A 52,004-nucleotide genomic window follows, 5' to 3' on the forward strand; every position below is an offset into this window, starting at 1 on the left:
TCGCGACAACCGGAATCACAATCCAGGGCTCTACCAACTGAGCTACAGCCGCCACTACTTTATGCAGTGTGTTGTTATATTTTTATAAATGGCGCACCCGGAAGGATTCGAACCTTCGACCGACGGCTTAGAAGGCCGTTGCTCTATCCGGCTGAGCTACGGGCGCATTTCGAACCACACCTATAGTGCAGAAACCCTTTATAAAAATGGTCGGCGTTGCAGGATTTGAACCTGCGACCCCTTGGACCCAAACCAAGTGCGCTACCAAGCTGCGCTAAACGCCGACTGCTTTTGAACATTCATGTGAGTGCTCGTAAACAACGGGGTGCATAATAGTGATTTGACCTAGTCCCGTCAAACCTTTTTTTTGAAAAAAGTGTTTAAGTGGTTAATTTTAGCACTAAGTGTTCAGTTTTTGTTATACCCCCTATTGTTACGAATAAAAGATAAACAAATTTATCGGACATTTGTCCGCTTCGCACTGTTGGCTATTGGGTAAATTCATGAGAAAATGCGCCCCACTCCACACTTTAGTATCTTATATGTAGGTTTTTTTAATGTCAGCAAACATCATTGACGGCAAAGCAATTGCAAAACAAGTTAGAACATCTGTTGCACTGCGCGTAGCAGAACGTAAAGAACAAGGTCAACGCGCACCCGGTCTTGCGGTTGTATTAGTAGGACAAGATCCTGCCAGCCAAGTTTATGTTGGCTCAAAACGTAAAGCATGTGAAGAAGTGGGTTTTGTTTCTAAATCTTTTGATTTACCAGGTGATGCAACACAACAACAATTGCTGGATTTAGTTGAGCAGTTAAATAATGACCCAGAAGTAGATGGTATCTTAGTACAGCTTCCATTACCGGAGGGTCTAGATGCTGAACAAATCTTAGAAAGAATTACTCCACATAAAGATGTTGATGGTTTTCACCCATATAATGTAGGTCGCTTAGCACAGCGTATGCCTGCACTTCGTCCATGTACACCAAAAGGCATTATCACATTACTTGATTCAACAGGCGTTAAGTACAAAGGTATGGATGCTGTTGTTGTTGGTGCATCAAACATTGTTGGTCGTCCAATGGCATTAGAGCTATTACTTGCTGGTTGTACAACAACAGTATGTCATAAGTTTACTAAAAACCTTGAAGAACATGTACGCCGCGCTGATTTAGTTGTTGTTGCTGTGGGTAAAGCAGAGTTTATTCCTGGTGAGTGGATTAAAAAAGGTGCGATTGTGATTGATGTTGGTATTAACCGCTTAGAATCAGGTCAATTAGTGGGTGATGTGGCATATGATGTAGCTGCACAAAACGCCAGTTTCATCACTCCAGTACCAGGTGGTGTTGGTCCTATGACAGTTGCAAGCTTAATTGCGAACACACTTGAAGCGTGTGAAACATATCACAGCTAGATTTTAGATTTAAATCTAGCCGAAATAAAAAAGGTTGCCGTGGCAACCTTTTTTATTGTTTAAGCTCAAATAATTAAGCTTTACGCCAAGTTGTTTTACCTGCGCTATCTTCAAGCACAACGCCCATAGCGGTTAGCTTATCACGGGCTTCATCTGCAAGTGCCCAGTTTTTATCTGCACGGGCTTGGTTACGCTGTAAAATCAAGGCTTCAATTTCTGCCACTTCATTATCATCCTGCTCACCTTGTAAAAAGCTCTCAGGATCTTGCTGTGCAATACCTAATATTTCACCCAGCGTTTTAAGTATAAATGCAAGTTGACCAGCTTGATTCGCATCTTCATCTTTTAAGCGGTTTATTTCTTTTGCCAGTTCGAAAATCACCGGTAGTGCTTCAGGCGTATTGAAATCATCATTCATCGCAGCGTTAAAACGCGCCACATAATCATTTTCAAGTGAAGTTTCAATGACATCAACACCGCGAAGTGCTGTGTAAATACGTTCCATTGCTGCACGGGCTTGCTCTAAATTCTCCGTTGAGTAATTCAGCTGGCTACGATAATGACCATTAATTAAGAAAAAGCGTACCGACTCACGATCATACTCTTTTAATACATCACGCAGCGTAAAGAAGTTGCCTAACGACTTAGACATTTTTTCTTTATTTACTTGTACCATACCAGTGTGGATCCAAGTATTTACATACTTTTCGCCCGTTGCGCAGCATGACTGTGCAATTTCATTTTCGTGGTGAGGGAATTGTAAATCTGAGCCACCACCATGAATATCAAAATGCGCACCTAAGTGCTTGTTACTCATTGCCGAACACTCAATATGCCAACCAGGGCGACCTTCACCCCATGGGCTTGACCATGATGGCTCGTCTACTTTAGCTTTTTTCCAAAGAACAAAATCTAGTGGATCGTCTTTGCCTTCAGCAACGTCTACGCGCGCACCCGCTTGAAGCATATCTAAGTCTTGCTGCGATAATGCACCGTACTGTTCAAAGGTTGATACATCAAAGAGTACATCACCATTGCTTGCTACATAAGCATGCTTTTTCTCAATCAAACGTTCAATCATCGCAATGATTTCATCCATATGACCGGTTACAGTAGGCTCAATATCTGCAGGTAGCATATTCAGCGCATCAAAATCTTCATGCATTGCTTTAGTCATGCGCACAGTAAGCGCATCAATTGCTTCGCCATTTTCATTTGCACGCTTGATGATTTTATCATCTACGTCTGTGATATTTCGTACATAAGTTACATCAAAACCAGCATGACGAAGAAAACGATTCATCACATCAAACGACACATAAGTGCGTGCATGACCCACATGACAGTAATCATAAATGGTGATACCACACACATACATGCCTACTTTGCCAGCTACTAGTGGTTTAAAGGCTTCTTTTTGTCGTGTAAGTGTGTTGTAAATCTGCAACATTTATAATTTCCTCTATGTTTGCGCATACTAAAGCGGCATTTTAACATGGTTGTGGTTAACGGATAAATCTTTCTTTGTTCTATTACCAGATATTTTATAAAATAGCCTGACACTTATTAAAAACTAACAGTTGGAATAAACATGGTTACTATTAAAACCAATTTTGGCGACATCAAAATCGCTTTAAATGCAGAAAAAGCTCCGAAAACAGTAGAAAACTTTATTAACTACGTAAAATCGGGTTTTTATGACGGTACTATCTTCCACCGTGTTATCGACGGTTTTATGGTTCAAGGCGGTGGCTTCACTGCGGATATGGAACAAAAAGACGTACAAGCACCAATTGAAAACGAAGCAAATAACGGCCTACAAAACAAAGTAGGTACGATTGCAATGGCACGTACGCCAGATCCACACTCAGCTACAGCGCAGTTTTTCATTAACGTGAACAACAACGACTTCTTAAACTTCACTAGTGAAACATCACAAGGTTGGGGCTACTGTGTATTCGGTGAAGTAGTTGAAGGTATGGATATTGTTGAGAAAATCAAAGCTGTACCAACAGGTAGCTATGGTTTCCACCAAGACGTACCACTTGATTCTGTTGTGATTGAAAGCGCAACTATCGACGCTTAATTAGCATCTTTTGCCCTGTGTTTCGCGGGGCAATTTCTGGCCTACTATGAATAAAACCTATTTTATTGCAGATCTTCATTTAAGCGACGACACTTCCTTGATTAATCAAGGTTTCTTTACCTTTCTTAATAAATTGCAGCAAAACGCCAAATCGGTAGACGCGCTATATATTCTTGGGGATTTTTTTGAAGCATGGATTGGTGATGACAACCATACAACACTCAATCAAAAAGTCGCCCATGAATTAAAAAAATTAAGCCAATCAGGCATAAAACTTTTTTTTACCCATGGCAATCGCGATTTTTTAATTAAAAAGCACTACGCCAAAGCATGTGATATGACATTGCTGCCGGAACAAACAGTCATTAATTTATACGGCACACCGACACTAATTTGTCATGGCGATGAGCTTTGCACTGATGATATTGAATACCAAAAATTTCGTAAAAAAAGTCGTTCATGGTGGTGGCAAACTTTAATGCTTAATTTACCACTTAGTTTTCGCCAGAAGAAAGCGGCTAAAATTCGTGCCCGCAGTAAACAATCCAAAAAAATGAAGTCGCAAGCCATTATGGATGTGAACGAACAAACCGTGTCAGAATATTTTACTAAATTTAATGTTAGTCAGATGATCCACGGTCACACTCACCGCCCTAATGTGCATACTTACAACAATAAAACACGTTATGTACTTGGCGATTGGTATACCGATTTATGGTATATCGAGGCATCACAACAAGGCATTAAGCTGATTAGTGAGCCCTTATAAATTGAACACAATCAAAAAGAGCGCTAACTGCGCTCTTTTGGTTTTCCACTGTGAAATTTAAAATCATCATCAGGTGATGAAATAAGCTCAGCTTCTATTTCACCGAAAAATTTCACGCGTTCTGAAATATCTTCTCCCGCAACCTGCTGTGCAAGAGCAAGATAATCTTCATAATGACGGGCTTCTGAGCGAAGCAATGAAATGTAGAATTTACACAGTTCATCATCTAAGTGTGGCGCTAGCTTGGCAAAGCGCTCACATGAACGAGCTTCTATATAAGCACCGCAGATCAGCTTATCAATCAAAATTGCAGGCTCGTGGGTACGCACATGTGTCATCATACCTTTAGCATATCGACTCGCTGTGATATTTTCGTAAGGAATACCTCGAGCCACCATGATCTCTAATACTTGGTAAAAATGATGAAGCTCTTCCTTAATTAGCAGTACCATTTTATCAATCAAGTCTTGGCCAAAATTCGAGTCACTTTTTGGTACAATTTCTTTGCTAAGCTTGTAATGCTCCGCGAGAGACTCTAACGAACCTTCTTTCTTATAAACAAACTTCTCATAAGGCTGGAACCATTCAAGTAAGGCTTCGCCACTTTTTTTGTCTGCGGCATATTTACGAATAAGCCACATTGCCGTTTGCCCAGCTTTTAACTCACAAATTAAATGATCGAGTAACAAAACGGGTAAATTTTCAGTTTTCTTGGCTTCAGTTACCCATTCATCAGGGGTTTCACACTGTAAAAACTGATAAATGGGGGCTAGTAAATCTTGATATTTAGCTAAACTCATATCTACGTTAGACAAAAATGAATAATAACTAATTTTATCATAACAACTTAAACTAAGTCTTGAATCTTCTTATTTCACCTTTGTTTGCATTGATCTTCATCAGATTTTATAGAAAACCTTCAATTATATTTCTTGACATTTTATTAACAATCACCAATAAGTAGTAATGACCTGTTTAAAAAAACAACAAACGCTAATTGTTGAATTTGAAGTCAAAAATCACATTAGCCAATCAATTTAGGGTAATACAAGGAACACAATATGATTTTAAATCACCTTTGGGGTTTATACGCCCACCCAAAAGAAGAGTGGCAAACTATTGATGCTCGCCACGAAAGCTTTGGTTATAGCATGTCTCATATCTTGCTTATTGCACTAGTACCAAGTGTAATGGGTTATTTTTCAGCAGTTTATTTAGGTTGGAGTGTCGGAGTTGGAGATCGCATATTCCTAACTGAATCAAGCGCCATGTTACTAGCGGTTTCAATGTATTTCGCTCTTATTGCAGGCGTATTTACACTGGCATACCTTGCACATTGGATGGCGGTTACATTTGGGGCTGAACCAAGTTATACACAAACACTTGAATTAGCAGCGTATACATCAACACCTATTTTCATGTCTGCACTAGCTGCGGTGTATCCTGAATTATGGTTTATTGTTCTGGTAGGCTGTGGTGCTGTCGCTTATTCAGTGTATTTACTATACACCGGTGTGCCAATTCTAATGCATATTCCAGAAGAGCGTGGCTTTATATATGCAAGCTCCGTTGTGACTTGCGGCTTAGTGCTACTGGTTATTATTCTTGCAGCAACTGCGATTATGTGGACATCAGGCTTCGGACCAATGTTTACATCAGGCTGAGTAAAAATTGCTAGCTAACATAGTTAATAAAACAAAAAAGGAGCTTAAAGCTCCTTTTTTATCGATTAATTTCCTAGAAATTATTCACTAGCATCTTGGTTATGAAGCTCTAAACCTGAAGACATTGCTGATTCGCGGTCAGATTTTGCAGCATCGTTACGCAGTGCATCAATACGGTTTAAGTAAGCTTGGTCAATATCACCAGTTACATAATTACCATCAAAAACAGATGTTTCAAAGTTAGTAATTTCTGGATTTTCTTGGCTTACAGCAGCGATCAAATCATTTAGTGATTGATAGATTAGGCCATCAGCGCCAATGCTTGCATTGATATCTTCAACTTCACGCCCATGAGCAATCAGTTCTTGCGCTGATGGCATATCAACACCATACACATTCGGGAAGCGAATTTCTGGTGCCGCAGATGCGAAGTAAACATTTTTAGCACCTGCTTCACGTGCCATTTCAACGATTTGCGCAGATGTTGTACCACGTACAATTGAATCATCGACAAGTAATACGTTTTTACCTTTAAACTCTTGTGCAATTGCATTAAGTTTACGGCGTACCGACTTTTTACGTAGCTCCTGACCCGGCATAATGAAGGTACGGCCAATATAACGGTTTTTAACGAAACCTTGACGGTAAGGCAGTTCAAGTACATTTGCCATTTCTAGAGCAATATCACATGACGTTTCAGGAATTGGAATGATTACATCAATTTCTTTATCAGCCCATTCACGCTTAACTTTTTCGCCAAGTTTAGTACCCATGTTTACACGCGCTGCATAAACTGAGATTTTATCAATCGTAGAATCTGGGCGAGCAAAATAAACAAATTCGAAAATACACGGGCTATAAGACGCATTCGATGCACATTGCTGTGAATGTAATTGACCATCGTTAGAAACAAAAATAGCTTCACCTGGTGCAACATCACGAATAAATGCAAAACCACACGCATCAAGAGCAACACTTTCAGATGCGAACATATATTCAACACCCTGCTCTGTTTCGCGTTTACCAAATACCAGTGGACGAATACCATTAGCATCACGAAATGCAATCATACCGTGACCGATAATCATCGCGATTGATGCATAACCACCTACCACTTTGCTGTTTACAGTCGTTACCGCAGTAAAAACATCTTCTGGCGAAAGCTCTAGTTTATTAGGCTTAGCAAGTTCATGGGCTAAGATATTCAGTAATACTTCTGAATCTGATGTGGTGTTAACGTGGCGCTTTGCTGTTTTGAATAAATCTTCTTTTAACGCTTCTGCATTTGTTAGATTGCCATTGTGCGCTAGCGCAATACCAAATGGCGAGTTTACATAAAACGGTTGTGCTTCAGCTGAGCTTGAAGAACCAGCCGTTGGGTAACGAACATGACCAATACCCATATCGCCTTGTAAACGTTTCATATGGCGTGTGTGAAATACATCTTTCACAAGGCCATTATCTTTACGTAAGCTAAAGGTGTTATTGTCAATGGTAATAATACCCGCCGCATCCTGACCACGGTGTTGCAAAACGGTTAGACCGTCATAAAGGGTTTGATTTACCGGGGTAGTTCCGACGATACCAACGATACCACACATGAGAAAAATCCTCGCCTGATAAGGGGTTACTGAGTTAAGAAGCTTGAATTATCTTCTAGGTATTCAAAAAACCATTCAATAATAAAGCTAAACTCTGGAATTAAATTTGAACGACTCCACCAGTCTTTACTTGGGGCACTGGTGAAAGCATCGAGAAAAAATAATAGTGCACTAATTATAAGCACGCCACGCAAAGCGCCAAATACCAAACCAATTACTCGGTCAGTGCCTGACAGCCCTGTTCTTTGGACTAATTCTCCAAGCACATAATTAACTAAACTGCCGACAATCAAAGTTGAGAAAAACAAGATTGCAATTGCAGCGCCATTACGTACTAGGGGTTCGGAGATTTGGTCTGTAAGGAAAACAGCGAGGTGTTCATAAAACATGCTTGAGATAAAAAAGGCAGCAATCCAAACAGCTAGCGACATTGCTTCTTTAACAAAGCCGCGCATCAAACTTATCAAGGATGAAAGCCCGATGATACCCAGAATGGTGTAATCTACCCAGATCATATTAACCTGCCCTTTTATGTTTCGCGCGCATTTTATATAAGCTTACGCTTAATTGCCAGCTCAATTTGTGATTTCGAATTGTGTTACTCGACCATTTAGCTTGGTTAATTTTTTTAACTGAGGTAATTGCGATTCTAACTTTTGCTTATCTAGCTCAGGGCCTACAAACACTTTTGTTAACGTGCCTGAGGGTGTTTTAATTGGTTTAGTAAATGCTGTAAAGCCAGCGCTTTTCAATTTGGCCAATAAAGAATCAACATTTGCTTTGTGCGAAAAACTGCCTAATTGAATCACCCAAGCAAACTCATTAAGGTTACTTTGTTCAGCACGTTTAACAGCAACTTTAGGCTCAACTTCAACCTCATTTACAGCTGGTTTTGCATCAACTTCAACCGTAGCCACTTTCTTTTCTTCAATGATTTCAGCTTCTGTTTGTGCTATTTGCTGATCGGCTGAGAGTTCATTATTAAAAGGTGAGTTTTCACCTTCATCAATCGCCGCTTCTTCAATCACAGGCGTACTTGGCAGTGATTCACGAGCAAGCGTTTGGTCAGGCTCAGGATCAAGTTCTATCGCTTTAAATTCAGGGCGCTCAGGAATGTCTTTAAAGGTTTCTCTTTTTTGTACCTTTTCACCATCCAAAATATTAGGAATAAACACAATCGCTGCTGTTACAACGATAATGGTACCCACTAAACGGTTGATAAATTGACTAGTCACCCTCACTCCTTATTTTGCCAAAACGCAATTGCATCAGCCACAGTGTAAAATGAGCCAAATACAATTAGCAAATCTTCATCATCCATGGTGTTTAAAATAGTGTTTAAACCTTGAGCTACACTTGCGTGTAATGACAGTTTTGGCGATTCAATTTCGCTCTGTAAATTAACTGAAAGATTTTCAGCCTTATCACCCCTAAAGCATGACAGCGTCGCTAAATGCCATTCATCTACTTGCGCTTTAACTGCGTTAAATACGGCTTTTTGGTCTTTGTCTTGTAACATACCAGTTAAAGCAATAATATTTTTACCGCACGCTTTAAATTGTGCCAATTTAGCTGCTAAATAGCGAGCAGACTCAGGATTATGAGCAACATCTGCATACACCAACGGCTTTTCACTTAAACGCTGAAAACGCCCTTCAACGACAAGGTTAGTTAGCACCTCACGGAGTGTTTGCTCGTTAGGTAATAGGCCTAATGTATCAAGCGTTGTGATTGCCGTTGCAACATTTTGTGCCGGAATATTTGGCACAGGCAATTGAAACGCTAATTTATCATTTTTATAGTCAAGCGCATCACCGCTTAACTCGAATGAATAATCTCTTTGCGCTGCAATTACCTGAGTGCCTAATTCTTCTGCGTATTGCCAAATTGAATTAGGAATCGCTAAATCACCAACAATTGCCGGAGCATGCGCTCTAAAAATACCGGCTTTTTCTCTACCCACTAACTCTCGAGTGTCGCCTAAGTATTCTTTGTGGTCTAAATCGATAGTGGTTATAACAGACGCAATTGGGTCAACAATGTTGGTAGCATCCAATCGACCACCTAACCCTACCTCTAATAAGATGTAGTCAGGCTTTTTCTGCTTAAATACTTCAAGTGCCGCCAGTGTACCAAACTCAAAATAAGTCAGGCTAATGTCACCGCGCCCTTGTTCAAGTGCATGAAATGCATCTACGTGGTCTTGATCGGGTAATTCGGCGCCATTAATGCGTACTCGCTCGTTATAGCGAATAAGATGTGGCGAAGCGTAGGTACCAACAGAGTAACCTTGCGCCAGTAGAATGGCCTCTAAACAACGGGCTGTAGTGCCTTTACCGTTTGTGCCAGCAATTAAAATAACATTTGGAAGTGAGGTATAACCTTGCTTTTCACCTACTTGGCGAACGCGAGTTAAACCCATATCAATGTTTGAAGGATGAATACTTTCTAAATAACAAAGCCAATCATCTAGACTCGACGATTGGCTTGGTACAACATGTGTCATAGTGCAATAAGTTGCTAAATCAGTTTAGATTATGCAATTCTATGCTCTTGTTCAGTTGACGGCAAGTGCATATATTTCGCAACAAGACGTGCAATGGTGTCGCGCATTTCACGACGGTCAACAATCATGTCGATTGCACCATGCTCTAATAAGAATTCAGAACGTTGGAAACCTTCTGGTAAAGTTTCACGAACTGTTTGCTCAATTACGCGTGGACCTGCAAAACCAATAAGTGCTTTTGGCTCAGCAATATTAATATCTCCTAGCATTGCTAAAGACGCAGATACACCCCCCATGGTAGGGTCAGTAAGTACTGAGATAAACGGTAAGCCTTGCTCACTCATTTTATCAAGTGCAGCACTTGTTTTTGCCATTTGCATTAATGACATAAGTGCTTCTTGCATGCGCGCACCACCTGAAGCTGAGAAACAGATTAACGGCATTTTACGCTCAAGACATGCATTTACCGCTTCAACAAAGCGCGCACCTACAACCGATGCCATAGAACCACCCATAAATGAGAATTCAAATGCCACAGCAGCTACTGGTACACCTTTTAAGCGGCCAGTCATTGCAACTAATGCATCTTTTTCCCCACTAACTTTCTGTGCGCTAGTGATGCGATCTGAGTATTTTTTTGAATCTTTAAATTTAAGAACATCTTTTGGTTCTAAATCTTGACCCAATTCGACTTGTTCGCCATCGTCTAAAAACTGTTCAAGACGTTTACGAGCGCCAATGCGCATATGGTGATCACACTTAGGGCAAACATGTTGTTGTTTTTCGAGTTCTGCCTTGTAAACGATCGTGTCACAATCACCACATTTAGCCCAAACACCTTCTGGAATTTCTTTACGACCTGTAGACTTGGTTGTTTTTGGTAAGATCTTTTCTAACCAGCTCATTTAAATCTCTCTCACTGCTATATCTGCTTTGAACGGCGCAGAAAATTTTTGCAATTAAAACACTAATCGTGCGACTAAGGTATAAAAAACTGGTCTAATATGTCGCTAAATTGTGTTATTTATTCGGTTTTTTATAAGCTATTTGGCAAAAATAGCGGCCCTGGATTTGATTTGGGTATCTCAAAATGTTCAGGGTAATCAACTTCAACTAAGTACAAACCGCCTGGCTTTGCCGTTGCAGATGCCTGTGTGCGGTCTTTTAAGGCTAAAACTTGCTGCATCCACCCAGGTGGATACTTGCCTTGACCAATATCTATTAAACAACCGGCAATATTGCGCACCATGTGGTGAACAAACGCATTGGCTTTAATATCAATCACAATAAAATCGTTAAAACGTTCTACATTTAAGTGCATTACGTTTCTAAACGGTGTTTTTGACTGACAATGCACTGCTCGTACTGAAGTAAAGTCTTGTTCGCCTAGTAAATAAGGCGCTGCTTGTTGCATTTTTTCAACATCCAACGGATGGTGATAATGGCTTAAGCCAGAGCGTAAAATACCTGGGCGATAAGTGCTATTATAAATAATATAGCGATAACGCCTTGCTGTGGCGCTGTAGCGAGCATGAAATTCTTCACTTACTTCTTTTGCCCAGCGAATAGCGATCGCATCAGGTAAATTGGCATTTACACCAAGAGTAAACGACACCATAGCTCTATCAGCCGTAGTATCAAAATGTACTACTTGACCGGTACCATGAACACCCGCATCTGTCCGACCTGCACAAGTCACTTCTATTTTTTCGTTACAAATTTTTGAAAGCGCATTTTCGAGCTCTTGTTGTACACTGTTAACATGTTGTTGGCGTTGCCAACCACTGTACTGAGAACCATCATATTCTACGCCTAGAGCGACTCGCATGAACAATATTCCATGAATTTGAAAAACCCCAATTATACCGAGACGTTGCCTTGATACCAAGTATAAAAAAGCCCGCATTGCGGGCTTTTTCAAATAATTAAGATAGTTGTTGTTTTAGTGCTATAGCTTCATCTTGAACTTCAGGAGGGCCATTATTAATAACCTCTTCTATTACCTTCAATGCACTTTCAGCATCATTTATTTCAAGATAAGCGCGTGCAAGGTCTAATTTAGCAGAGTAGCCTTGACCTTCCATATCAACATCTAATGCATCTTCTCCTGCTAGTAAGTCCTCAAAATCCCCTAAACCAACATCCATATCAACATTTTGGTAAGGCTCAATATCAGATTCAGCATCATCACTTTCTTCAAGTAAATCATCGATATCTAAATAATCAGACTCTGCAGTATCGATTTCTTCTACTTCAAACGGTTCTGCTTCTGTTTGTTCACTTAAAAGTGAATCAAAATCAAGTTCGAAGTCTTTTTGCGATTCAGCAGTAATTGGCTCTGGTTCTGCTAATTCATTTAATAAACTATCAAAATCAGTACTTTCTAAATCGTCAATGAGTAAATCATTACTGTTATCTAAGTCACTACCAATAATTTCATCATCAAGGAAATCATCTTCATCACTGGTCGATAGATCTTCAGTGGTGATCACTTCTTCATTAATAGCTTGAGCGTCTTTAATTTCAGGTAATGGATCTTCAGAGCTAAATGCTGGTGCATCAAGTTCTTCAAGCGCTTCATCTAGTTCAAGCTCTGGGTACTCATCCAAAATTTGGCTAGGTGCATCTGCACGCATTTGCTCGTCGTTATCAAATGCATCTGATAAACGCTCATCTTCTGCTTCTAAATCAACATCAACTAAAGGGTCATCACCGAAGTCAATACTGTCTTCAGATAATAATTGCTCATCAAATGTACTTTCTAAATCATCGTCTGATAAATCAAAACTATCAGCTGTTACATCTTGCTGTTGTTCATCTAGTTGCGAGATGTCATCGAGTAAATCATCACCTACATTATCTAACTCGACTTCTTGCTCTTCAGGTAATGCAGTGTTCTCATCGTGTGCTTGGGTTTGTTCTTCAAAATTATCAAGTGAAGGAATTGCACTTTCTTCAGATACTAGATTTTGAAGATCCGTTTCGTTATTCCCATCGCTAGAAATATCATTTTCATCTTCCAGCAGCGAATCAAGTAAAGCTTCATCATCCGTTGCATCAACGTCAATCAACTCTTCTGTAAAATCATTATCAAGATCAGCCAAGAAATCATCTGATTCTATTGATAGCTCATCTGGTAATTTATCATCAGTTGCCAGTTCGCTTTCGGCAACTTCAGCTTCAACGTTTATCTCTTCAATCGCTGAATCCAGTAATTCATCACCTTCAAGAGAGTCACTAACATCATTTACTTCTTCAACATCAACAGTTTCAGTTTCATCAAGCAATGCATCGATGTTGTCTTCTACAGATTCTGGTTCAAGCTCGTCTTGCTCAATTTCAGCAGTTGCTAACTCACTTTTAGGCAATTCTGCTTCTAGGTCATCTTCAAGCGCTGAATCAAGTAAATCATGCTCATCAAGAGAGTCACTAATATCATTTGCTTCTTCAACATCTGCAGTTTCATCAAGTAATGCATCAATATCATCGACTGCATTTTCTGGCTCAAGCTCGTCTTGCTCTATTTCAGATGTAGCTAGCTCGCTTTCAGGTAATTCAGCTTCTAGGTCTGTACCTTCAATTGCTGAATCTAGTAAATCATCCTCATCAAGAGAGCCACTAACTTCATTTGCTTCTTCAACATCAACAGTTTCATCAAGTAATGCATCAATGTCATCGACTGCAGTTTCTGGTTCAAGATCGTCTTGCTCTAATTCTGGCGTTGCTAGCTCGCTTTCAGGCAACTCAGCTTCTAGGTCTATACCTTCAAGCGCTGAATCTAGTAAATCATCTTCATCAACAGAGTCACTAACATCATTTACTTCTTCAACATCTGCAGTTTCATCAAGTAATGCATCGATGTCGTCTAATGCATTTTCTGGTTCAAGCTTGTCTTGCTCAATTTCAGCAGCTGCTAGCTCTTTTTCAGGCAATGCCGTTTCTAGGTCTGTATCTTCAAGTGCTGAATCGAGTAATTCATCTTCATCAAGAGAGTCACTAATATCATTAGTTTCTTCAGTAATTTCAGCTTCATCAAGTAATGAGTCAATGTCATCAGCTTCATTTACTTCTTCGTTACCTGCAGCTTCATCAAGTAATGCATCAATGTCATCTACTGCATCCTCTGACTCAATTTCATCAGAAGTATCTTGCGCATTTTCGCTTTCATTGATATCGATTGACTCTTCAAGGTCTTGCTCAGAAGTATCGGTATTTGCAAACGCTTCAGCAGCAGCCTGTTGAGAAGCTAATCGCTCAGCATCAGAATTTGCTTCTTCTAATAATGCATCTAGATCGGTTAAGTCTGTGTCATCTGCTTCAACTTCATCGATCATGGCATCGATGTCGTCCATGTCCAGTTGGATTTCAGGTTCTTTCTCTTCCGGCTCTAGGTCATCACTTAAACTTTCATCCAAATCAACTTCATCATTGCTAAGCTCGTCCATAATGGCATCAACATCAGCAACATCAGATTCAATTTCATTTGATGGTTCAAATTCTTCGGGTATATCAAGCTCAATCTCACTATCGCTAGCAACCATCTCATCGATAGCAATGTCATTACTGTCATTATCATTATCTACTGGAGAGTCAAAATCTTGTGCAAGAATGGCATCGATATCGTCTGCATCAAGTAATCCATCATCAGCAACATCATTGTTCATATCTGGCACTAAGTCATCAGAGCCATCATCATCTAGTGCATCACCTAATAATCCATCTAATTCATCTTGATCTAATAGTGAGTTATCGCTTTCGAGTGCTGGCTCTTCCTCTTCATAGAGCAGATCATCTGGCTCTTCTAAAGCATCATCTAAACTATCGTCAAGTGCGACAATATCGTCTTCAAGTGAATCATCAAAACTTTGATCCAATGCATCATCAAATGGGTCATCAAGACCTGCACTTAATTCATCATCTAATGGTTCATCTAAGCCATTAGCAAGCACATCACCTAAGCCATCTGATAAATCATCGTCCAAGTTGTCGTTTACGATAGGTTCAGGAATATTTGGCGAAGGCGTATCAAAAATTGGCTCTTCAGGTTCGCTATTCGCGGCGCGGGATTTAAACCAATAAATAGCACCACCCACAATTAAGAAACCAGGAATTAAAGCAAGTACAACTAATAGCAATGGATTATTTGTTAAATCCTGAAAGCTAAACGATTCTGCTTCTGCTTTTGCTTTGGCTTCTTGCGCTGCAAGAATACGGTGCTGCTCTGCCAGCAACGCTTTTAATTCATCAAGTGTTTGTCTATCGCTATCAAGCTGACCACGAATAAGCTCTAATTCAGTAGATAAACTTGAAACTTGTTTTTTAAGATTTTCATTTTCAGTGAGGATCGCTTCAACGTTATTTACAGACGACTTAAATTCATCTTTAAGTTGCTCTAATTTTTCGTTTTGTGCTTCTTTTGCCTGCTTAATTTCGTCGCTCAGTTCTTTTTTAGCAACGATTACATCTTGTTTTTTAGCTTGTTCTGCTTGCTTTGCAACCACGTCGATTTCAGTTTGAGTGAGTTCGCCTTTAAGCTTTTTATCCCAAAGCTTGTCATCAAGTTCTGAACGCTCTTGGGCAAACCCCGCATTAATACTTCTAATTTCGCGCATAGAGGGCATGCGCAAATATGAGCCGGTACGTAAATGGTTAATATTATTATCTAAAAAAGAGTCGGGGTTTTTCTGATAAATGGCCTGCATAACTTGGTAAATAGTAACCGAGTTATCTGGCCTTAATTTGGTTGCAATACGCCACAAAGTATCAGTATCACGCACTGGACCATAACGTTTACCTTGTTCGCCAACATCTACATTTTTGGGCCCACGGATCCGAGTATTTTCAGCATTAAGATCAAACGAAATGCTTGAAGCGCCAAGTAGCACTACCGAAAGAAGAAAAATCGCTTTTGAAGAAAAGAAGCTGCGCATGGGTTTCCTTTAATATTAACTCTGAAAGCTCATTTGTTCGAAATAAACGGGGTTCGAACACTAAACTTATGCAAAGTTTGCACCAATTTTATAAATTTCTTGGCTATTTCAACCTAAAATGGTGCGACTCTTTTTATAATTTTCAGCATAAAACTATAAACCAGAAAACACCGAATATCCATTAATTAGGCAGTGGCAAAGTAATTGGCAGGGAAACATTATCTCATTGATGATAATGCAGCTTTAAGCTAAAACTCAATTAGTTAGAGTCTGATGATCGTTCGCGCTAGTCTTTAAAGCAAAGAACAACAGACCCTAGGAATTATGCCAAACAAACTTAAACGTCAGTTTGTTTGGCATCAAAGAAATGACTATTACAGATATTGCTCTACTAACAGCTCAGCAATTTGCACGCTATTAGTAGCAGCACCTTTACGCGTGTTATCTGAAACAACCCATAAATTTAAACCATGCGGGTGGCTGATATCTTGACGAACACGGCCAACATAAACCGCATCATTGCCGCTCGCATCAGACACAGGTGTTGGATAATCCTGCTCATCTTCAATGTATTCCACACCAGCAGCTTCGTTAAGCAACTGCTTTACGTGCTCTACATCAACAGGCATACGCGTTTCTAGGTGAATAGCTTCTGCATGACCATAAAATACCGGTACACGCACAGCTGTCGGGTTTACCATTACACTGCTATCACCTAAGATTTTTTGAGTTTCCCACACCATTTTCATTTCTTCGCGGGTATAGCCGTTATCTTCAAAACTATCAATTTGCGGGATTACGTTGAACGCAATTTGCTTTGGAAACACATCATTTTCAAGTGGGCGCGCATTCATTAAGTTAGCAGTTTGCTTTGCTAATTCATCAACCGCTTTTTTGCCTCCACCTGAAACTGATTGGTAAGTACATACGTTAATACGTTCTATACCATATGCATCATAAATAGGTTTTAATGCCACCACCATTTGAATAGTAGAACAATTCGGGTTAGCAATAATATTGCGGTTTCTAAAATCGCTTAACGCATCTGGGTTCACTTCAGGAACCACTAATGGCACATCGTAGTCATTACGAAAGTGTGATGTATTATCAATAACCACACAGCCCGCCTCAGCAGCAATTGGTGCATACTTTTCTGAAACGCTGCCACCAGCAGAAAATAGTGCAATATGGGCATTTGCGAAATCAAAGGTTTCAACATCAATCACTTCAATGTCTTCACCTGCAAATTTAATATCTTCGCCTGCACTGCGTTCAGACGCTAATAAATACAAGGTATCAATAGGAAATTTACGCTCTTCTAGCGTTTCGATAATTTGACGGCCAACAAGGCCTGTTGCACCTAAAACCGCAACATTGAATTTTTGTGACATGTTATTCCTCAATCACATTAAAGCCGAGTTGGCTTAAACGTTTTGCATTTGCAGATGAACTGCATTTTACCGTTAAAGTGCTAAATTCGCGACGCCCTGGGTAGTTTTTTCGTAAACTATCGAACCCTTCACGGTTTAGTCCTTTCTTTAAGAGACCGTAATCACGGCGTGCGTCATAAACGCTGTGTACTAATTGGCACAAGTTTGCTTCAGTAAAAGTATTGCCTAAACTCACCTCAGTAAGTTCTGGATCTGGCAGAAAATCGGCCATTTTATGTGTCGCAGGTTTTCCTAATTGCTGACAAACCGCTTGATAAAGCATATCTGTGCCGCCCGCTTTACCTTCTAAACTGTGGCCAGCAATATGTACCGAACCAATGCGCGTATAAGGCAGTAAAGCTCGTTCAATATTTGGCTCATTCTCCCATACATCTAACACCAATGATAAACCCGCACCTACTTGCATAAACTCAAGCAATGCTTGATTATCAATGACATCACCACGACACGAATTAACCACAATTGCATTGGATTTCAACTTAGGCAGGTTGTGCTTATTTAGTAAATGTTTGGTTTGATATTGACCTTCTTTCACTAAAGGCACATGAAAGCTTAAAATATCAGCATCGCTAATAATGGTGTCTAACGATACGCCATCTTCAAGTTCGCCAGACGCTTGCTTTGGTGGGTCGCACAGTAATACGTTGCAGCCTAACGCTGCTAATTTTTTCGAAAGTCGGCTGCCAATATTACCCACACCAATAATGCCAACGGTTTTGTCTTGTAAGCTAAAGCCATCTTCTTGAGCAAGCGCAAGCAAGCTTGATATCACATATTCTGCCACAGCCGTTGCATTGCAGCCTGGTGCACTTGAAAATGCGATGCCTTTTTGTGTTAACAATGCCTGGTCAACGTGATCAGTGCCAATTGTTGCAGTGCCAACAAATTTCAATTTATTTGCATGAGTGAGTAGGTTTTCATTCACATTGGTAATTGAGCGAACTAATAAAATATCAGTATCAACAAGTTGCTGAGGGCTGAGCTCTCGGCCAGCAAAACGTGTTATTTCACCAAACTCTGAAAAGAATTCTTCGACCAGTGGCATATTTTGGTCAGCGAGGATGCGCATAGTTGTCCTATTTAGGCGAAGCAGATGCGCTATTTTAACGGCAATAAAAAAGCCACTCAATCAATTAAGTGGCTTTTCTTTCAATCAATTAGATTTGCGTTTTAAAAAGGCAAATTAGCCTTTGTATTTTTGCATTACTAGCGTTGCGTTTGTACCGCCAAAACCAAAGCTGTTCGACATTACAGTGTTGATATCTAAGTCACGCTTTTCAGTCACAATATCAAGGCCTGCAGCTTGCTCATCTAACTCGTCAATGTTGATAGATGGCGCTACAAAGTTGTTTTGTAACATTAAGATTGAGTAGATTGCTTCGTGAACACCCGCTGCACCAAGTGCGTGACCTGTCATCGCTTTTGTTGCACTGATTGCAGGTGATTTACCGCCAAATACTTCTTGGATTGCGCCAAGTTCTTTAACATCACCTACCGGAGTTGATGTACCGTGCGTGTTTAGGTAATCAATATCACCTTCAACTGTTGCAAGTGCTTGTTGCATACAACGAACAGCACCCTCACCTGATGGAGCAACCATGTCGTAGCCATCAGATGTTGCACCGTAACCTACAATCTCACCGTAAATCTTCGCGCCACGCGCTAATGCGTGCTCTAACTCTTCAACAACAACGATACCGCCACCGCCAGAGATAACAAAACCATCACGGTTTGCATCATAAGTACGTGAAGCAAGTTCAGGCGTTTCATTATATTTAGTTGATAACGCACCCATAGCGTCAAATTCCATTGCTAATGTCCAGTGTAGTTCTTCACCACCACCAGCAAATACAACGTCTTGTTTACCAAGTTGGATTTGTTCTACAGCATGACCAATACAGTGAGCAGATGTAGCACATGCTGAACTGATTGAGTAGTTAACACCTTTAATTTTGAATGGTGTTGCTAAACATGCAGACGTCGTTGAGGCCATAGTACGAGGAACCATATATGGACCTACGCGCTTAACTCCTTTTTCACGAAGAATGTCAGCTGCTTCAACTTGGTTTTTAGATGAACCACCACCAGAGCCAACAATAATACCTGTACGTGGGTTAGACACTTGATCTTCAGACAGACCTGAATCATCAATCGCCTGTTGCATTGAAATATATGAGTATGCTGCTGCATCACCCATAAAACGCATTGCTTTGCGGTCTACGTGCTCTTTTGGATCTAGGTCAATGCTACCACATACGTTTGAACGTAATTTTAGGTCTGCAAATTCTTGGTTGAATGTAATGCCTGAACGGCCTGCTTTTAATGATTCAAGTACTTCTTCTTGATTATTACCGATACTTGAAACAATACCGATACCCGTAATTACGGCTCTTTTCATGGATAAACCTTTTCTACAAAGTAAATTGTGCTCTATTCTACGTGTTATTTACAAAAAACTGGTCTAATCTCAGCGTACACGTGTTTCGAATTTACAGTATTTTAACCTTAACTGCCAAATTTATAAGCTTAATTTGTTCTAAATCAAGTTTTACCGCCCCCTTATATCTCGTACAATAGCGCCACGTTAAGTTTGTTTTAAATAATTATGATCCGCCACGCAAAAATTGAGTTTAATGAATCAGGCACACCGGTCGCACAAGACTTTGATGATGTGTACTTTTCAAACGATAACGGCTTATTAGAGTCAGATTACGTATTTTTTCAGCAAAACAATATTGCTGCGCGTTGGCAAAATCACCCAAGAAGGCACTTTGTTATTGCTGAAACAGGGTTTGGCACAGGCCTTAATTTTTTAAATACGTGGCAGCGTTTTAATCAAGATGACGATAAATCTGTTGAACAACTTCACTTTATTAGCTTTGAAAAATTCCCTTTAGAACAAGCATCGTTAAAGCAGGCGCTTGCAGCCTGGCCTGAGCTTACAGATTTAAGCGAACAACTGATTGCAAAATACCCTGTTGCCATGGCAGGTTGCCACCGCTTAGAGTTTGAGCAAGGGCGCGTTATTTTAGATTTATGGTTTGGTGATATTCAAGATACGCTGCCGCAACTTTGCTACAGTGAATCTGGCATTGTTGATGCGTGGTATCTCGATGGATTTGCGCCAAGTAAAAACCCGGATATGTGGCAACAATCACTTTTTGATGGCATGGCTAATTTAGGCCGAGAAAACTGTACATTTGCAACCTTTACCGCCGCAGGTTTTGTGCGCCGAGGTCTAAGTGATGCAGGTTTTACTACCAAAAAAGTAAAGGGATACGGCCGTAAACGCGAAATGGTTGTCGGAACTTTAGACACTGCTAATCACAATACCACCCAGCCTGCGTATTATAAACGTGAGCCACAACAACTTACTAAAGTAGCCATTATTGGAGGTGGCATTGCATCGGCAACTCTTGCCTATAGTTTTTCAAAGCGCGGTATAACTACTGAAATTTTTTGTAAAGACGATACGTTTGCACAAGGCGCATCCCATAACCATCAAGGCGCGGTATATCCAAATCTGCAGGCCGACTTTAACAGTAGCAGTGAATTTTTTGCCCATAGTTTTTATTTTGCAAAAAGGCTTTATCAGCAAATTGATGATGATGGCTTTCACTACCCCCATGATTGGTGCGGCGTTTTATTGCATGGCGTTACTGACAGCAAAGTTGAAATTCAAACCCGCCTTGCAGAAAAAGGTAATTGGCCAACATCGCTTATCCGCAGTGTAAACGCTGATGAAGCAAATCAAATTGCAGGTATAAAAGCTAACTACTCAGGCTTATTTATTGAACCGGCAGGTTGGGTTAATCCCCCTGCATTGGTAAATGCACTTTTCGCTGCAAGTCAAAGCAAGGCTCCATATAAAGTGCATTTTAATAGCGAAGTATGTAACATTGTAAAAACACAAACCGGTTATCAATTACATGATGAAAATCAGTGTTCACTGGGCGAATTTAGCCATGTAATTATCACTTGTGGTGAATTAACAACGCGTTTTTCACAAATGCAATCTCTGCCATTTAACCCTGTGCGCGGCCAAGTAACCCGCGTTGCGACAAATGAATCATCTAAACAACTTAAAACCGTATTGTGTCATAAAGGATATTTTACACCGCAGCTCGATAACACCCATTGCATGGGCGCGACATTTGAAAAACAAAGTATGTGCCGTGAAATAAGCGAAGAAGATAACTTTATCAACCTAAAACAACTCACATCGTTTTACCCTGAGCAATTAGGTATTACAACTGATTCAATGCTCGATGCAAAAGCTGCCATTCGCTGTACCACACCAGATCATCAGCCGATTGTGGGTGAAGCTGTTTGTGAGGAAACACTTTTAGATAATTTTGCGCCGCTAAGAAAAGGTCAGCACTATGATTTTGGTAATTCAGTTAACCCACATCAAGGTCTTTATGTATTCTCTGGCTTAGGTGCCCGTGGTTTATGTACCGCGCCTCTTGCCGCGGAAATGTTAGTGGCTGAACTCTGTGATGAGCCATTACCTGTGCCAACACATATCAGTGAAATGCTCCACCCTAACCGCTTTATTATTCGCGACTTAAAACGCAATAAACGCTAAAAAAATAGCCGCACCTTGCTAGGAGATGCGGCTATTGGATTTACCTAATTAAATACTCATTATATATTGAATGAGCAATTAGATAATCATTAACTTCCTAGAAATTAACGACAACCTGGTGTATTAAAGTCAACAACGATTGATGCACCATTGGCAGTACCTGACACTTTTACATAGCCCCAGTATTCGCTTTGATTAGTAATATAGATACATTCGCCATTGCCCACATTTTGTGATGATGCATCTACATTGGCAGCACTAGGCCAACCGCCATTACGGTATTCAAGGTTAATATCGCCTGAACCATTTGATGTTGTAATTGCCACACTTGTTGCACCGCTTACATCAGCAATGCTTAACCAAATTGGTTCTTGCTCGGCAAGACACATCACATCACCATCGTATAAACGACCACCACCGCTAGGACCTTCCGTCGCACATGCGTTAGGCACATTGAAGTTACCACCTGATTGAACAGTGTAATTCGCTTTTACTTGTGTATCGAAATTAGCATAGCCATACACCATTACATGGTATGTGCCCGCTTGTGGTTTTTCGATAGTACAGCGCTCGCTATTACCACCTACATATGGACGACAGTCATAGCTTGTAAGCGTAGGCGCATCGCCAAACTTAACGTATAAATCACCATCGCCAGAACCACCATTTAGGGTGATCTCAAGGTCACTTGCATTTGCTGGTACATTTACAACAAAGCGTTTTTCATCACCTGTGTTACCAGTCACTTGCTATGCTACACCGTTTTGTAACTCATTACCCACTGGCGGCTCGCTACCTGTTACCGTTGCAGTAGTTGCCTCGCTTGCACTCAGCCCTTCTGGATCAGTTACAGTCAAGGTAACCGCATATTCACCTGCAGTTGTATAACTGTGCGTAGGATTTGCTTCTGAGCTTGTAGTACCATCACCAAAATTCCAGCTGTATGATGCAATCGTTGATTCATTATCATATGAGCCATTACTCGAGAATGAGATCAATTCACCTTCAGCAGCACTATAAGGGCCATTAATCATTGCAACTGGGGCTTTATTTTGTGGCGGATTAGTATCACCATTAGCAAGTGCCTGAGTCCACTGCGTAAATTCATTACCGTAGTTTGCAGCCCAAGTATTTACTCGTGCTTTATATGCAGCCCAATCACCCGCACGAGTAGATGCAAGCATCAGGTTTAACTCATCGCGATGATTTTCAAACATAAAGCGAACCGCTAAATAACCCCAACGGTAAATACGATCTTGGTCAAAACCATCATAGGTTGTTTCAAAAACCGTGCCTAAGCTGAAAGTTGAGCCATCTTTAATCGTGTCGATAGCAGCTTGGTTATCATTTTCTTTTGCAATGTATTCAGCAACACCTTCGCTCCACCAAACAATTGCTTCAGTTGGCGCATTAAAGCCACCGTAAAGATCAAAACGACCATCTAAGTAATGCACATACTCATGCTCTAAGTTCCATACAAAGTGGTCAGCATTTGCATAGCTTGCTTCATGGGCAACAAAGTTTGGAATATTACCCGGATTTGATGGGTTGCCTTCTAAGTACATACCACCGTTATTAGTATCAATACCAAAAATAACACCTGCGTATTTGCCGTAATCATCGCTTGAGTCAAAAATATTTACTTGTAATTGACTATTAACATCATCTGCAACAGGCGTGTTGTTAGTTTGTAATTGACCGTGGAAATACGTTTCTTCGTAGCCCATTTTGCTACACGCTGCTTGATGCTGCGCGCTCGTCATATTTTGCGAGCGAATTTTAATTGTGCTACTACAAGTGTAAGTTTGAGAAAGTACTTGTGACTCAAGCTGCTGCTCAAAACCACAAATATTGTAGGTATCGCAGCTACCATAGTAACCTGCAGTATCGGCAGCACCTAACCACACTGAATCGCCATAACCATACATTTGATAATCAGCAAAAATACGATTTAATGCTGCATCAACACCAGTTTGAATAGTACCTGGATACTGTTTTAAGCGACCTAATTCACGCGCTGCATTAGCAATCATAAATTCAGCGTCTGAATCAATCATGTAAGTACTTGTGGTAAATTTTGCAAGCGCACTTACTAAATCAGTCGCAGAGCCAATTTTATTTTTAAATTCGGTATTCCACTGACCACGGAATAAAATCGTAAATACACCATTTACCGCACCGCGCATATTCCACTTAGCGGCATAACTTGCATTCCAGCGGTTTAACCACTCAACAACGACTGGCAGATACACATCTTGCTGCTCAGAGCTGTCCATTGTGATTAATACTTCAGAAAGTGTTTTACCGTGCGCATCGTTATCGTCATAAAAATGACTGTTATTTACAAACGCATCAATAGCGCCTTTAACAGCTGGCTTTACCCAAGATGCAAACGTTACTTGGTCGTTATAAAACTCCACATAATAACCAGCGCGTAAGTATAGGAATAATGCTTCAATGTCATTATCACCGCCACCTTGGTAATTTTGAGCTAGCCCTTTAACATGATTTGCAACCGCATACATATTATTCGAATCATACGCTGCTTTTTGAATATCGCTTGTTGCACCAAACAATTCATTAACACAGTTTGTACCTTGCGATTTAATTTCGCTAATAAGCTGTGTTGAGTTACTGGTTGCAAGTGCATTCACATTACACGTTACAGCCAGAGCTTGTTGCATATTTTTTAAATTTACAGTGTGCAAATCATGTTTAGCATGTTCAAACGGCTGATTTAATTGCTGTGTAGTTACTGCTGTTGGCGCATTATCCATGCGCTTAAATTCAACGCCGTGATGGTGAACCTTAGGTTGGTTTTGTGAAATAGGCGCGCTTGCAGCAAACGCAGTTTGCCCACAACTTAATGTGGCAAGCACTAACGCCAATTTAGTAAGTTTCATTTGTTATTTTTCCAATTGTTGTTGTCATAATGTTCGATAAATTTGTATCGAGTTTCGTTGCTAAACGATATATTGAAATCACAAAACATGAATTCAATATACTGTATACAATATATTAACTTTTGTTCTGAATATAGGGGCAGATCAGCACTTTTTTTGTTAGTTGATATATTTCAATTAGTTACAAATAAAAAAATAATAAAATGGCATGGGGTTATTGCCAATTTCACATCTCAAACGAGTTAAGTTTGCACATGAAAAGTGGCATTGCGTTAAAAACAACAATAAATAAAACATTCATTGCCCTAGCGCAAAGCGAGTTATTAGATACGCGCTAAACTAACAGTATTGAATTCTTAAAAGTTGAATACCATGACAAAAACAATTGCAGATTTAATGACCCGCAACGTACTTTCAATTGAGCTTGAGAATACCATGATGGAAGTTCATCAAATGATGAAAGAACATAACATTCGCCATATACCTGTATTAGATAATGGCTGTTTTTTTGGAATGGTTACGCAAAAAAGTGTTCTGGCTAAAACCATGTATTTACTAGACAAATATGGTGTAAATGCGTTACAAAGAAGGGAAAAACAAGTGCCTGTTTCAGAGCTCGTTGATAAAGACGTGGTGTTTGCCAACGAAACCATGCCATTAACCGAGGCAGCGCGTTTTTTCTTAAATAATCGGCACGGCTGTTTGCCTGTTGTAGATGACAAAAATCAGTTGCAAGGAATTGTTACCTCATCTGATTTCGTTAGACTATCCTTAACATTATTAGAAAGTTAGCCCAATACGGGTGATCAGGAGTTCTTAAATGAAGAAGTTATGTTGCAGTATCGCACTTAGCGTTTTAATGAGCCTAAGTCATGTGGCGCAAGCAAATATTGACGACGTACCCCTTCCCAATGACTTTCAAGTGCGTATGGCTCTTGAAGATGATTACCCAATGATCATTAGTGGTTTTGTTAAACAAGATTTAGAAACTGTAATGCAGTTTTACCGTGATAAGTTAGGTGAGCCGCAAATAGTAACTGAAGATATTGGACGTTACACATACTTTTATAATGTGGCAGGCAAAAAGGTAAAAATTGGGTTTTATCAGCAAGAAGGCTGGTGTGAAATCAGCATAATGATGACGGAATAATTCCGTCATCATTAAAGATTTTAGTAATTTAGATAAGCAAAGCTCTTACTATACTTTTTCAATTTGAATCACAACGCGGCGGTTTTTACCACGGCCAATAATTGTATTATTGGTTGCTACATGGCGTCTTTCACCAAACCCTTGCGTCATAATCTTTTCAGCATCTATGCCTTTTTCTGTCATATACGTTTTTATCGCTTCCGCACGTTTTTCTGACAGTTGTTGGTTAATATAACGGCCACCATACGAATCGGTATAAGCAGTGATCAACACCGAATCAATAGTAGGATCGTTCTCCAAATATAATCCAATTTTTTCTAAGCGTTTTTTTGAATCTCGCGTAAGTTCACTGCTGTTAGACTCATAACGCATCACAGTGTAAGCAATATCATCAAAGCTAAATGGCAATAAAGCATCTCGACACTCTAAAAAGCTTAAATACTGGTTACGAAAATTAACTGAAGACAACTCTACTTTTATTTTATCTTGGCTATTGTGCCAATCTTGGTAATAAAATGTTGGCACATTGCCCTTTTCTAGCTCAGTCAATAACAACCAAGAGGCTTTTGAATCCAGCTCTGTATCAAATTGCTTTAACAAATTAGCGTCAAATAAACTGCGCGCTGGGTTACCCGCTTTCCAAACAGGTGGCACCGATAGTACATCGGCAACATCATACCCTTCTGGCTTTATCAACATATCTAGTGTGAAATGAAGCGGTTTGTCTTTACTCGCAGTCGACAAAAATTTGGCTTTACCAAAGCGCGGGATATCATGCTCTAACTGACAACTTAAACGTGAGCTATCTGGCGTATTCCATTTAGCATTACTTTCAACAGCACCATAACTGCGAAGCGCAGCCTGTAAAGAAAAAACGGCACTTAACGCAAGACCAACGCACAAGCACTGCACTATTTTTTTAAATTGCACTTAGGTCTCCTAAATTTCATAAACGCATGGTTAAAAACAATAACTGCTGTAACAAGCTGCAGCTAATAAAAATAAAGCAAAAATTATACCTAAATGCAGTGTTAGTTCATAAAATTTTACTGGTCAGTATCAACCTAATTTTGCCATAATACGCGGCCTTATTAAGCACTGAAAGTAAGTATATGTCTCAAGCTGAAGCACCAACAACTTTATTTGCCAAGCGTTTTCGCGGTTTCTTTCCTGTAGTTATCGACGTTGAGACGGCAGGCTTTAATAATAAAACCGATGCATTATTAGAAATTGCTGTCAGCCTATTAAAAATGGACGACCAAGGTGAACTAAGCATCGACAAAACACTTCACTTTCACGTTGAACCGTTTGAGGGTGCCAATATTGAGCAATCAGCTATTGAGTTTAATGGTATCGACCCATTTTCCCCCCTGCGAGGCGCGGTAAAAGAAGACGAAGCAATAAAAGAAATCTGTAAAGCTGTGCGCAAAGCACAAAAAGCAGCAGGTTGTCAGCGCAGCGTTGTAGTAGCGCATAATGCGGCCTTTGATCACGGCTTTTTGAATGCCGCAATTGAACGCAATAGTATTAAGCGCACGCCATTTCACCCATTCGTAAGTTTTGATACAACCACCCTAGCTGGCTTAGCAGTTGGTCAAACAGTACTTGCAAAAGCATGTCGCGCCGCAGGAATTGAGTTCGATAACAGCCAAGCCCATAGCGCACTGTACGACACCGAACGCACCGCCGAACTTTACTGTTACATTGTGAATAAATGGCAAGCCTTAGGCGGCTGGCCAATGCCAAACGATTCTGAGCAAGTAGACGAGTAACGGCGGGGTTTATTACCAACGTTACTTTTAATACATGGATTTATGCACTAAACAGATTTTGGCTGCGCGTGCTAAGTGACACGTTTAGTTCTTCGATTGCGCTGAAATAATGCTTTTCAGCGTGTCATGTGCTTTTTCATTGTTAAATAAGATGTCTTGTAACGCGTGTTTTAACGAGTCAGATAATTCGGCTCTTTCAATAAACACATACACATCTTCTACCGAATAACTTTGCCCTTCGCTTACGTTCATAATTTCAAGCCAAAGCTCAAAAGCACTTTTATTCAACGCGTTAGCTAACACTTCAAAAAATACCCGACCACAAGGATAACTTGCACCAATTGATGGCGTTGACTCCAGATGTGAAAGCGCAGTTTGTTTAACCCCTTCTAAACACTCTTTTTGTTGCTGCTGTAAAAAATACTCAAAATGCGATTGTGGCATTAAGCCTGAATGCACCATTGCGCGATAGGCAAAAAAGTCAGCTGAGCCTTCGTACAGCCAAATCGGTGTACCATCTGATGGTTGCCAAAAATGTGCATTCCAAAGGTGTAACGCTTCATGTGCTAGGGTTAAATAAATTGTTCGTTGGTATTTACTCGGGTGCTGCACTGCATCTTGCCCTGATATCTCAAACATAACTTGGTTGGATAGTGCGCTACCCAAAAAACCAATGTATGGCGCATTGCTATTAGCGTTAATCAAAAATGTAACGTCGCGGTTTAAAGGGGAATTAAACTGTTGGCTAAAATAATTCATAAATTTAGTGCTATTTTGCTCAAGCTGCACTTTAAACTCATTTGGCAAATTTGGCTCAATAACGAAAGAAACACCATGATTAGAGGCATTAGACGGTAAAGTTAGACTAACAAACTGCGCTAAATTTAACGACGATACGTTGTTAATGGTGCGCGTTCGCTGATTTTGCTCATTTTTCATCTTTGTTGTTATATAAAATGTCACACTTAGCGCATCGCGTGTTAGTAATTCGTCCGCTACTTTCAATGAATGTGGCACAAAATAGTCAGCATAAAACGCGCCGTTGTTAGAAAAGTTAATAAACGGCGCATTAAATCTAAGTTCACTCACATCAAAACCATCGGAAGCTTCAAGCATTAAAATGTCATTAGGATTAGTTAGCTGAATTGTGCTGTCATCTTTAACCACCGCTTTGCCTTTAAGCGCAAAATGGTTAGTCAGGAAATGAGGTGGTAAGTGAGAAAAATCTAACGTTTGAGTAAATTTGGGCAATTGATAACTTACTTGCCACACGTTGCTACCAATCTGTTTTTCAACATTAATCGACAGCGCTACTTTACTCTGTGCAACCGCATTCATCGCTATACACATCAAACATATTATTATTGTTTTACTGATACTCATTGAAAACCTCCATTATTTCAATCAGCTGCATTGTATAGCGCCGAGCAATATTAACAAGCAAACAATCCCTGCCAACTCACTTTCAAATCAACATTAGTTTAAATTTAAAGCGATTAAACCATTTAAATACAGTTAATTGTGCTTTGCCCTTGTTTAACATAAAAACTAAGCGTTATAATCGTGCCAACTGAGTATGATTCAGATGAAACAAATTCAGGGGCTGATTAGGATTCGACGGGATTCATGAAGCCTAAGGTGCATGTCGAGGTGCGGCTGGCCTCGTAAAAAAGCCGTATTTAAAGTAATCGCAAACGACGATTCTTACGCTCTAGCAGCTTAGGCCGCTAGCGCTCCTTCCAAGTATTCTTATGGACTGGATTTTGGAGTGTCACCCTTACATAAGATCGCTACGGAAACCCTGGCCGGGGTTGAAGGGCTAAATTGAAGCGGCCTCGCCTTTACTTATCGTGTTCGTCCGAGATTTAAAGGTTAACCAAAAGACGATACTAAACATGTAGGACCGAAGGTCGACGCTTTTCGGACGGGGGTTCAAATCCCCCCAGCTCCACCAATAGCACAGACAAAGCCGCTTTTTAGCGGCTTTTCTTTTGCCTAAAATTCGGCACAGATATGAAATATCAATAACTTAGATTTTTAAAGGACAATTACAATCAAGATATAAAGTAGTACATTAAGTAGTACTACCAAAATGAATAAGAGCGGGTACTAGATATAGAATGTAATTGGCCATAGACCAATAAAATAAACACATAAAAACTGCCTTATTATCATTTTATTAATCAAGCGCTGTCTATTATCTCGGACTTACTAAGACTGGTATAAAACCCAATAATTGAAATACCTGAAGAAAGTAATCAACTATATTTTTGTACCATTGGATGTACCACCACATTTTAAATTTCTTAGTGGGAATTAAAGTCATATTTTATTCTTTGTGAATTTAGTGCGGCTTGCTTTACTCATCTAATTTATTCAAAAAAAAGCCTGTGAGATACACAGGCTTTTTGTTGCTTTTAAAATTTAAGCACAGGCTTAAAAGAAATAAATCGCGATATCGACGGCAATTAAAATAATAATCACCCACTCTAAAAACGCAGAGTGCTTGTGGTTTTGCTCGGTACTTAGCATGTCTACTAAGTTGTGAATGGTGTCGAGCTTCTTTTGCAAAATATGTATACGTGGCAATAAATCTAAATATTTGCTGAGCTGCTGATAAACCCCTTCTAAATTTGGGTTATCCCAAAAGAACTCGGGAGTATCGAGCAAGTTAAAGTGCAAATTGATATCGGTGCTGGTTTTAAACAAGGTACCACGTAACTTTGCTAATGCTTTTCGTGTTAAAGGCACCTTGCCAGTTTGCGCAAGCAGCTGAGATAAATATGCATTTTCGCTAATTACCGCTTGAGCTTGCTCTTCAAAAAACTCAAGCTTCGTCGACTGTGCTAGCGCATGGCTAAGCGCCAACTTGGTCATGTCATCTGAGTTATCTAAAAATAGACAATCATTTTTGATATTAAAATCACCATATTCGCCTTCGCGGTAAATATAGTGATCGATGCTCGGGCGTTTTTCAGGTGAGATGATAAGCTCATCAATTTGCGCGATCAGTTGTTCAAGCTCTGCCTGATTAAAGTCCCAACATACCAACACCGCATAATCAAAAAGCCAGGCTTGTTTGCTATTTATGCAGACACCATAAGCATCACGTATTTTTATAGCCCCAAGCTGTTTATTGAGCTTTATATCTGCTTTTTCTTTATTAATTGAATGGCCTAAAAAGCTGATAATAAGGCGATGATCTTTTGTGACTGTGTCACTCATTAAGTTGCTCCAATGAAGCGTATTTCACAATTACCAATACGTAAATCGGCAATATTTTTCAATTGGGTTTATAGCGTGTAACAGCCTAAATATAAATTAATTTTGGATGAATTTTGCCAATAATATTCTTGTCGATACGACAAAAATTTTATGTTGGACTTCCCCCCCCTATTCCCTTTAAATGCGCGCACTTTTTGGTCTTATGACCGATTTATTTTTTAAGGGTAAAAATGAAAGAAACCACTGCAATTGAACATGTTCGTGCAAGCTACAATGTACCTCATTGGAGCCAAGGTTATTATGGCATTAATGATCAAGGTGAAATTACTGTGTCACCAAATATGGCGAAGCCAACGCATGCAGTAAGTTTGTCTAAAATTGCCGAACAAATTCAACAGCAAGGGTTATCGTTACCAGCGCTTGTGCGATTTCCGCAAATTTTACACCACCGCGTACATAGCTTATGCAATGCGTTTAACGCGGCTATTGAAAGCTATGATTACAGCAACAACTACTTGCTGGTTTATCCAATTAAAGTAAACCAACAACGCGAAGTGGTGGAAGAAATTTTAGCAAGCCAAGCTAGCCAATCGGTAAAGCAATTAGGTTTAGAAGCAGGTAGCAAAGCAGAGCTGCTTGCAGTACTTGCGATGGCACAAAAAGTCAGCTCTGTGATTGTGTGTAACGGCTATAAAGACCGCGAGTATATTCGCTTAGCACTTATCGGCGAAAAGCTTGGTCACAAAGTTAATATTGTGCTTGAGAAACGTTCTGAACTTGAAATGGTGCTTGAAGAAGCACACAAACTTGGCGTAAGCCCACGCTTAGGTGTGCGCGTACGTTTAGCATCGCAAGGTAAAGGCAAGTGGCAAGCAAGCGGTGGAGAAAAATCAAAGTTTGGTTTATCTGCATCACAAGTATTAAGCGTATTAGCTGAGCTTAAATCGCACAAAATGGAAAGCGCACTACAACTTGTTCACTTTCACTTAGGCTCACAAATGGCGAACATTCGCGATGTGCGCACAGGTGTAAGTGAAGCAGCACGTTTTTACTGTGAATTACGCCGTTTAGGTGCAAATTTAGCCTGTATGGATGTGGGTGGTGGTTTAGCCATTGATTACGATGGCACGCGCAGCCAATCGAGCAATTCTATGAATTACTCGCTTGCTGAATATGCGAATAACATCGTCTACACCATTGGCGACATGTGTAAGCAGTATGAACAACCAATGCCGATGATTATTTCAGAGTCAGGCCGTGCGTTAACAGCGCATCACGCGGTACTTATTACCAATGTGATTGGCACTGAATCGTATCAGGTAGAAGAATTGCCAGCGCTTGAGAACGATGCACCACTACTTTTACAAAACATGTGGCGTTCGTGGTTACAACTTAATAACCGTGTTGATGACAGAGCGTTAATTGAGATTTATCACGATTGCATTAACGACCTAGCCGAAGTGCACAGCCAGTTTGCAATGGGGCTTTTAAGCCTTGAGCAACGCGCATGGGCAGAGCAAATTACACTGCGTATTAACTACGAGCTACAGCAGTTAATGGATAGCAAAAACCGTTTTCATCGGCCAATTATGGACGAGTTAAACGAGCGATTAGCGGATAAATTCTTTGTTAATTTTTCGCTGTTTCAATCGCTGCCGGATGCATGGGGTATTGATCAAGTGTTTCCAGTGTTGCCGCTTTCTGGTTTAGAAACCATGCCAGATCGCCGTGCAGTGCTACTTGATATTACCTGTGACTCAGATGGCACAATCGACCAGTACGTAGATGGCCAAGGCATAGAAACCACCTTGCCAGTGCCAAATTGGCAGGCCGACTCACCTTACTTGTTAGGCTTTTTCTTAGTGGGTGCTTATCAAGAAATTTTAGGTGATATGCACAACCTATTTGGTGACACTCACAGTGTAGTAGTTAATGTGGATGAAGATGGCAACAGCGAAATTGTTGAAATTAACGAAGGCGACAGCGTAGAAGATATGCTTCGTTATGTGCACCTAGATGCCGAAGAATTCAGACACGCATTTGCTCAATTAGCTAATAGCAAATTACCAGAGCATGAGCGCAGTGAAGTACTCGCTGAGCTAGATGCAGGTTTAAAAGGCTACACTTATTTGGAAGATATTTAACCTATGGTTAAAGTTTTTGAAAAACACAACGGCATGCTATTTGGCAACGGCGCAACGTTTATGCGCCAGCCATTAGTTAACGACCCAACATCAAGTGATGCTGATGTGGTTGTGCTTGGTTTGCCATTTGATATGGCAACTTCTGGTCGCTCTGGTGCCCGCATGGGCCCAGATGCGATGCGCCGCGCATCTGTTAACCTTGCATGGGAAGAAACCCGTTACCCTTGGCCATTTACACTAAACGATCATTGCGCAGTAATTGATGCAGGCGACTTGGTGTTTGCACCGGGCGATAGCGAAGGTTTTACACAGCAAGTTGAAGATGCAGCATCACAACTTTTAGAACAAGGTAAAAGCCTTTTAAGTTTCGGTGGCGATCACTTTGTTACTTTGCCGCTGTTGCGCGCCCATGCAAAACGTTTTGGCAAAATGGCGTTAGTGCATTTTGATGCGCACACTGACACTTATGCTAATGGCAGTCAGTATGATCATGGCACTATGTTTTACCATGCGCCAAATGAAGGACTCATCGACAAAAACAGTTCGGTACAAGTGGGTATTCGCACTAATTACACCCAAGCTGAGCATGGCTTTAAAGTGATTGATGGCGCTGAGAGCAATGCCCTTTCAGCGCACACTATTGCCGAGATGATTAAACACTCAGTGGGTGAGTTACCTGTGTATTTAACCTTTGATATTGACGCCCTTGACCCTGCGTTTGCGCCAGGTACTGGCACACCGGTTTGTGGTGGCTTAACCACCGACAAAGCGCTCAATATTCTTCGCGAATTAAAAGGGCTGAATATTGTAGGAATGGATGTGGTAGAAGTTGCTCCAGCTTACGATAACAGCGAAATTACTGCACTTGCAGGCGCCACCATTGCGCTCGAAATGCTGCATTTGTGGACGTATAAACATAAGCTAGGTGGATAACCTCGTTTATATTTTGGCACCCAACAAAAAGCCTGTGGAAACACAGGCTTTTTTTTATTTTTAAAACAGTGACTAACTTTGAGAGTACCTTATTAAGCATTTGCGTGATCCACTTATAAGCTTATTACGTTTAGCTAACTAAACACTTCAAAGGATTCTCAATGTTTAGTTTTTTAAAACCAAACCCAGTAAAAAAAATGAAAAAGGATTATTTTAAATTGTTAGAAAAAGCCATGCATGCCCAGCGAAATGGCGATATCAAAACCTATTCAATGTTAACAGCAGATGCAGAAAGCCTCTGGCAAAAAATAGAGGCTCATGAAAGTAAACAATAGTTTTGTGCCTATGATCTTGGCAATATAACCTTAATAGCCCTCACCATTGTAAGCTGGCTCTTTTAGTGCTGATGATTTTGCTTTTTGTGAGCGTAAAATTTCTGACTCTTTTTGCAATGCATTAATTTTGATTTGATATTGTTTGCTTACCGCTGCCATTTCTTGTGCAAGAGATTGTTGCAGTTTTGCTCCAGCTAGATTGGTATTAGCATTGCCCGACTGTTTCTTTAATGCCGCAACTTCCTCATTCATTTCACGCTGCAAGCGCTTAATTTGCGCATCATTATTCGCAATTTGCCTTTCAACCTTTTGCATATCTACATAGCTGCCTATACGGTTGAGTTCTTGTGTGTGCGAATTGCCATCGCCTTGGTTAGTTGCGCTACTGTTATTCAGTTTATTTAATTCATTTTGTAAACGCGCTAAGTTGCTTTGTTCAACGTCAATTAGCCCGCGGTAACGCTCAGTAATGGCGTTCATTTCAAGTGCTAGCGCTTCAGATCGAGACGCACCGTAGAGGTTATTAGCAGTGCGAACTGTCATATTCTTAACCGCACTAATTTCTACATCCATGTCTTTTTGCAGTTTTTTAATACGGGCTTTTACTTGTTCAATTTCGCGCTTTAATTGACGTGACTTAACATAAGTATCAGTTGAATCAGTATTTGGCTTTGCGTTAGCGTTTGGACGTTTTTTGATAACCTGTGGGTTTACTTCAATTTTTTCATACTTATCACTACATGGCTGATCACTAAAGGTGAGTACGCCATCAATTTCGCATTTATAAATAGCACTATAAGATGCAAAGCTCGTTACAAAACAAAGTGATAAAAATGAGTTTTTGAGAGTAAACATGAAAGTCCTTATATTTAGTAGCCTACCTAGATTACACCAATCTAGGCAGGTTTTGGACTTTTAATTTAGCAGCACTAAATGACAGGGATTATTTCAGTGCGTTACTTAAATGCAGGGCGTGTTGCTGTAGTTCATGGCCAAGCTCCGTTAAGTAGCCACCATCAACTTGATCAATAATTCCGCGTTCAAATAAACGCTTGGCCGATGCTTGTACACTTGCTGGCGCATCATGATGAATTTTTAATCCTTGCATCGCACTGGAGGTTGGAAATTTTAGCAGCAACTCTAAATCGGTGATTTGTTCGGTACCTAAGCTCATTGTGTTTCCTTTTTTATTATTTGTTCCGTTACACAGTATAGATAAGCTTTGTAAAATTGCTTGATCTTGCGCAGACAAAACTCAGAATTTTCAACAATCTGTATGACTTAGTCACTCTTTACTAAGCCCTTCAGCCTGAAAGCGTGCTAATTGCATTTCATTTAAGCGACTTAGTGTTCGCCTAAATGCAAATTCTAATATGCCTTGTGTGTAAAGCTGATGCAATGGTACATCTGCATTTATGTAAAGCGGAATTGAGCGGTCATAACATTCATCTACTAAGGCAATAAAACGGCGTACACCATCATCTTTACGTGATAACTGAGGCAAAGTACGATCTCCCGCGGCGACACGCTCTACGCCATCTTCGGTACCACGGGCGATATGCGTTGCAACTGAATCACACGATAGCTGCGGCACACCTTCAAGAAAAATCGCTTTGTAAGTATCGCACAATGAAATAAAGTCGACAGCCGCCAAAGGCTGTTCGCATATCGCGTTATAGTGGCAAAAGAGTAGATGTTTACTTTGGTTAATGACATCTATTTTTAGATGCCCAATTTCTATTGATTCATCCGAAAAACATGTTTGATTGTGCGTTTTGGCAAGCAAGTTAAATTGCTGAGTTAACGTATCGCTTTGCTTCACCCAGTAGCGCTTTTGGCTGTCCCCTGGGTGTAAACGGTGGTCTTGCCCGCCATCAACACTCAGTACCTGCATATGGTGTTTCAACGCTTCAATTGCAGGAAGCAGCCTGTCGCGATTAAAACCATTTTCATAAAGTTTGTCAGGGTGTTGATTTGACGTTGCCACTAGCACTAAGCCTTGGTCGAAAAACGCCTGTACCAGCCCACTTAATAAAATCGCATCGCCAATGTCACTAACAAAAAACTCATCAAAACAGAGTACATCAACATCCTTTGCCAGTTCACTTGCCAATAAATTGAGCGGATTTTCACGGCCAGTTAATTGAAACAAACGCTGATGTACCCAGCGCATAAAATGATGAAAGTGCTGCCGTTTAGCAGGTACGGTTAGGCTGTTATAAAAGCTATCCATCAACCACGTTTTACCGCGCCCTACCGGGCCATATAGATAAACCCCTTGCACACTCGTTTGTTTGCTTTCTAATGCTAAATAACAATTTTGCAGCGCAGCCACTGCTTGAGCTTGCGCGCTATCAGAGACAAAGCCATTTTCAAGTGCAGCTTGATACGCTTGCGCTGGGCTTAAAAGGGGAGAAGTATTAGTCATCATTTAAAAGTACAAATAAAAATTTGGCGCTAAACGCGCCAAATAACTTTACTGTAATGCTTTTTCAGCAAACAAATGCTTGATGGGTTTTGCTGCATCGACCAAGTTTAGCCCAATGCCGCGAATTAGTTTTTTAATTGGGTTACTGCCTTCAAATAACTCTTTTAACCCTTGCATCATCGCAATATGCGTTTGTGCATCGGCTTTTCGCGCCATTTCGTATTGACGAAGTGATTTCGCATCCGCAAAACTGCTGCCCGTTTCATCGGCAATCAGCTCTAATAGCTTCGCCACATCTTTTAAGCCTAAGTTCATGCCAAGGCCAGCAAGCGGATGAATAGTGTGTGCAGCATCGCCCATTAAAATTACACGATTTTCTACCCACTTTCGCGCATATCGCATTTTAAGTGGGAAGCTTAAACGCTGACTTTTCACAGCGCATAAACCGAGTTCACTATCAAACGCTGCGGTTAGTGCTTTATTAAATTCAGCTTCTTCCATTGCTAGCAGTTGTTTTGCTTGCTCTGGTGAAGTTGACCACACAATTGAATGAGTATTTGGCTCTGGTAATGGTAAAAATGCTAATGGCCCTGTTGGTAAAAATACCTGACGCGCCGTATTTGCATGAGCAGCTTGGCTTTTAATCGTCGCCACTACCGCATGATGGTCGTAATCCCAAAAAGTAATCGGCATTTTAAATTGGCTGCGAATCGCCGAATTTGCTCCATCACAGGCAATCAAAAGCTCCGCCATAACCGGCTCACCCGATGCCAGTGTTACCAGCACTTGTTGATCTGTTTGGTGAATACTGCTGTAAGGTGTTTCAAATAGCAGCTCAAGATTGCTGTTTTTTTCACACTCATTAATCAGTGCTTGACGAATAACTTCGTTCTCAACAATATGGCCAAGCTCTGTTAAATCTAGGTCGTTACTGGAAAAATGAATGCGTCCAGTTGAGTCTTTATCACGTACATCCATGTCACTGTAAGGCGCTAACCTTTGTGCCTGAATGCCTTGCCAAATACCTAAGTCTTCAAACAATGCTTGGCTTGCTTTGCTAATTGCACTAACACGCAAGCCAAATTCATCACTATTGACGTTTGCAGGTTTTCCCGCATCAATTAACAAAACTTTTTTACCAAGATTAGCTAAACCTAATGCCGCACTTAAACCGATACAGCCACCGCCAACAACAATCGCTTGAACTTGTTTCACTAGCCTACATTCCCCATTAATTGTTTTGCCAATGGCGCTTTTAAACGTTTGCACTTTGCCATAGCGGTTAACACAATGCTGCGCGTTAATGCAAATGCGCGATTGTCGTTAGAAAACCCTCTAACAAGGGCATCAGTTAACCATAACACGGTATCAACATCTTGATTTCGCTCAACTTGGTAGCGATTAAGCAAACTAACATCACCAATATCGTTTTGCTCAGCGGTGGCTTCGGTAATTAACTTCTCAAGTAAGATTACATCACGTAAACCAAGGTTAAAGCCCTGCCCAGCAATTGGGTGAACTAAATGAGCTGCATTGCCTAAAATGGCAACGCGATGATGCATTAAACGCTCAGGCTTACCCACTTTTAATGGATAAGCAGCACGCATACCGACTTTAGTAAATATGCCCGCACGATAACCAAACGACGCTTGTAACTGGGCAACAAAATCAGCATTAGATAAGCCCAGAAGTGCTTCTTGCTGCTCCAGTTTTACACACCACACCAATGAAAAGCGGTTTTTGGTCATAGGTAATAGAGCCATTGGACCCGTTTCAGTAAAACGCTCAAACGCTTTATTGTGATGGCCATCAGCTACTTCAATATTGGCTATAAGCGCTACTTGATCGTAATCATCTGTGTGAGTATGAATATGCAGCGGTGCTAATGTTTTGGAATGAGCACCATCAGCTACTAACATTAGTTTTGCTGACAGCTGCTCACCAGATTCGAGCGTTAAATCTATACGCTCAGCTTTTTGTTGGTAAGTACTTACCTTATCCGGACAAAACAGTGTTATGCCCTCTGCCACCATTTTTTTATGTAATTGTTGACCCCATGGCCTTACTTCAACAACATAGCCAAGCGCAGGTTCGCTGTAATCATCACTGTGAATTTGGGTCTTGCCAAAGTGACCGCGGTCTGAAACCAGTACTTCCTTTATCGCAGCAGTAAAATCATTATTTGCATCAAGCAAACCAAGTGAAAATAAATATTTAAACGATTCACTGGCTAACGCAATACTGCGGTCATCAAAGCTTGGTTGACCTTCATCTGTGGCAGCAAATGCTTCTATCACGGCCACATTAAGCGATGAATTTCGTAACTTAACAGCAAGGGCAGCACATGCCCCTGTTAAACCACCACCTACAATTACAATATCGAACATTGTTTTAATACCTGAAATTAGTTTGCCATTAGCGCTTCTATTTCATTCACTGCTTTTGGTACACCTGCAGTTAAATTGCGGTGACCTTGCTCTGTGACAACAACATCGTCTTCAATACGAATACCAATGCCACGGTATTTTTCAGGTGCATCGCTATCTTTTGCGATATATAAACCAGGCTCAATAGTCAGTACCATACCAGATGCAAATGGACGGTCTTTATCATCTAATTTATATTCGCCTACATCGTGTACATCAAGTCCTAACCAGTGACCTAAACCATGCATGTAGTAATCTTTGTATTTTTCATCCGCAATCAGGCTTTCAACATCACCCGTTAAAATGCCTAAATCAACTAAGCCTTCGGTTAGAATACGCACGACAACATCTGCCGTTTGTTTTAAGGTATTGCCCGGTTTAACCATCTCAAGCGCGGCAAGTTGTGCTTTTAATACCAGCTCATAAACTTCGCGCTGGGCCTCACTAAACTTACCGTTAATTGGAAACGTGCGGGTGATATCTGCAGCATAGCCATTTAACTCGCAGCCAGAATCAATCAATACTAAATCGCCATCGTTTAACACATCGCTATTTTCGGTGTAATGCAAAATATTGGCATTATCGCCGCCGCCAACAATTGTGCCGTATGCTGGGTGACGCGCACCTGCCATTGCATAATGGTGATGAATTTCAGCTTCTAATTGATATTCGGTAGCCCCTGCTTTGGCAAATTTCATTGCTCGAATATGCCCTTCAGCACTTATTTCGCCAGCTTTTGCCATAATCGCAAGTTCAGCATCCGATTTAAATAAACGCATTTCATGTAATGTGTTGCGAATATCTTTAATTACAGTAGGCGCCTTCCAGCCACGCTTTGGTGCACCGCGCAATTTGCTTAAAAGCGCCCAAACTTTGTCGTCGAACTCTTTGTAAGTGCCTTGTGCGTAGTAAAGCGTTTGCTTACCTGACACTAACTCTACTAGGCTGTCGTCAAGCTCTGCTAGAGTAAACGCGCTGTCAAAGCCAAAATCTTGTTGTGCTTTTTCTGCGCCAATGCGACGACCACACCAAATCTCTGCAAGCTTATCTTTTTCACGGCAAAACAATTGTGATTCTGTTGATTCGCCTTTAACTAAAACCAATACCGCATCAGGCTCTGGAAATTGGGTTAAATAGAAAAAGTCACTGTCTTGTCGGAACGCAAATTCGGTATCGCGACTACGTGTTACTTCAACAGCTGCAGGAATTATCGCAACCGAATTAGCTTCCATTGCTTCTAATAATTTAGCGCGACGCGCTTTTACTTCTTCAACAGAAATTGAAAGTGAGTGTGTCATGATAAATCCTACTGCTTAATGAATGGTGGTATTAATTGCGGCGTTTTGTTGTACTGACTTGCCAAGCTCAGCAAAACATAAATGTACTGAAATGCGCACATACTCAACTACTTCATGAAATGCTTGTTTGTCTTCTTCCGTTTCATCAAATGTAGTATCCATTTGATTTATTTCTGTGAAATCGTGAATTACTTCTTTTACTTCATTAGATAGTTTGCCATAGTCTTTTTGCTTAAGGCCAAAGCCTAATAAAAAGCCCGACACCCAAGAAACTAGCGCGTTTGCTCTGTCGTGAAGTGACTCGTCTTCATCTGGAAGGTATAACTCAAATTGCAGTTCGCAATTATCTAAAGTGCTGCGAATTTGGCTATAAAAACCAACTAACAACGTTTTTAGTTCGCCTGAAAATGCAATACAGTCATTAAACACATCGCTTAAAATCGTTAGGTATTCTTTGTCTTCAATATCAATACCGCATGCGAGTAAACCGGTAATTACACCATGCACTTCGCTAGGCATAATAAATAATTCATTCTCTTCGAGAGTAACTTGAGTTGCTTGATAATCTTGTGACATAACGCGCTATTTAAATTGCTGTAGTTCAGTGATAATGCTAACACTGACGCCCTATTCACGCCATTGTTTTAGCCTAAACTGTTTAAAACAAAAACAATTTGAATACTTTTACTGCACTTGATCAAACAATCACAGATTTTAACTAGTTATCTTGGCAATATTTCTTATAATAAAGATGTTCCCTCGAGTGTTGGAGAAAGGTTACGTCCCTGAGCCGATAAACTTTTCTTAGGAACTCAGTTCAGATTGCTATTGCGCATGCTCGGCATGTACCGAGAAGCCTACGGTAACTAACTGCGCTCCGCCTTGAGCCTTAGGGTTCAAGGGCTGACACCTGATACCGCACTTTTGGGAACACCTGCTTTCTACTTCCAATATCACCTCAATCACCTTTTGCTAATTTTTTGAATATTAGTCTAATTACCGACTTTTTAGTGATTCTGTTTGTTATTGCTAAATGTTAGAGTTAATACTCAACATCAATGCAAAATTAACAACAATAACAATGAACTACATTAATACTCTATTTTTAGTATTTACAGCCTTTACCTTAGTAGGCTGTGGCGGTGGTGACAGCGCAGAAGAAAATACTAATATCATTTTTAATTCCGCTCCGACCTTATCTGGAGAGCCAGCAAATGCATATGTAGGTGCAGCCTTTGAATTTGCGCCTCAACTTGAAGATAAAGATAACGATCCTATTAGCTTAAGCGCAAAAAATTTACCTAATTGGTTAACCCTTAGTAACAACATACTACAGGGCACTCCAAGTGAAGCTGACTTAGGCAGTGTCACCTTTGATCTTATTGTTTCTGATGGCAAAGCATCATCAACTTATACATTCAGTTTACAGGTCATTAATGCACAAGAAACCAATACAGCACCAAGTATTTCAGGGCAAATTCCAACGGCATATGTTGGCGTAGACTTTAGTTTTTCACCTTCAGTCATTGATAAAGAGAATGATGTTTTAAGTTTTGCCATTGAGAATGCACCTAGATGGACTGATTTTGATATTACAAATGCGCATCTTAGCGGCACACCCACACAGCAGGATTTAGGCACATATCAAAATATCACTATTTCAGTAAACGATGGAATAAATGAGGTTGAGTTTAATTTTGACATTACTGTGAAAGAAGGTTCAACAGTCAATACCCCACCGCAGATCCAAGTCATAAATCAAACAGCGGTAATTAATACAGAGTTTACTTACACACCCAATATAACTGATGCGCAAAATGATGTGCTTGCTATGGCAATTAACAATGCACCAGCATGGCTAAACTTTAATACAAATACCGGAGAAGTTAGTGGAACACCAACGATTGAACATGTTGGACTTCATTCAAATATAAAAATAACTGTCTCTGATGGTGAATACAGTAATAACGGAATTTTCGACATTACAGTAGTCAATCCTAACGCAAATAACACAGCGCCGGTTATCATTGGCACACCAACAAAAGCTTATGTTAATAAAGCTTACAGTTATTCATTTGAAATTAGTGATAAGGAAAATGATCCGCTTTCTTATCAAATTGAAAACTTACCAAATTGGCTTAGTTTTAATGAAGAAGGCTCAACACTGAGCGGTACGCCTGCAAATGAAAATATTGGCTTACATAACAACATAAAACTTACAGTAAGTGATAGTAAGTTAGAGACTGTTCATACATTTTCAGTATCAGTTGTTGAGAATGAGCCCGTTAATAACCCTCCTGTAATATCGGGCATACCAACTGATGCTGAAGAAAATAAACCTTATTCATTTATTCCAACTGCCAATGATGCGGATGGCGACACCTTACGTTTTAGTGCTAAAAACCTACCAAGCTGGGCAAGTTTTAATACTATTAATGGTGAAATATCTGGCACTCCAAGCACTAACGATATCGGCACCTTTGAAAACATCGAAATCACTGTTAGCGATGCGCAAGCTTCTTCAAGCATCACGGTAAGCATTACTGTAAATCAAGCGCCTGTTATAAATAATCCCCCTGTAATATCTGGCACACCAGATGATGCTGAAGAAAATAAACCTTATTCATTTATTCCAACTGCTAGCGATGCGGATGGTGACACCTTACGTTTTAGTGCTACAAACCTACCAAGCTGGGCAAGTTTTAATACTATTAATGGTGAAATATCTGGCACACCAACCGCTAACGATATCGGCACCTATGAAAACATCGAAATCACTGTTAGCGATACGCAAGCTTCTGCTAGCATCACGGTGAGCATTACTGTAAATCAAGCACCTGTTATAAATAATCCTCCGGTAATATCGGGCACCCCAGCAAATGCTGAAGAAAATAAACCTTACTCATTTATTCCCACAGCTAGCGATGCGGATGGCGATACCTTACGCTTTAGTGCTAAAAATCTGCCTAGCTGGGCAAGTTTTAATACTATTAATGGTGAAATAACTGGCACACCAACCGCTAACGATATCGGCACCTTTGAAAACATCGAAATCACTGTTAGCGATGCGCAAGCTTCTTCTAGTCTCACGGTGAGCATTACTGTAAATAAAGCGCCAATTACAAATACCCCACCTGAAATCTCAGGTACGCCGAAAAATGCTATTGTCGGCATTGCATATGAGTTTTTACCAACGGTTAAAGATAATGACGGTGACAAGCTGACTTTTTCAACATCTAACTTACCGGCTTGGCTTAACCTTGATGCAAATACAGGTAAGTTATCAGGCACAGCTAAAAATGAGCATGTAGGTACGTTTGAAAACATTATTTTGGCAGTAAGTGATGGCAAGGCCGAAAACTCTCTAACCTTCTCTGTAACTGTAGATGCGGCTAATAACTTACCCGTTTTAGTTACATCGCAAGCTTCAGCTCGCGCGGATGAAAGCTTTAGTTTACAGCTTCAAGTAAAAGATGACGACAATGACAGTGTAGAAATAACACCTAATAATTTACCTAACTGGCTTAGTTTTAACACCAGTACTTTGGTGTTATCAGGAACACCTAAAGACGACAGCGTTGGCAATCAAACACTTGAATTTAACCTGTCTGATGGTAAAGAGAGCAATTCACAATCACTTATTTTAACAACCGAGAAAAGTTGGCTTACCATTGCCATTGAAACCGGCAATGCATTGGTTGTAAAAGAAAGCGACACCATTTTAAACGCTGCAATAAACGAATTATCGTCACATAAAGCACGATTTAACGATATAAAATCACAACTCTTTAAGAAAAATAGCCAAGGCGATGTATTAGATGCTATTGACTGGGATCCAACCCATGATGCGGCTATTTTACAAGGTCAATATCCGTTTAACGATACTGTACTTTATACCACCAGCTCTAACCAATCTGGCGGACCAGATAGAGTATTACCAATCGCAATAGCAGGTAGTAAAACGCCAACATCAGGAAGATACATCGCTTACGGTGGCAATCCATTTAGAAACGCCGTAAACGATCAAATGATCAAGTTTATGACAAACACCTTTGATTGGCTGACTCAAACTAACACAACCACTAAAGGCCAATTTAATGTGGTGCTTAGTCAGTTAGATGAAAGTTATTGGTTCAGAGACCGCAGTTTAACGCGCGCGTGGTTTGATAATAACTACAGTAATGTTTCTTACAACCAAGCAGGTGATTGCGATGGCACTAAACTGGCTCAGTGTATTGCTGCTAAGCCCGATTTGATTATCATTTCTCGCAGGGTGCGTGATGGTGATGACAAACAAGCAATTTTAGATGCGGTTAGCTCGGCACTTGAACAAGATATCCCTGTAATATACATACAGTACGATGGTGGCATTGGTGAACACGGCCGCAAACTGTTGCAGTTACTTAATATCAGCCATAAAAATGATAATTACTGGTGGAAACTCTATTTAGACGACTTTAACCCAAGTACTGTATTTAATACGCTGCCAAACGATATGCAGGCGATAAACACTTTGTTAAACAACTTCAAAACAGGCGTGTTTAATGTCGACTTATCTAACTGCGAAACACGCAGCTGCCCTGATAATTCGAATACTTATAACGAGTTTTTTGCTGGCGCCGATGTTGTTAAAGCCATGTTTAATGGGTTTGATAGTGAAAAACGCAATATTTTCAAAAGTGCTGACTATCGCTTAAACAAGTTGCTGATTTTACTTGCCGACCACTATCGTCAAACGGTGAGCTTTCCTATGGATAAAATAGCGACAGATACCGTTTCATTCTTTAAATCCTTGTACGCCGATTATGCTGTTTATAATGTGCGTGATATTAATCCTATTCAGCCTGATATGGGTAACTTTAGCCGTTCGGATTTCAGCCATATAACACCTGAACACGCTGCAATTTCTTTAACAGCAAAACCTTATTTCCGCTCAGCGGGAGTTTATGCCATCCCAGGGCAATCATTTACGGTAACGCGCACTGATAGCCAAGCAGTTTCAACCCATATTTTTATCAATACGCTGCGAACAGGTGCAACCCACATATTTAATGAAAACAAATATAATCGCCCTTATTTATTACAAACACAAAGAATCGAAGTAAAACCAAATGAGTCGGTAACGCTTACATCAAGCTACGGCGGGCCAATTCAAATTGCATTTGATAAAAAAGACGTAGAGGTAAGTTTTAGCTTTACTCATATTGGTCGTCACCCTCATTGGCGCAACAAAGATGATGACGCTATATTTGCCGAGCGTATGGCAAGTGGTGATTATGACTGGGCAGAAATTGCTACTCCTGGCTTTGAAGTACATTCAAAACTCACAAAATTAGAAGCATCGCTAGCGGGCAGTATTTGGCCTGTAGCATCCGACTTTGCCAATGCAACATCACGCTACACTCATAACTTAGTACATGTATTAGCTGGCTTTAAAGGACCTGGAATTGATGTAGAACCAGAAATACACGACTTTGTAACCGCTCGCGGGCTCGATGTAGATACTATTGATATTGTAAAGCATATGAATGCCGACCAACCAACTTGTGGCTGGGGCTGTAGCGGAAATCCTTATGATGCTGGCTGGAACTTCAGCCCTACAGGTCATGGCGACTTACATGAGCTTGGCCATGGTATTGAGCGCAGCAGCATGCGTTTTGAAGGCTATGGTGGCCACTCAAATACCAACTTCTATTCATACTTCAGTAAGTCAATTTATGAAGACGACACAGGGGAATCAGCAAGTTGTCAAAGTTTACCGTTTGAAACACTGTTTAATACACTTCAGCAAAGTAAACTTGAGGCAGATCCAATTGCTTACATGCAAGCGAATTTAACTAAAGGCTGGTCTGAACATCACGCAATTTATTTACAACTGATGATGGCGGCACAGGCTGAAAACACAATTAACAACGGTTGGTTCCTCTACCCTCGTTTGCATATTTGGGAACGTGAGTTTTATCGTGCAGATGATTCAGATAGCACATGGGCAGCCAAAAAGAGTGGCCTTGGTTTTTCCAATTATTCGCGTGAAGCAGTATCTACTATTTCGCGTAACGATTGGCTTTATATTTCGCTTAGTAATATAACCCAGTTAGATTTAACCACTTGGTTCACCATGTACGGTTTCACAGTATCAGACACTGCTAAAACGCAAGTAAAGTCAAATGGCTTTAAAGAGCTTGCTGAGGTGTTTTATACCAGCACGGGTACTGGCTATTGCACAAGCTTAACGCAGTCGTCATTGCCTATAGATGGCAAACAAGTTTGGCCGCATAACTAACCTCCACGTGTAATATAAAAACAAAAAAAGCCCAGTTAAATAACTGGGCTTTGCTTAACTTACTCAGGGAAATCGTAAGTTTTAACTCGGTTTAACTTAGAAGCGCTGCGTGTAGTTAAGTGTAAATACGCGACCACGCACATCGTATAAAGATAATACAGGTTCACGTGGTGAACTTGTTTCACGCGGTGTCTCTTCATCTAATACATTTAACGCTGCAAGAGAAATAGTTGCATCCCACGGTGCGTTGTAAGTATAAGTAAGGTTATGACCCGTAAATGACTCAAGCGCATTAGTTACTTGCTTTTCACCATCTTCATCAAAATATGCATCTTCTTGAGATGAGATATAGTATGAATAAAGGTTAATCGCATGGTCATCTATCGACCATGTAATGTTCGCGTTAATTCTATCTTGTGGACGGTATACTTCACCAAGTTCATCTACGCCAAGCTCTACAGCACCTTCTTCATTAATAAAGCTAGTTTTGTACTCAATCATGTGTGACCAATTTAGGTCAAAATCTAGCGAGCCTGCTGCGTCAAAATCAAATTGACCTGTTAATGTCATATCAAGGCCTGCACTTTCACGCACACCAGCATTCGTCATTGGGCTAATAATCTCAGAAATATTGTCGCCACGATAAAGAATATCAACCCCTGGTAAACGATCTGAGATTGCTACATTTTGGCCTTCGGTTTCCCAAATTTGAATTTGCATAATCTGAATTAATTCGTGATCGATAGTATCTACACGACCTTCCACATCAAGTGTCCAGTAATCAGCTGAAAGCGACCATCCATCAGAGAATTGCCATACCACGCCTAAATTGGTGTTATCTGATTCTTCAGGATCTAAATCTGGGTTACCACCTGCACTTGCCCAATAATCAGTGCGGTAATCACATTCATCAAGGCTAATGCTATCACGGTAACAACCAATAAAATTCACTTCATTTTCAGCATAGCCGCGTACTACATCACTGTATAAATCTGTTAATAGTGGCGCTTGGAAACCAGTACCGATTGATGCACGAAGTAATAAGCTTTCGACTGGGCGATAGCTAATATTTGCTTGCGGGTTAAACGTGCTACCAAAATCACTGTAATCGTCAAAACGACCGGCAAGTTTAACTTCCATTCCCTCAATCACAGGAATAGCGAGTTCGGCAAATGCTGCTGAAATTGTGCGCGAACCAACACCGCCGCTACCACCGTTACCACCACTTACGTTACCAGCTTCAGCTTGTCCATCGATTTTGCTGTAGTAAGTTTCACGCGTGTGTGATGCGCCAATGTAGGTAGACATAGCACCTGCAGGTAATTCAATGATGTCAAATTGCAAGCCACCACGAACCGCGGTTTGACTTGAACGACGGAACTTATCAAAGTTAGCTGAAACTGATGCTGGTGGACGAGACTCTGGGTCGCGTGGATCCCAACCTTGCCAAATGCCATCCGCATCAAAACCACCTACAGAGCTTGATAGCTGAGGTGTACTGGTATAGTTAGTACCCCAAGTAAATGCATCATAACGTGCATAGTTAGCACTTAAGTCCCAATATACATCACCGAAGCTGCCATCAAAGCCAATTGCTAAATCAAGTGAGTTATCATTGTGATCTGCGGTACGGTCACCTGCAGAATTCATACGGTAGCCAAACCAGCCGCCCGCTTCTACTGGTGTTAAGTTAAGGGTGGTACCGTCTGATGTGGTAATAGTACGACCAGGTAATGCATCATCTACCGGGAACCAAGCCGGATCACCCGCTGAAATATCAACGGTGTTTTGATTCATCCACATACCGCGTACAAACATAGTTGTGTCTTCAGTAAGTGAGTAAGTGAAATTAGCCATGACAGAATCACGACGCGTTTCAGGAAGCACTTGGGCTGCCTGTGTCCAATCGTAGCCACAAATTGAATAGCTTTCATCAGAAAGACGGCTTAATTGACCAATAAACGTACCTGAGCCTTGGCCGTTGTAAACATCGCAATTATTTTCTTGGTTAAATGATTCTGTTACCCAACCATTGCTCCACTGCTCTAATGATCTACCTGTAGAACTAATGCCATGCCAGTTATCAATATAACGAGGGTCTAAACCTTCTTCTTTTAACTGTGCTTTTGCATAAGGTAAATCTGCATATAGTACTTGCTCTTCTTTGTAGTGTTCCCAAGCAAATACAAACGAGCTTTTTTCAGAAGAACCACCTGCTGTAAGAGTAAAGCGCTGTGAATCACCATTATCAATGCTATCTGGTGTTTCTACTTTTGCAGAGAATTCAGCACCTTCATAATCACGTTTTAAAATAACGTTAATTACACCTGCAACCGCGTCTGAACCATACACAGCTGACGCACCATCAGTTAAAATATCGATGCGCTCAATTGCCGCAGTTGGGATCATATTTAAGTTAGCTGAACCACCAGTAACAGGCGACTTTGTCAGTCTTACACCATCAATTAAAACTAATGTTTGACGAGAATCCGCACCGCGCAGTGCAACTTGCGCCTGTGAACTCCAACCATTGTTTGATGCACCACCAAACGAACCAAAGCTATTTAATGTAGAGTTACGTAACACATCACTTACTGTCGAAAAACCAGATAATTCCATATCTGCAGCTGTAATTGAAATAACCGGTGATGCGCCTTCCATATCAACACGTTTAATGCGTGAGCCAGTAACTGCAATACGTTCAACCTGTGCTGCAGCTTCTTCTTCTGCCGCATTAATTGCAGGTGCGCCAAGTAAGAGGGAAGAAATAGTTAATGGAAGTAACGCCTTTTTAAAATTCATTTGGTAACCCAAAAAATGTGATTTCATTATAATGCTCGCCATTTATTAAAATAATTTATGTAATTGTGTTATTTAAGTGAGAGTACATAACACAATCTTATTTATATAAAATATATTGTATATTTTCTACATAAATAAATAATTTTTTACACTTTTGTATACAAAATATTAATAAGAAATGACGGAAAATAGTTTTTAATACTTAATTATCAGATAGATAGACTTAGAATTGTGACCTAATGTAATCAGAAAATTTTTAGAAGAAGAAAAATTTTAATGCAAAAAAACGAAAAAAGGAGCCTAAGCTCCTTTTGGTGTGGGAAAATCAATCTTTAGGCAGCTTGCTCATTTGCCGCCGTCAAGTTTCGGTAACTGGTTTTAAACTTTTCAACAATCAAGTAGTTAACTGGCACCAAAATTAAGGTTATAAACGTGGCGAAAACAATACCAAAGCCGAGCGATACTGCCATTGGAATTAAAAACTGTGCCTGCGTTTGCTGCTCAAATAATAACGGCATTAAGCCACAGAAGGTGGTAATACTAGTAAGCATTACAGGCCTAAAGCGTGACACGCCTGCGGTTAATACCGCATCCATTAGTTCAAAGCCCTCTTTTCTACGTTTGTTAATGTAATCAACTAACACTAATGAGTCATTTACTACCACCCCAATTAAGGCGAGCATTCCAAGTAAGCTCATAATGGTAAGCTCCATCGCCATAATCCAGTGTCCAAGCACCGCACCTATCATGCCAAACGGTATTACGCTCATTACAATAAGTGGTTGAATATACGATTTAAAGGGAATAGCCAATAATGCATAAATAATAAAAAACACAAAAATGAGCGCCCAACCAAGTGAGCTAAATGATTCTCTTTGCTCTTTCGCTTCACCTTCAAGGGAGTGACGGACACCCGGGTATTTAGCGACTAAACCGTCAAGAAAATCTTTAAGTTCGGCCTGTAACACAGTCATATTGGTATTTGCTTTTTCAATATCAGCAGTAATGTTTACAGTACGGTAACGGTCAATACGGTAAATACTCGACGGGCTTTGTCCTGGCGTCAGTGTTGCCACATGGTTAAGAGGTACTTGACCACCACTTGGTGTATTGATTAATAACGAGTTTAACGTAGTAAGCGAGCTTCGTTCATTAAGTGGTAAACGCACCATAACGCGAACATCATCTCGGCCACGTTGAATTCGTTGTACTTGCACTCCAAAAAATGCATTACGCACTTGGCGAGTCACGTCTGTTCTAGTTAAACCAAGGGTTTTGCCTTGCGCTGTAAGCTCTAACTGCAACTCTTCTTTGCCATCACTTAAGCTGTCAGCAATATCAAATACCGTTGGGTAAGTCGCAAGTTGCTTCTTCACTTGATCCGCAACTTCTTGCAAAGTGGTCAGTGACATTCCAGTTAATTGAACATCAATGGGATCGCTTGAGCGACCAATTTCAGCACGAAACGTTAAACTTTCAGCTCCTGGAATTTGCCCGATTAAACCACGCCATTCCGACACTAACTCGCGTGAGCCAATATCAAGCGTACGGGACTCTGGCGGTGTGATCTCAAATCGTACCCCACCGGTGTTAGTTGCGCCACCGCGGCCACCTGTAGTTGCCAACACATTTATAATGACACTTTCACCGGTCTCAGCATCACGGTATTTTTCTCGTAATACTTCGGCTTTATCTGCCATCAAATCAATGTATTTAGAGGTGACTTCAAAAGGAGTTCCCGTTGGCAAGGTTAGATTTGCACGCACTGTTTCACTTGGAATTCGCGGGAAGAAAATAAACTTCGTCCAACCACTCATAATAAGAGACAAGATAATAAAAAACACAGCAACAAATAAAGAAACCGTGACACCTTTGTGGCTAACCGCTTTATTTAATAATGGACGATAGTATTTAAAAATAGTGCGCTCAAAGCCATCAGCAAAATTTTGTTGGAATTGGCTGAATTTACTTACTTTGCCTTTTTCTTTTCTGAGCTTTAGATATTTAAGGTGAGCCGGTAGTACAAATTTTGATTCAACCAACGACATTAATAATACAGGAATGACCACGACAGGGATTTGCGCAAATAACGCGCCACGGGCACCATCAATAAACGCCAGCGGCAAAAAAGCAGCAACTGTAGTCAACACACCAAAGGTTACCGGAGTTGCCACTTCTTGCGTGCCTTTAATTGCAGCTTCTTCGCCTGATTCAGCGCTATTTAAATGAGTGTAAACATTTTCGCCGGTGACAATGGCATCATCAACCACAATACCCAGCACCAAAATAAACCCGAAT

Annotated in this window: 38 protein-coding genes, 2 tRNA genes and 2 other RNA genes; 14 read left to right on the plus strand and 28 right to left on the minus strand. The window is 40.5% G+C overall.

The genetic code is table 11. The features are described from left to right. Positions 1 to 89 precede the first annotated feature (89 nt). Positions 90 to 166: transfer RNA gene (locus ON073_RS08335), tRNA-Arg, on the minus strand. Positions 167 to 207: 41 nt separating this feature from the next. Beyond that, positions 208 to 284, minus strand: a tRNA-Pro gene (locus tag ON073_RS08340). A 273-nt stretch (positions 285 to 557) separates the two neighbouring features. On the opposite strand from ON073_RS08340, the gene folD reads away from it, so the two are divergent. After that, positions 558 to 1,412, plus strand: a complete 855-nt coding sequence (folD, locus tag ON073_RS08345; RefSeq protein ID WP_274761428.1) for a bifunctional methylenetetrahydrofolate dehydrogenase/methenyltetrahydrofolate cyclohydrolase FolD — start codon at positions 558 to 560, stop codon at positions 1,410 to 1,412. A 73-nt stretch (positions 1,413 to 1,485) separates the two neighbouring features. Here folD and cysS read toward each other — a convergent pair whose 3' ends face one another. Then, positions 1,486 to 2,862 (minus strand): cysteine--tRNA ligase, encoded by a 1,377-nt coding sequence (cysS, locus tag ON073_RS08350; protein ID WP_274761429.1) that lies wholly within the window; start codon positions 2,860 to 2,862, stop codon positions 1,486 to 1,488. Between the two features lie 141 nt (positions 2,863 to 3,003). On the opposite strand from cysS, the gene ON073_RS08355 reads away from it, so the two are divergent. Together ON073_RS08355 and ON073_RS08360 are read left to right on the plus strand one after the other, a co-directional pair. After that, positions 3,004 to 3,498: a peptidylprolyl isomerase gene (locus ON073_RS08355; protein WP_274761430.1), complete on the plus strand. Its 495-nt coding sequence runs from the start codon at positions 3,004 to 3,006 to the stop codon at positions 3,496 to 3,498. Positions 3,499 to 3,544: 46 nt separating this feature from the next. Next, positions 3,545 to 4,267, plus strand: coding sequence for a UDP-2,3-diacylglucosamine diphosphatase (locus ON073_RS08360; protein WP_274761431.1), 723 nt, complete (start codon positions 3,545 to 3,547; stop codon positions 4,265 to 4,267). 23 nt (positions 4,268 to 4,290) lie between these two features. Here ON073_RS08360 and miaE read toward each other — a convergent pair whose 3' ends face one another. Further along, the gene (gene miaE, locus ON073_RS08365; protein WP_274761433.1) at positions 4,291 to 5,067 is read right to left on the minus strand and encodes a tRNA isopentenyl-2-thiomethyl-A-37 hydroxylase MiaE; all 777 of its coding nucleotides are present in this window, start codon (positions 5,065 to 5,067) and stop codon (positions 4,291 to 4,293) included. A 261-nt stretch (positions 5,068 to 5,328) separates the two neighbouring features. Here miaE and ON073_RS08370 point away from each other — a divergent pair, with 261 nt between their 5' ends. Beyond that, on the plus strand, positions 5,329 to 5,931 hold the full coding sequence (locus ON073_RS08370; RefSeq protein WP_274761434.1) for a Yip1 family protein: 603 nt from the start codon (positions 5,329 to 5,331) through the stop codon (positions 5,929 to 5,931). 80 nt (positions 5,932 to 6,011) lie between these two features. Here the strand turns inward: ON073_RS08370 and purF are convergent, their stop codons facing one another. From purF to fabB, 10 genes are all read right to left on the minus strand, one after another. Beyond that, entirely contained in the window at positions 6,012 to 7,532 is a 1,521-nt protein-coding gene (gene purF, locus ON073_RS08375) for an amidophosphoribosyltransferase (RefSeq protein ID WP_274761435.1), read from the minus strand. Between the two features lie 26 nt (positions 7,533 to 7,558). Then, positions 7,559 to 8,047, minus strand: a complete 489-nt coding sequence (locus ON073_RS08380; RefSeq protein ID WP_274761436.1) for a CvpA family protein — start codon at positions 8,045 to 8,047, stop codon at positions 7,559 to 7,561. Between the two features lie 60 nt (positions 8,048 to 8,107). After that, positions 8,108 to 8,767: an SPOR domain-containing protein gene (locus ON073_RS08385; RefSeq protein WP_274761437.1), complete on the minus strand. Its 660-nt coding sequence runs from the start codon at positions 8,765 to 8,767 to the stop codon at positions 8,108 to 8,110. A 2-nt stretch (positions 8,768 to 8,769) separates the two neighbouring features. Beyond that, positions 8,770 to 10,038, minus strand: coding sequence for a bifunctional tetrahydrofolate synthase/dihydrofolate synthase (gene folC, locus ON073_RS08390; RefSeq protein WP_274761438.1), 1,269 nt, complete (start codon positions 10,036 to 10,038; stop codon positions 8,770 to 8,772). A 29-nt stretch (positions 10,039 to 10,067) separates the two neighbouring features. Beyond that, positions 10,068 to 10,943 carry an acetyl-CoA carboxylase, carboxyltransferase subunit beta gene (gene accD, locus ON073_RS08395; protein WP_274761439.1) on the minus strand — a complete coding sequence of 292 codons (876 nt, stop codon included), beginning with the start codon at positions 10,941 to 10,943 and terminating at the stop codon, positions 10,068 to 10,070. Positions 10,944 to 11,074: 131 nt separating this feature from the next. Further along, positions 11,075 to 11,866, minus strand: coding sequence for a tRNA pseudouridine(38-40) synthase TruA (truA, locus tag ON073_RS08400; RefSeq protein WP_274761440.1), 792 nt, complete (start codon positions 11,864 to 11,866; stop codon positions 11,075 to 11,077). Between the two features lie 97 nt (positions 11,867 to 11,963). Next, on the minus strand, positions 11,964 to 15,968 hold the full coding sequence (locus ON073_RS08405) for a FimV/HubP family polar landmark protein (RefSeq protein ID WP_274761441.1): 4,005 nt from the start codon (positions 15,966 to 15,968) through the stop codon (positions 11,964 to 11,966). 374 nt (positions 15,969 to 16,342) lie between these two features. Beyond that, positions 16,343 to 17,359, minus strand: a complete 1,017-nt coding sequence (locus ON073_RS08410) for an aspartate-semialdehyde dehydrogenase (RefSeq protein ID WP_274761442.1) — start codon at positions 17,357 to 17,359, stop codon at positions 16,343 to 16,345. Position 17,360: 1 nt separating this feature from the next. After that, complete coding sequence (gene pdxB / locus ON073_RS08415; protein WP_274761443.1) at positions 17,361 to 18,488, minus strand: 4-phosphoerythronate dehydrogenase PdxB; 1,128 nt, start codon at positions 18,486 to 18,488, stop codon at positions 17,361 to 17,363. Positions 18,489 to 18,602: 114 nt separating this feature from the next. Further along, positions 18,603 to 19,817 carry a beta-ketoacyl-ACP synthase I gene (fabB, locus tag ON073_RS08420; protein WP_274761444.1) on the minus strand — a complete coding sequence of 405 codons (1,215 nt, stop codon included), beginning with the start codon at positions 19,815 to 19,817 and terminating at the stop codon, positions 18,603 to 18,605. Between the two features lie 207 nt (positions 19,818 to 20,024). On the opposite strand from fabB, the gene mnmC reads away from it, so the two are divergent. Further along, a complete protein-coding gene (gene mnmC / locus ON073_RS08425; RefSeq protein ID WP_274761445.1) occupies positions 20,025 to 22,007 on the plus strand; it encodes a bifunctional tRNA (5-methylaminomethyl-2-thiouridine)(34)-methyltransferase MnmD/FAD-dependent 5-carboxymethylaminomethyl-2-thiouridine(34) oxidoreductase MnmC in 1,983 nt (660 codons plus the stop codon). Between the two features lie 104 nt (positions 22,008 to 22,111). On the opposite strand, the gene ON073_RS08430 is transcribed toward mnmC, so the two are convergent. Then, entirely contained in the window at positions 22,112 to 22,753 is a 642-nt protein-coding gene (locus tag ON073_RS08430) for a PPC domain-containing protein (protein WP_274761446.1), read from the minus strand. Positions 22,754 to 22,756: 3 nt separating this feature from the next. Continuing rightward, positions 22,757 to 24,910: a collagenase gene (locus ON073_RS08435; RefSeq protein ID WP_274761447.1), complete on the minus strand. Its 2,154-nt coding sequence runs from the start codon at positions 24,908 to 24,910 to the stop codon at positions 22,757 to 22,759. A gap of 372 nt (positions 24,911 to 25,282) precedes the next feature. Between ON073_RS08435 and ON073_RS08440 the strand changes: the two genes are divergently transcribed. Together ON073_RS08440 and ON073_RS08445 are read left to right on the plus strand one after the other, a co-directional pair. Then, a complete protein-coding gene (locus ON073_RS08440; RefSeq protein ID WP_274761448.1) occupies positions 25,283 to 25,702 on the plus strand; it encodes a CBS domain-containing protein in 420 nt (139 codons plus the stop codon). A 28-nt stretch (positions 25,703 to 25,730) separates the two neighbouring features. Beyond that, positions 25,731 to 26,060: a hypothetical protein gene (locus tag ON073_RS08445; RefSeq protein ID WP_274761449.1), complete on the plus strand. Its 330-nt coding sequence runs from the start codon at positions 25,731 to 25,733 to the stop codon at positions 26,058 to 26,060. 48 nt (positions 26,061 to 26,108) lie between these two features. On the opposite strand, the gene ON073_RS08450 is transcribed toward ON073_RS08445, so the two are convergent. Continuing rightward, positions 26,109 to 26,990, minus strand: a complete 882-nt coding sequence (locus tag ON073_RS08450; RefSeq protein WP_274761450.1) for a flagellar protein MotY — start codon at positions 26,988 to 26,990, stop codon at positions 26,109 to 26,111. Positions 26,991 to 27,172: 182 nt separating this feature from the next. Here ON073_RS08450 and rnt point away from each other — a divergent pair, with 182 nt between their 5' ends. Continuing rightward, positions 27,173 to 27,832, plus strand: coding sequence for a ribonuclease T (gene rnt, locus ON073_RS08455; protein WP_274761451.1), 660 nt, complete (start codon positions 27,173 to 27,175; stop codon positions 27,830 to 27,832). An 84-nt stretch (positions 27,833 to 27,916) separates the two neighbouring features. Here rnt and ON073_RS08460 read toward each other — a convergent pair whose 3' ends face one another. Continuing rightward, a complete protein-coding gene (locus ON073_RS08460) occupies positions 27,917 to 29,215 on the minus strand; it encodes a hypothetical protein (protein ID WP_274761452.1) in 1,299 nt (432 codons plus the stop codon). 216 nt (positions 29,216 to 29,431) lie between these two features. On the opposite strand from ON073_RS08460, the gene ssrA reads away from it, so the two are divergent. Further along, positions 29,432 to 29,786: a transfer-messenger RNA gene (ssrA, locus tag ON073_RS08465) on the plus strand. Positions 29,787 to 30,268: 482 nt separating this feature from the next. Here the strand turns inward: ssrA and ON073_RS08470 are convergent. Further along, positions 30,269 to 31,057, minus strand: coding sequence for an RMD1 family protein (locus ON073_RS08470; protein ID WP_274761453.1), 789 nt, complete (start codon positions 31,055 to 31,057; stop codon positions 30,269 to 30,271). 230 nt (positions 31,058 to 31,287) lie between these two features. Between ON073_RS08470 and speA the strand changes: the two genes are divergently transcribed. From speA to ON073_RS08485, 3 genes are all read left to right on the plus strand, one after another. Continuing rightward, on the plus strand, positions 31,288 to 33,201 hold the full coding sequence (gene speA, locus ON073_RS08475) for a biosynthetic arginine decarboxylase (RefSeq protein ID WP_274761454.1): 1,914 nt from the start codon (positions 31,288 to 31,290) through the stop codon (positions 33,199 to 33,201). Positions 33,202 to 33,204: 3 nt separating this feature from the next. Beyond that, a complete protein-coding gene (gene speB, locus ON073_RS08480; protein ID WP_274761455.1) occupies positions 33,205 to 34,134 on the plus strand; it encodes an agmatinase in 930 nt (309 codons plus the stop codon). 161 nt (positions 34,135 to 34,295) lie between these two features. Further along, positions 34,296 to 34,469 carry a DUF6435 family protein gene (locus ON073_RS08485; protein WP_274761456.1) on the plus strand — a complete coding sequence of 58 codons (174 nt, stop codon included), beginning with the start codon at positions 34,296 to 34,298 and terminating at the stop codon, positions 34,467 to 34,469. A gap of 30 nt (positions 34,470 to 34,499) precedes the next feature. Here the strand turns inward: ON073_RS08485 and ON073_RS08490 are convergent, their stop codons facing one another. The 7 genes from ON073_RS08490 to ON073_RS08520 form a co-directional block, all read right to left on the minus strand. Then, a complete protein-coding gene (locus ON073_RS08490; RefSeq protein ID WP_274761457.1) occupies positions 34,500 to 35,324 on the minus strand; it encodes a hypothetical protein in 825 nt (274 codons plus the stop codon). A gap of 88 nt (positions 35,325 to 35,412) precedes the next feature. Then, positions 35,413 to 35,643, minus strand: a complete 231-nt coding sequence (locus ON073_RS08495) for a TIGR02647 family protein (RefSeq protein ID WP_274761458.1) — start codon at positions 35,641 to 35,643, stop codon at positions 35,413 to 35,415. A gap of 111 nt (positions 35,644 to 35,754) precedes the next feature. Further along, positions 35,755 to 36,900 (minus strand): cell division protein ZapE, encoded by a 1,146-nt coding sequence (gene zapE / locus ON073_RS08500; protein ID WP_274761459.1) that lies wholly within the window; start codon positions 36,898 to 36,900, stop codon positions 35,755 to 35,757. Between the two features lie 45 nt (positions 36,901 to 36,945). Then, positions 36,946 to 38,112 carry an FAD-dependent oxidoreductase gene (locus tag ON073_RS08505; protein WP_274761460.1) on the minus strand — a complete coding sequence of 389 codons (1,167 nt, stop codon included), beginning with the start codon at positions 38,110 to 38,112 and terminating at the stop codon, positions 36,946 to 36,948. After that, positions 38,112 to 39,293: a 2-octaprenyl-6-methoxyphenyl hydroxylase gene (gene ubiH / locus ON073_RS08510; protein ID WP_274761466.1), complete on the minus strand. Its 1,182-nt coding sequence runs from the start codon at positions 39,291 to 39,293 to the stop codon at positions 38,112 to 38,114. Before ubiH ends, ON073_RS08505 begins: the two co-directional genes overlap by 1 nt. 8 nt (positions 39,294 to 39,301) lie before the next feature. Next, positions 39,302 to 40,621 (minus strand): Xaa-Pro aminopeptidase, encoded by a 1,320-nt coding sequence (gene pepP, locus ON073_RS08515; RefSeq protein WP_274761461.1) that lies wholly within the window; start codon positions 40,619 to 40,621, stop codon positions 39,302 to 39,304. A gap of 15 nt (positions 40,622 to 40,636) precedes the next feature. Continuing rightward, positions 40,637 to 41,197, minus strand: a complete 561-nt coding sequence (locus tag ON073_RS08520; RefSeq protein WP_274761462.1) for a UPF0149 family protein — start codon at positions 41,195 to 41,197, stop codon at positions 40,637 to 40,639. 176 nt (positions 41,198 to 41,373) lie between these two features. Between ON073_RS08520 and ssrS the strand changes: the two genes are divergently transcribed. Then, positions 41,374 to 41,556, plus strand: a non-coding RNA gene (gene ssrS / locus ON073_RS08525) — 6S RNA. 146 nt (positions 41,557 to 41,702) lie between these two features. Then, complete coding sequence (locus tag ON073_RS08530) at positions 41,703 to 46,904, plus strand: ImpA family metalloprotease (RefSeq protein ID WP_274761463.1); 5,202 nt, start codon at positions 41,703 to 41,705, stop codon at positions 46,902 to 46,904. A gap of 96 nt (positions 46,905 to 47,000) precedes the next feature. Here ON073_RS08530 and ON073_RS08535 read toward each other — a convergent pair whose 3' ends face one another. Beyond that, complete coding sequence (locus tag ON073_RS08535; RefSeq protein WP_274761464.1) at positions 47,001 to 49,706, minus strand: TonB-dependent receptor plug domain-containing protein; 2,706 nt, start codon at positions 49,704 to 49,706, stop codon at positions 47,001 to 47,003. Positions 49,707 to 50,038: 332 nt separating this feature from the next. Then, positions 50,039 to 52,004, minus strand: a 1,966-nt coding sequence (locus ON073_RS08540; protein ID WP_274761465.1) for an efflux RND transporter permease subunit, incomplete at its 5' end; no start/stop codon positions are given.

It is taken from the genome of Pseudoalteromonas sp. G4 (assembly GCF_028875915.1).
Taxonomy (GTDB): Bacteria; Pseudomonadota; Gammaproteobacteria; order Enterobacterales; family Alteromonadaceae; genus Pseudoalteromonas.

Coding starts and splice junctions, on each gene's coding strand:
- ON073_RS08535 (WP_274761464.1), bottom strand. CDS start 49,706: ATGAATTTTAAAAAGGCGTTACTTCCATTAACTATTTCTTCCCTCTTA.
- ON073_RS08470 (WP_274761453.1), bottom strand. CDS start 31,057: ATGAGTGACACAGTCACAAAAGATCATCGCCTTATTATCAGCTTTTTA.
- folD (WP_274761428.1), top strand. CDS start 558: ATGTCAGCAAACATCATTGACGGCAAAGCAATTGCAAAACAAGTTAGA.
- ON073_RS08410 (WP_274761442.1), bottom strand. CDS start 17,359: ATGTCACAAAAATTCAATGTTGCGGTTTTAGGTGCAACAGGCCTTGTT.
- ON073_RS08380 (WP_274761436.1), bottom strand. CDS start 8,047: ATGATCTGGGTAGATTACACCATTCTGGGTATCATCGGGCTTTCATCC.
- cysS (WP_274761429.1), bottom strand. CDS start 2,862: ATGTTGCAGATTTACAACACACTTACACGACAAAAAGAAGCCTTTAAA.
- ON073_RS08440 (WP_274761448.1), top strand. CDS start 25,283: ATGACAAAAACAATTGCAGATTTAATGACCCGCAACGTACTTTCAATT.
- pepP (WP_274761461.1), bottom strand. CDS start 40,621: ATGACACACTCACTTTCAATTTCTGTTGAAGAAGTAAAAGCGCGTCGC.
- ON073_RS08530 (WP_274761463.1), top strand. CDS start 41,703: ATGAACTACATTAATACTCTATTTTTAGTATTTACAGCCTTTACCTTA.
- ON073_RS08495 (WP_274761458.1), bottom strand. CDS start 35,643: ATGAGCTTAGGTACCGAACAAATCACCGATTTAGAGTTGCTGCTAAAA.
- ON073_RS08370 (WP_274761434.1), top strand. CDS start 5,329: ATGATTTTAAATCACCTTTGGGGTTTATACGCCCACCCAAAAGAAGAG.
- ON073_RS08490 (WP_274761457.1), bottom strand. CDS start 35,324: ATGTTTACTCTCAAAAACTCATTTTTATCACTTTGTTTTGTAACGAGC.
- folC (WP_274761438.1), bottom strand. CDS start 10,038: ATGACACATGTTGTACCAAGCCAATCGTCGAGTCTAGATGATTGGCTT.
- ON073_RS08355 (WP_274761430.1), top strand. CDS start 3,004: ATGGTTACTATTAAAACCAATTTTGGCGACATCAAAATCGCTTTAAAT.
- speB (WP_274761455.1), top strand. CDS start 33,205: ATGGTTAAAGTTTTTGAAAAACACAACGGCATGCTATTTGGCAACGGC.
- purF (WP_274761435.1), bottom strand. CDS start 7,532: ATGTGTGGTATCGTTGGTATCGTCGGAACTACCCCGGTAAATCAAACC.
- accD (WP_274761439.1), bottom strand. CDS start 10,943: ATGAGCTGGTTAGAAAAGATCTTACCAAAAACAACCAAGTCTACAGGT.
- miaE (WP_274761433.1), bottom strand. CDS start 5,067: ATGAGTTTAGCTAAATATCAAGATTTACTAGCCCCCATTTATCAGTTT.
- ON073_RS08485 (WP_274761456.1), top strand. CDS start 34,296: ATGTTTAGTTTTTTAAAACCAAACCCAGTAAAAAAAATGAAAAAGGAT.
- ON073_RS08405 (WP_274761441.1), bottom strand. CDS start 15,968: ATGCGCAGCTTCTTTTCTTCAAAAGCGATTTTTCTTCTTTCGGTAGTG.
- fabB (WP_274761444.1), bottom strand. CDS start 19,817: ATGAAAAGAGCCGTAATTACGGGTATCGGTATTGTTTCAAGTATCGGT.
- ON073_RS08460 (WP_274761452.1), bottom strand. CDS start 29,215: ATGAGTATCAGTAAAACAATAATAATATGTTTGATGTGTATAGCGATG.
- ON073_RS08520 (WP_274761462.1), bottom strand. CDS start 41,197: ATGTCACAAGATTATCAAGCAACTCAAGTTACTCTCGAAGAGAATGAA.
- mnmC (WP_274761445.1), top strand. CDS start 20,025: ATGATCCGCCACGCAAAAATTGAGTTTAATGAATCAGGCACACCGGTC.
- ON073_RS08435 (WP_274761447.1), bottom strand. CDS start 24,910: ATGAAACTTACTAAATTGGCGTTAGTGCTTGCCACATTAAGTTGTGGG.
- truA (WP_274761440.1), bottom strand. CDS start 11,866: ATGCGAGTCGCTCTAGGCGTAGAATATGATGGTTCTCAGTACAGTGGT.
- ON073_RS08360 (WP_274761431.1), top strand. CDS start 3,545: ATGAATAAAACCTATTTTATTGCAGATCTTCATTTAAGCGACGACACT.
- speA (WP_274761454.1), top strand. CDS start 31,288: ATGAAAGAAACCACTGCAATTGAACATGTTCGTGCAAGCTACAATGTA.
- pdxB (WP_274761443.1), bottom strand. CDS start 18,488: ATGCGCATCCTCGCTGACCAAAATATGCCACTGGTCGAAGAATTCTTT.
- ON073_RS08445 (WP_274761449.1), top strand. CDS start 25,731: ATGAAGAAGTTATGTTGCAGTATCGCACTTAGCGTTTTAATGAGCCTA.
- zapE (WP_274761459.1), bottom strand. CDS start 36,900: ATGATGACTAATACTTCTCCCCTTTTAAGCCCAGCGCAAGCGTATCAA.
- rnt (WP_274761451.1), top strand. CDS start 27,173: ATGTCTCAAGCTGAAGCACCAACAACTTTATTTGCCAAGCGTTTTCGC.